Here is a 57,671-nt window from a genome sequence, read left to right as displayed (position 1 = left end):
TCGTCATCGGCGCGGTGGCGGTCGTGGCCGCGATAGCGGTGGGTGTGACGCTCCTCCTCGGCAACGGCGGCGGTTCGGACATCGCCGACGACGGCCCGCACAAGCTGACCACTCCGGCGACGGTGCTCACCGACTACAAGAAGGCGAGCACCTCGGACGAGGACTCTTTCACCGAGGACGACGTGAAGGACGCCGAGAAGCACGGTGTGAAGAACGCCAAGGACGTGGAAGCCGAGTACGAGACCGGCGACAAGAGCAACCCGCTCGCCCAACGGATGATCAAGTTCATGGGCGTCTCCGGTGAGATCGCGGAGCCGGAGACGGTCGTCGACGCCATGTTCGCCGAGATGAAGAAGGGGGCGAACAAGGACGAGGAGGGCGAACTCGTCGGCTCGCCGAAGGAGTTCAAGCCGGCCGGACTCAACGGCGCCGTCCTCAAGTGCCAGGAGACCAAGATCTCCAGCGGCTCGGGGACCGAAGCCGAGGGCATGCCCAGCGAGTTGAGCATGCCGGTGTGCATCTGGGGCGACCACAGCACGCTGGGCATCGTCTTCAGCATGGACCTGGCGGACGTGATGTCCGGCAAGGCCTCCGACCTCGGCGGCGCGGCCGAGCTGACGGCCAAGTTCCGCGGCGAGGTCCGCGTCAAGGCCTGACCTCCGCACCCGCCCGCACGACGACGAGGGCGCTCCCACCGCGGCACGCGGTCGGAGCGCCCTCGTTCATGTGCGGGGCGGCGGTGGTGTCACACCGTCGGTGCTACGCCGTCTTCTGCTCCCCCGGGCCCCGGCCGCGGGCGTCGCGCGGGATCAGGGTGGGGTTGACGTTGGAGTGGACGACGTCGGCGGTGATGACGACGCGGGCCACGTCCTTGCGGGAGGGCACCTCGTACATCACCGACATCAGGACCTCCTCCATGATCGCGCGCAGGCCGCGCGCGCCGGTCTGGCGGAGGATCGCCTGGTCGGCGATGGCCTCGAGGGCCTCGCGCTCGAAGTCCAGCTCGACGCCGTCGAGTTCGAAGAGGCGCTGGTACTGCTTGACCAGCGCGTTGCGCGGCTCGATGAGGATCTGGAGCAGGGCCTCGCGGTCCAGGTTGTGCACCGAGGTGATGACGGGGAGGCGGCCGATGAACTCGGGGATCATGCCGAACTTGACCAGGTCCTCGGGCATGACGTCCTCGAACTGGTCCTTGGCCTCCAGCTCCCGCTTGGAGCGGATCGTCGCGCCGAAGCCGATGCCCTTGGCGCCGGCCCGGGTCTCGATGATCTTCTCCAGGCCCGCGAAGGCGCCGCCCACGATGAACAGGACGTTCGTCGTGTCGATCTGGATGAACTCCTGGTGCGGGTGCTTGCGGCCGCCCTGCGGCGGCACCGAGGCCGTGGTGCCCTCGAGGATCTTCAGCAGGGCCTGCTGGACGCCCTCGCCCGACACGTCACGCGTGATGGAGGGGTTCTCGCTCTTGCGCGCGACCTTGTCGATCTCGTCGATGTAGATGATCCCGGTCTCGGCCTTCTTGACGTCGTAGTCGGCCGCCTGGATCAGCTTCAGCAGGATGTTCTCGACGTCCTCGCCGACGTATCCCGCCTCGGTGAGCGCGGTGGCGTCGGCGATCGCGAACGGGACGTTCAGCATGCGCGCGAGGGTCTGCGCGAGGAGGGTCTTGCCGGAGCCCGTGGGGCCCAGCAGGAGGATGTTGGACTTCGCCAACTCGATGGCGTCGTCACGGCCTTGGGCTCCGCCGTTCTCGCCGGCCTGGACCCGCTTGTAGTGGTTGTACACCGCGACGGAGAGGGCCTTCTTCGCGGGCTCCTGGCCGACGACGTACCCCTCCAGGAACTCGTAGATCTCGCGGGGCTTGGGGAGTTCCTCCCAGCGCACCTCGCTCGTCTCGGCGAGTTCCTCCTCGATGATCTCGTTGCAGAGATCGATGCACTCGTCGCAGATGTACACACCGGGCCCTGCGATGAGCTTCTTGACCTGCTTCTGGCTCTTGCCGCAGAACGAGCACTTGAGCAGATCGCCGCCGTCACCGATGCGTGCCACGGTGTGCTTCCCCTTCGCCTGGGAGACGACTGGACGCTAAGAGTCCAGCGGCTCCTGGTGCTGCCTTATGTCCGACGGTACCTTGCCGGGCCCCCCGTTCGGGCCCCCCTTGGCACGGTTCACTACGACCCACCTCACGTGGACCGTGTCACACACCGCGCCAAGGGGCGGCGGACGTTACCACGCCCGCGTCAGCGTACTTCGCTGTTGTTCATCTTCCGGGTGGAGATGATCTGGTCGACCAGGCCGTACTCGAGCGCCTCCTCGGCCGTGAGGATCTTGTCGCGCTCGATGTCCTCGCGGATCTTCTCGATCGGCTGGTTGGAGTGCTTGGCCAGCATGTTCTCCAGTTGGTCGCGCATCCGGGTGAACTCCTTGGCGATGATCTCCAGGTCGGAGAGCTGCCCGCGACCGGTGGAGCCGGCCGGCTGGTGGATCAGCACGCGGGAGTTCGGCAGGGCCATGCGCTTGCCCGGCGTGCCGGCGGCGAGCAGGATCGCCGCGGCGGAGGCCGCCTGGCCCATGCAGACGGTCTGGATGTCCGGCTTCACGAACTGCATCGTGTCGTAGATGGCCGTGAGGGCGGTCATGTCGCCGCCGGGGCTGTTGATGTAGACCGAGATGTCCCGGTCGGGGTCCATCGACTCAAGGCACAGCAGCTGCGCCATGACGTCGTTGGCGGAGGCGTCGTCGATCTGGACGCCGAGGAAGATCACGCGCTCCTCGAAGAGCTTCGCGTACGGGTCGTACTCGCGGATGCCCTGGGAGGTGCGCTCGACGAAGCGCGGGACCACGTAGCGGCTGTCGGGCCGGGGCCCTTCGTACTGGCCGCTGGCGGCGCCGGGGAAGTTGCTCATGTGCGTGTTCACCATCCTGGTGCGTTACGGGCTGAAGTGTCGGCGGTGCGGGGCGAGGCCGGGGCGGTCAGGCTCCGGTGCCGCCGCCTCCCGGAACACCGGAGGCATGCGTGATGATCTCGTCGATGAGGCCGTAGTCCTTGGCCTCCTGCGGGGTGAACCAGCGGTCGCGGTCGCCGTCGCGGATGATCGCCTCGACCGTCTGGCCCGAGTGCTGGGCGGTCAGCTCCGACATGCGCTTCTTGGTCCGCAGCAGGTACTCGGCCTGGATCTTGATGTCCGAGACGGTGCCGCCGAGGCCGGCGGAGCCCTGGTGCATCATGATGTCGGCGTGGGGCAGCGCGAAGCGCTTGCCGGCCGCGCCGCCGGTCAGCAGGAACTGGCCCATGGACGCGGCCATGCCCATGGCGATGGTGACCACGTCGTTCGGGATGTACTGCATCGTGTCGTAGATCGCCATGCCTGCCGTCACCGAGCCGCCGGGGCTGTTGATGTACAGGTAGACGTCCTTGGTCGGATCCGCGGCCAGGAGCAGCAGCTGTGCGGTGATCTTGTTGGCGATGTCGTCGTCGACCTGCTGTCCGAGGAAGATGATTCGCTCGTTGAGCAGCCGGTTGTAGACCTGGTCACCGAGGCCGCCACCGAAGGAAGGCTCGCCGGCGGCGGAGGGCATCAGATTCGTCACGTATCCACCTGCTCGTCTTACGACGGCGCCGGGCCGTCTCACGTGTTCTGCCGGGGCGTGGGGCCGTCCGGCGGTTCGGCGACTCCCCTGCCCTCGTATTCATGGACCCTAACGCGCGGGTCCCTTCGGGGAATCCCGGAGAGGTGAGTGTTCGCCGGGGGCGTAGAGCTCCACAGGGGCGCTCCGCCGGGGGCGGGGGCGGATCGTCGGGGGTGCTTGCGGCGGTCTTCGGGCTGCGGGGCGGTCGGTGGTTGCTCGCGCCCGCGCGGCGGAGCCGCATATCGGCACAGCCCCGCGCCCCTGGGCTGCCCGGCGTACGCCGAAGGGGCCCCGGAGCTTGATCGCCCCAGGGCCCCTTCTGACTGCTTCAGCGGTGACGCCCGGCTGCTCAGGCCTCGTTCTTGTCCTCGGAGGTCTCCGCCTCGGCGGAGGGGGTCTCCTCGGTCTCCTCGTCCTCGTCGTCGAGGTCGATGACCTCGCCGTTGGTGTCCTTCACCGTGGCGGACTCGACGACCAAGGCCAGGGCCTTGCCGCGGGCGACCTCGCCGACCAGGAGCGGAACCTGGCCGCCCTCGACGACCGCCTGGGCGAACTGGTCGGGGGACATGCCGGAGGAGGCGGCACGGCGCATGAGGTGCTCGGTGAGCTCCTCCTGGTTGACGTTGAGCTTCTCGCGCTTGACGAGCTCGTCCAGGACGAACTGGGTCTTGATGCCCTTGACCGCGGCCTCGCGGGTCTCGGTCTCGAACTCCTCGGCGGTCTTGCCCTGGATCTCCAGGTACTTGTCGAGGGTCAGGCCCATCTGACCGAGCTGGTGGTGCTCGAGGTTGTGCTTGCGGGTGTTGACCTCGTCCTCGAGCAGCTTCTCGGGGACGGGCACCTCGACGAGCCCCAGGAGCTTCTCCAGGACGCGCTCCTGGGCCTGGGTGGCCTGGTCGAACTGCTTCATGTCGGCCAGACGCTTGCGGCTGTCGGCCTTCATCTCGTCGAGCGTGTCGAACTCGGAGGCGAGCTGCGCGAAGTCGTCGTCCAGCTCGGGGAGTTCACGCGCGGCGACCTGGGTGACCTTGACGGTGACCTCGGCCTCCTTGCCGGCCGCGGAGCCGCCCTTGAGCTCGGAGGTGAAGGTGGTCTCGCCACCGGCCTCCAGGCCCTTGACGGCCTCGTCGATGCCGTCGAGGAGCTCGCCGGAGCCGATGGTGTAGGAGACGCCGCTCGCGACGCCGTCCTCCAGCACCTCGCCGTCGACCTTGGCCTCGAGGTCGACGGTGACGACGTCGCCGTCCTCGGCGGCGCGCTCCACCGGGGAGGTGGAGGCGAAGCGCTCACGAAGCTGTTCCACGGACTTCTCGACGTCTTCGTCGGTCACCTCGACGGCGTCGACCTCGACCTCGATGGAGGAGAAGTCCTCCGGGAGCTCCAGGGAGGGGCGGATGTCGACCTCGGCGGTGAAGTTCAGCGTCTCGCCGTCCTTCAGCTCGGTGATGTCGACCTCCGGCTGGCCGAGGACGTCGATCTCGGCCTCGTTGACCGCCTCGGTGTAGAACTTCGGAAGCGCGTCGTTGACGGCCTCCTCCAGGACCGCACCGCGGCCGAACCGCTGGTCGATGACGCGGGCAGGGATCTTGCCCTTGCGGAAGCCCTTCACCGTGACCTGCTGGTTGATCTTCTTGTACGCCGCGTCGAGGCTGTCCTTGAGCTCCTCGAAGGGCACCTCGACAGTGAGCCGAACCCGGGTCGGGTTCAGGGTCTCCACGGCGCTCTTCACGGTTCGGTCTCCTTGTGGCTGACTTCTTGGGTTTCGCCGGAGCCAGACAGGTCCGGCGATTCGCCGCCCGGGATTCTCAGGCCGAGTGGGCTCGGGACACACGGGCGCGCAGTTTGCATAGTAGCCGCAGCCGGGGGAGCGCCCAAAAGACGATCAACGGCCAGGCGTACGGCGTGATCGCGCAGGCGGTTCGCGCAGGTGGTCGGGGTGGCGGGATTTGAACCCACGGCCTTCCGCTCCCAAAGCGGACGCGCTACCAAGCTGCGCCACACCCCGTCTGGTGCGACACGTAGGGTACATGCCCGCGGCCCGCCCGACCGCCGCCTTTACCGAGCGTCGACGCGACCGGAGGACCACGGTGTGCGACAAGGCGACCGGACCCGCTACGATGCCTGCAGTGCCGCGGCCACACCGCGGCGCGTCCTGTGCGGGCGTAGCTCAATGGTAGAGCCCTAGTCTTCCAAACTAGCTACGCGGGTTCGATTCCCGTCGCCCGCTCTGCACGACTCAGGGCCAGGCCGGAGGATCACTCCTCCACCTGGCCCTGATCGCGTTCCGGGGAAGACGGGGGGCCGGGCGACCCCGGTCTCGACGATCCGGGGATCGACGTGTACCTCACCCGCGACGAGACCTGGAACCCGCTGTACACGATCGAGGTGCAGAAGGCAGGCGACTACAAGGTCACCTGCTCCTCTCCCGGAAGGCCGTCCCAGTACGCCGTCGGGGATCCAGGAGGCTTCGTCACGTTCGGAGGCCGGCTGGTGCCGATGCCGGCCTCGCGATGCCCGGCATCGGCATCGGCGCCGCCATCGCCCTCGTCACAGCTTCGCGCCGCAGAGGCCATCGCCAGCGGCTGCTCGCCGAACGCCACGGCCCCGGTGGCAGCCACCCCGCACAGCCGCTGTGAGCCCCGGTGCCGGTCCCGGCCGGCAGTGCAGGGCCGCCGGGCTCGGGCTGTCCGCCAGGTGAAGAGAACCCGTCGTGATCGGGAAGGGTTCCGGCGCCCCTTTCAGAAGCTGATCTGGTTGATCGTCTCCGCCAGGGAGTTGAGGAAGCGGTTGATCGAGGGGGCCATGCCGGTCGAGGCGAGGAAGAAGCCGAAGAGGATCGCGACGATGGCGGGGCCCGCCTTGATGGAGCCGCCCCGGATCAGGACGACCAGGACGATCGCCAACAGCAGCACCACTGACAGTGAGATGGCCACAACTGATCACACACCCTCGGTCGGTTCCGCACTGCCGGCCCGGGGTCGCGACCCCGCGTACCCCGCAGAGACCATCGTGCCACCAACAGGCCCCTTATATGCGGCCCGTGACGCATCCTCGACGCCGACCGTCCCTCACGTATCGCGCGTGGGGCATCCGAAAAGGGCCTCGCACCTTAATTCATGGGCCTGTTCCCGCAGTTCGTTCACAACTGCTGCGCAATGGATTCGAATTGTGGCGGGAGGCGGGTGACTACGGGCTCACAACCGGCGATATGCACTTTTTAGTCTGGATGATTCATGACATTCAGGGCGCTGTGTGACCCGCAAGACGGCAATGCGAGCGCCGAGTTCGGCTAATTCGCGAGCAGCCTGGCTCGGATAACGAGAAACGCACTCACGCGTTTCACGTATCGCCGCGGACAACGCTAGGGTGCCTCAGATGTTCCACGCCGCTTCGTCTCTCGTGCCGAGCCCGCGCTCTTCCCCGAGCGAGAAAGATCAGCGCCGGGAGTCCCCGGACAGACGGCCCGAACAGCGCGACGCGTTCTTCGACAACGCCAAGTACCTGGCGATCGTGCTGGTCGCGGTGGCTCATTCCTGGGAGCCCCTCAAGGGCGGCGACCGGCCGCTCCAGGCGGCGTATCTCGTGGTGTACGCCTTCCACATGCCGGCCTTCATCGTCATCTCCGGCTACTTCTCCCGGCGTTTCGACGCGAGCCCGAACCGGCTGAAGCGGCTGGTCACCGGTGTCGCCGTGCCGTACGTCGTGTTCCAGGCCGGCTACACCCTCTTCGCGCGCTACGCCGGCGGCAACGCCGACCAGGAACTCAATCTCCTCGACCCGTACTACCTCACCTGGTTCCTGTGCGCGCTGTTCGTCTGGCGGCTGACCACCCCCGTGTGGAACCTGCTCCGCCGTCCGCTGCCGGTCGCGCTCGCCGTCGCCATGCTGGCGTCGCTCTCCCCCGCCATCGGCGACGACCTCGACCTCCAGCGCCTGCTGCAGTTCCTGCCGTTCTTCGTGCTGGGGCTGTGCCTGAGGCCCGAGCACTTCCAGCTGGTGCGCCGCCGTCCGGCGCGGATCGCCGCCGTGCCGCTGTTCGCCCTCTCACTGGCCTTCGCCTACTGGGCGGTGCCGCGGATGGACCACGCCTGGTTCTACCACCGTGACTCCGCGCAGGAGATGGGCGCGCCCTGGTGGGTCGGCCCGCTCATGCAACTCGCCATGTTCGGTTGTTCGTTGCTGCTGACCGCCTGCTTCCTCGCGTTGGTTCCGGGGCGCACGACCTGGTTCACCCCGCTCGGCGCGGGCACCCTGTACGGCTATCTGCTGCACGGCTTCCTGCTCAAGAGCGCGATCTACGCCGGGCTGTTCGAGCCGGCCTGGCTGCACGGCCCGCTCGGGGTGATCGCCGTCAGCCTGACCGTGGGCGCCGCCGTCACCCTGCTGTGCACCGAGCCCGTCCGGCGGGTGTTCCGGTGCGTGGTGGAGCCGAGGATGGAGTGGGCGTTCCGTCGGGACGCCGGCCGTGAGGCGCGGGAACGCGAGCAGGAGCGGGAGCGTCTGCGTGTGAGGGAGCAGCGGCGCGAGAGCGTCTCGGCCTAGCCGGCCGTCCCGGTGCCGCCGGTGAGGCCGAGCAGCGCGCGCATGTGCGCGTACTTCTCGGTCAGCCGGGACCTGGTCGGGGCGTCCAGGACGGCCAGCCGGGCCGGGTCCGCGTTGTGCGCCAGGTCGGCCTCCTTCACCAACAGCGCGCCCGGGGTGGCGAGGACGCGCCCCGCGTACGCCTCGGGTGTCTCCCCGGCCCGCTTGGTGACGGCCAGCACGACCGCCTTCGTACGGTCGCTCAGCGCGGCCCCGCGCAGCCAGGTCTCGGAGAGGGCGTCGTCCTCGACCGCGTCGTGCAGCCAGGCGGCGGCGATCTGGTCGGCGTCCCCGCCCCGGTCCCGTACGCCGTCGGCGACCGCCTGGAGGTGCTCGGAGTAGGGGCGGCCCGCCTTGTCGGTCTGGCCCTCGTGCGCGGCGCGGGCGAGCGCCTCGACCTCGGTCAGCGTGAGCATGCGGGACCTCTCCCTCGTGTCGGCTGCCGGCCCTGGCGGCACTAGTGCCGTGACCGGAAAGGTTCACCGGCTCGCGACGCCCGGCACGGCGCCTCGCCGCGTTGTCGCATCACCCGAGTACATCCAGTACGCGGGCCATGCTCCGCCTTGCGATGCACCGCACCGGACGCCGCGAGCTTCCCGGCAAACCTTTTCGGTCACGGCACTAGAGAAGCGGTGGCGTCTGGGCCGTGGGGCCCTCGCGGCAGATCAGGAGCAGGGCACGGTCGTCGTTGACGTCTTTGGCGACGGCCTCGATCAGGTGCCAGGCGGCGCCCTGGAAGCCGCCGGCGACATAGCGGTCGGCCTCGCCGGTGAGGCGGTCGATGCCCTCGACGATGTCCCGGTCGGAGGTCTCCACCAGGCCGTCCGTGAACAGCATCAGCACGTCGCCGGGGCGCAGGATCCCCTTCACCGGGTCGAACTGGGCGCCTTCGTAGACACCGAGCAGCGGGCCCTCGGCCGCCTTCTCCTCCCAGCGGCCGCTGCCCGCGCTGAGCTGGAGGCCCGGCGGATGTCCGGCCGAGTACAGCTCGTAGTCGCCGGAGTCGAGGTCCAGGACGAGGTGGATGGAGGTGGCGAAGCCCTCGTCCCAGTCCTGGCGCAGGAGATAGCCGTTGGCGGCGGGCAGGAAGGCGTGCGGGGGCAGCGAGCCGAGCAGGCCGCCGAAGGCGCCGGACAGCAGCAGGGCGCGCGAGCCGGCGTCCATGCCCTTGCCGGAGACGTCGGTGAGGACGACCTCCATGGTGCGGCCGCCGTTGGTGCGGGCGGCGACGACGAAGTCGCCGGAGAACGACTGGCCGCCGGCGGGCCGCAGCGCCATCTCGCGGTGCCAGCCCTGCGGAAGCGTCGGCAACTTGCTCTGCACGCGGATGCGTTCACGCAGGTCGAACAGCATCGTGCCGCCGCGCCGCCAGGGCACGCCGACCCGGCTGCGGAACTGGGCGATGAGCAGCCCGAAGAGACCGCAGGCCGCGACGACGAGCACGACGCCCGGGGTGACCCGGGAGGGGCCCTCGGTGTACGGGCCGAGTTGCACCGACTCCACGATGAGGGCCGTGGCCGCCGCCGCGTACAGGCCCAACAGGCTCGCGGGGCGCAGCAGGAGGCCGCCCGCGACGATCGGCAGCACGAGCGCGGCCGGCGAGCACCAGACGGAGTTGGCGAGGGTGGTGGCGGCGATCAGCGGGACGGTGAGCAGCAGTCCGGCCAGCGCGATCCAGTCCGAGCCGTCGCCGCGGAAGTAGTCGACGGCGCTCCGGCGCACGCCGGTGCGGACCCGGTGCACCAGGTGCTTCAACCGGGCCGTAGACGTCTCGGCTTCCGCTCGCCGCTGTCGTCCTGCCGCCATTAATTCGGGACCCTATCCATCCGACCCGTCGCTTGGCACGGGAGGTCCCACTTGTCCCCCGTCCGAGCTTCGACTTCACAGTGAACGGCACGGAAAGCGATTCCGCCGCGAGGAGGGAGAAATTCCCTGGCTCGTCCCGCATTGCGCTGGTAGGCATGATTCATGACGACTGAGGCGACGGGGCGCGCGCCCCTTCCGGCCGCGGCTCTCACGGTGCTGCGGCAGGACGGCTGGGACGAATGGTACGACAATCTGGTGCGCGCCTTCGGTGGCGTCGACGATGCCGCTGAGGAGCGTGAGTTGTGGAGAGCGCTCACTCCGTACGAGCGTTCCCTGGCCGCCTGGGACGGTGAGCTGTTGGTGGGGACCGCGGGGGCGTACGACTTCCGGTTGACGGTGCCCGGCGGGGCTTCGGTGCCGGCCGCGGGCGTGACGATGGTCTCCGTGGCGGCCACGCACCGGCGGCGCGGCGTCCTGACCTCGATGATGCGGCGCCAGCTCGACGACATACGCGCGTGGGGCGAGCCGTTGGCCGTCCTCACCGCCTCCGAGCCCGCGATCTACGGCCGGTTCGGGTACGGCGCGGCGACCTCCGCCCTCCACGCCGAGATCGACACGAGCCGGGTGCGGCTGTCCGTCCCGCCCGGCACCGATGACGTACGCCTGCGCTACGCCGATCCCCTGGGCAGCCTGGACGCGTGCGAGGCGCTGTACGCGCGTACGGTGCCGCTGCGGCCGGGGATGCTGGCGCGGCGGCCCGGGTGGGAGCGGCTGGGGGTGCTCGACCCGGAGAGCGCGCGGGGCGGCGCGTCGCCGCTGCAGTGCGTGCTCGCCGAACGGGACGGCGAGGTCAGCGGGTACGCCCGGTTCCGGGTCGCTCCGCGGTGGACGGACGCCGGGCACAACGGGCAGGTGGTGCTGCAGGATCTGGTCGCGGTGGACCCCTGTTCTGGCGCGGCGCTGTGGCGGTTCCTGTTCGGCATCGACCTGACCACCTCGCTGAAGGTGCGCAGCCGGCCCGTGGACGAGAGCTGGCAGCACCTCGTCTCGGACGTGCGCCGGTGTGACCCGCGGGTGCGGGACTCGCTGTACGTGCGGCTGGTCGACGTCGGGGCCGCGCTCGAGGCGCGGACGTATCCGGCCCCGGTGGACGTGGTGTTGGACGTCGAGGACGCCTTCTGCCCGTGGAACACGGGGCGTTGGCGGCTGACCGGCGACGCGAAGGGGGCGAGCTGTGAGCGGACGACGGACGGGGCTGATCTCGCGCTGTCCGTACGGGAGTTGGGGGCGGTGTATCTGGGGGGCGTGAGCCTGGGGTCGCTGGCCGCGGCCGGCCGGGTGCGCGAGCTGCGCCCGGGGGCGCTGGAGGAGGCGTCGGTGGCGTTCGGCGGCTGGGCGGCGCCCTGGCTGCCGCACGGCTTCTAGGTCGCGTTTCGAAAGCAGCGTCGTCCGCCCGAAGGGCACGCCGCCGGGCAGGCGTGACTCTCGAAACGCGCCCTGGGGCGGGTTCAGCGCTTCTGGCAGGTCGGGCACCAGAAGAGGTTGCGGGCGGCGAGGTCGGCGGTGCGGACGGCCTCGCCGCAGAGGTGGCAGGGCTGGTGGGTGCGGCGGTAGACGTAGACCTCGCCGCCGTGGTCGTCGACGCGGGGCGGACGGCCCATCGCCTCGGGGGTGTGCTCCGGGCGGACCGTGTCGATGCGGTTGTCGCGGACGCCGTCGCGCATGAGAGCGGCGAGGTCGGCCCAGATCGCGTCCCATTCGGCGGGAGTGACGTCCCGGCCCGCGCGGTACGGGTCGACGCCGTGCCGGAAGAGGACCTCGGCGCGGTAGACGTTGCCGACGCCGGCGATGACCTTCTGGTCCAGCAGCAGGGCGGCGATCGCTGTCCGGCTGCGGGAGATCCGTCGGTAGGCGATGCCGGGGTCGGCGTCCTCACGGAGCGGGTCGGGGCCGAGCCGGGCGTGGACCGCCTGCTTCTCGGCGTCGGTGATCAGGGCGCAGGTGGTCGGGCCGCGCAGATCGGCGTACGACGTCCCGGTCGCGAGGCGGAGGCGGACGGTGTCCGTGGGCGGGGGCGCGGGGGCGTCGCCGAAGGTGACCTTGCCGAAGAGGCCCAGGTGGATGTGGATCCAGGAGGGCGCGGCGCCGAAGCCGAGGAACAGGTGCTTGCCGTGGGCCTCGGTACGGGTGAGGGGGGTGCCGGTGAGGAGGTCGGCGGCGTCGCTGAACTTGCCCTGGGGGCTGGTGAGACGGGGGGCCGTGCCGGCGAAGCGGGCGGCGTAGTCCTGTGCCAGCCGGTGAATCGTGTGCCCTTCCGGCACTGAGCGCCGTCCTTCCGCTGCCGTCGTCTCCCCGGTCCCCGCCCGGCCCGGTGGTCGGGCGGGGTGGGGTGGATTACTGCTGGGGGTGGTGGGGCGGGATCGCGGGCAGCTCGCCCGTCGTCTCGTAGTCCGACAGCATGTCGATGCGGCGGATGTGGCGTTCGTCACCCGAGAACGGGGTGGCGAGGAAGGTCTCGACGAACTTCGTCGCCTCGTCCTGGGTGTGCATCCGGCCGCCGATCGCGACGACGTTGGCGTTGTTGTGCTGGCGGCCGAGAGTAGCCGTCTCCTCGCTCCAGGCGAGGGCCGCGCGCACGCCCTTCACCTTGTTCGCCGCGATCTGCTCGCCGTTGCCGGAGCCGCCGATGACGATGCCGAGGGAGTCGGCGTCGGCGGCCGTCCGCTCGGCGGCGCGGAGGCAGAAGGGCGGGTAGTCGTCCTGGGCGTCGTAGATGTGCGGGCCGCAGTCGACCGGGTCGTGGCCCGCCGCCTTCAGCCATTCGACGAGATGGTTCTTGAGTTCGAAGCCGGCATGGTCCGAGCCGAGATACACGCGCATGGGACGAGTGTGACACGCGTGTTGCGGGGTAGCAGCGCGGGGTGTCGGGCCCGAAAAACCTACGTGCCCCATTGGAACCTCAGGAAAACCTCAAGTAACGATCCGGATTCAAAGGTTCCCGAATCCGAATGCCTCGGATTCACTGGACCGGCTCGTACACCCCCTTGTACGGCCCGTACATCCGCTCGTACGGGAGTCACACCCCGCGGCGCAAAGGAAACCCCGTTCCATGACTTCGCAGCCGACTCTGACGAAGGCCGAAAACGGCCCCGGAGGCCCTGAAGAACCCGGGCCCGGTCTGCAGGCGGGCCTCAAGAACCGCCATCTTTCGATGATCGCCATCGGCGGCGTCATCGGTGCCGGACTGTTCGTAGGATCCAAGACGGGCATCGCCACCGCCGGGCCCGGCATCCTCCTTTCGTACGCCCTCGTCGGCACGCTCGTGGTGCTGGTGATGCGGATGCTCGGTGAGATGTCCGCGGCCAACCCGACGTCCGGCTCCTTCTCCGCGCACGCCGACCGCGCGCTCGGTTCCTGGGCCGGCTTCTCCATCGGCTGGCTGTACTGGTTCTTCTGGGTCGTCGTCCTCGCCGTGGAGGCGACGGCGGGCGCGGAGATCCTCGAGGGCTGGATACCGGCGGTGCCCCAGTGGGGGTGGGCGCTGATCGTGATGGTGGTCCTGACCGCCACCAACCTGGTCTCCGTGGGCTCCTACGGCGAGTTCGAGTTCTGGTTCGCCGGCATCAAGGTCGTCGCCATCGGCGCCTTCATCGTCGTCGGCGGGCTCGCCGTCTTCGGCCTGCTGCCCGGCGTCGACAGCGACAAGGCCGGCATCGGCAACCTCACCGAGCACGGCGGCTTCCTGCCCAACGGACCGGGCGCGATTCTCACCGGTGTGCTGCTCGTCGTCTTCTCCTTCATGGGCAGTGAGATCGCGACGCTGGCCGCCGGCGAGTCCGAGGACCCGCAGCGCGCGGTGACGAAGTCCACCAACAGCATCATCTGGCGTATCGGCGTCTTCTACCTCGGCTCGATCTTCGTCGTCGTCGCGCTGCTGCCGTGGAACGATCCCTCCATCAAGGAGAAGGGCTCCTACGTCGCCGCCCTGGACTCCCTCGGCATCGGCAACGCCGGTCAGATCATGAACTTCATCGTGCTGACCTCGGTGCTGTCCTGCCTGAACTCCGGTCTCTACACCGCTTCCCGGATGGCGTTCTCGCTCGGCCGTCGCGGCGACGCGCCCAAGGCGTTCGCGCGGACGAACAGCCGTGGCGTGCCGATGGCGGCGATCATCTCCTCCGTGGTGTTCGGGTTCGTCGCGGTCTTCTTCAACTACAAGTTCCCGGACTCCGTGTTCCTCTTCCTGGTCAACTCCAGCGGCGCGGTCGCGCTGTTCGTGTGGCTGGTGATCTGCTTCTCGCAGCTGCGCATGCGGAAGATCATCCAGGCGGAGTCCCCGGAGAAGCTGGTCGTGCGGATGTGGCTGTACCCGTACCTGACCTGGGCGGCGGCCGCGCTGATCGTGTTCGTGCTCGGCTACATGCTCACCGACACCGAGCACGACGGCCGGGAGACCGTGCTGCTGTCGCTGCTCGTCGCGGCGGTCGTGATCGCCATCGCCTTCGTGAAGGAGAAGGTGAAGGGCAAGACCGCCGCCGCGGTTCCGGCCGTCGCGGAGGACACCGTCCCGGTCGAGAAGTAGCCGTACGTCCGTCCCACCGGACCGTCGAAGGGGCCCGCCCGTGCGGGCCCCTTCGCGCGTTCAGAGCACGGTGAAGCTGTCCTTGACCCTCTCGTAGATCCGCAGCGCGCTCGTCTCCACGGCCGGCTGGTACCAGGTGTCGACCTGGTACGTCGTCCCGTCCTGGGTGAAGCCCAGCAGGACGGCGTGCCAGGGGACGCCGCCGAGGGTGAAGGCGTACTCCCACACGACCGCCGGCCGGCCCCGGAACGTCGCCTCCTCCAGACGGATCTTGCGGTAGCCCCGGCCCTGGCGGGCGTTCCTCTCGGAGGTCCGCCAGGTCTCCATCAGATCGCCCCGGGCCAGGGAGGACTTGGCGACGAGCTCCTGCGTGCCGTCCGGGGAGGTGTAGTGCACCTCCGCTCCCGTCTTCAGGTCCCGCCGCCATCCCCGGGGCGTCGCCCACGCGTACCCGCCGGCCTCCTGGTGCGCGCCCGGCGGCAGACTCGGCGGCCGGTACGTCCCCGCCACGGTGGGCGAGGAACCGCCGGGGACCGCAGTGGCGCTGGGGCCGTTCGTCGTGCCGGAAGCCGTGACCGCGGGGCTCGGCCGCGGCGAGGCGCCGGTCCCGTCGGCTCCGGCCCCGCCCGCGGACATCGCGGCCCACACCACTGCGCCGGCCACGCTCACGGCCACGGCGCCCACCGCGGCCCACCGCACCGTGCGGCGGCGCCGGGCGGGGCCGGTGGACCCGGCCGGCGCCGACGGATCCGGACGGGCGACCGTGGGCGGGGCCGGCCCGCGTTCCGTCGCGACGCGTGCCCGATCCGCCCCGTCCACCCCGGCGGCGGGCGTCCCGGCCGGGTGCGCGGGCAGGGTCGGGGTCGGAGCGGGGAAGGCCACCGGGCGCAGGGCGGTCTCCAGGGCGTCCAGGTCGGCGCGCAGCGACGGCTCCTTGCGCAGCGCCGCTGTGAGGATCTCGCGCAACGGGCCCGCACCGGAGGGGAGTTCGGGTTCCTCGTAGAGCACGGCGTGGAGGGTCGCGAGGGTGGTGCCGCGGGAGAAGGGGGAGTGCCCGGCCAGGGCGGCGCAGAGGGTGGCGCCCAGCGACCAGACGTCCGAGGCCGCGCCCTGGGGCCTGCCCGAGACCCGCTCGGGAGCCATGTAGTCGGGGGAGCCGACCAGCATGCCCACCATGGTGAGCGCCTTGGCGTCCTGGATCGCGGCGATGCCGAAGTCGGTGAGGACCACGCGCCGCCCGCCGTCGTCCAGGAGGACGTTGCCCGGTTTGATGTCACGGTGCAGGACGCCCCGCGCGTGCACCTGGCGCAGCGCGGCGATCAGACCGAGGCCGATCCGGGCCGTCTCCCTGGGGCCGAGCGGGCCCTCCTCGGCGGTGAGGCGCTCCAGGGAGCGTCCGGCGACCAACTCCATGACGATCCAGAGGCGTTCGCCCTCGTCGACGACGTCGTAGATCCGTACGACACCGGGGTGGTCGATGCGTGCGGTGGCGCGGGCCTCGCGCAGGGCGCGTTCACGGCGGGTGCGGCCGTCCTCGGCGTCGAGGCCGTCGATGCGCATCTCCTTCACCGCGACCACCCGGTCGAGCATCTCGTCGGCGGCGCGCCACACCCGCCCCATTCCCCCCTGCCCGATCACTTCGGCCAACCGGTACCGGCCCGCCACGACAAAACCCTGGACACCGCCTTTCCCCGTGTTCCCAGCGTTTTCCGGAATTCCTGGGTTCCCCGCGCTCCCCGGCAATTCGCTGCACCCCCTCCATTGCCAGACCCCTGGAACACAATGGTCACACTTGGTGGCGTACCAGCATAGTGCGGAGAAATCTTGTGGTACCTCTTCAAGTACTGCGAATTCAGGCGCAGCCAAGGGGGACGAACATGAGTTCTCGTGGTACGACGACCATCGCCGGATCGCTGATCGCGGCGTCTTTCTCGGCGGTGATGATTCTGGCCCTGCCCGCCGCCGCGGGCGACCCGGGGCCCGGGTCCGGCAAAGGGGGGAAGGCCGTCGACGCGGCGCCCGCGGGCGTGAAGATGAGCACGCTGCTGCCGGAGCGGATCTCGGTCGACAACGCCTCGCACGAAACGGTGATCACCGCCACGTTGCGCAACGAGGGGACCAACGGGAGCGGCGACGTCAGACTGCTGGTCGTCGGGTTCGACGGGCTGACGGTGAAGAACGTGGCGGGGTGCTCCGCGATCACGCGGAAGGATCTCCCCGAGGGCGCGAACAGCGGTTTCGCCTGCCCGGTCGGTGAACTCGCCGCCGGCGCGTCGAAGTCGTACGCGGTCGGCGCGACCTTCGACACGGGCCGGAAGGGGAGGATCTGCCTGCCCGTCCAGAGCGCCGACGGGGCGAAGACGTTCTGGCAGCAGGGCCCGGTGCCGTTCGGTACGACGAACCCGTCGCCGAACGCGCCCGCGACGCCCCTGCTGCTCGGCACGGACAACACGCCGGCGGCGCCGGGCGGCGACGAACTACCCCGGACCGGGCCGGCCGTCCTGCCGTGGTGCGCGGCCGGGGCGGCGCTGATCGTGGTCGGCGCGGCCGGACTGCGGTGGTCACGGCGGCGTCCGCCAGGGCGCGAGGCCTGATACGGAGAGTGCGCCGTGGCCCTCTCCCACGGCGCACGGAAGAGGCCCGCTCGGGGCAGGTGGTCTGCCCCGAGCGGGCCTCTTCCGGTGTCGGCGCCGGAGTCGGACCGGCCGTCGCTCAGCGGTTCGCGAACTTCCAGGCGGTCGGCAGCAGGCCCATCGCCAGCGCGGCCTTGAGGGCGTCGCCGATCAGGAACGGGGTGAGGCCGGCCGCGATCGCGGCGGAGGCGGAGATGTCGGCCGCGTAGGCCAGGTACGGGACGCCGACGGCGTAGATGATCGCCTCGCCGATCAGCATGGCGCCCGCCATGCGCCACACGCCGCGGTCCGCGCCGCGCCGCGCCAGGGCGCCGACGACGGTGGAGGCGAGGAGCATGCCCAGGACGTAGCCGAAGGACACCGCGCCCGCGCCGGAGCCGGCTTCGGCGAACCAGGGGACGCCCGCGACGCCGGCCACGGCGTAGAGGGCGAGGGCGAGGAAGCCGCGCCCGGCCCCCAGGGTGGTCCCGACGAGCAGGGCGGCGAAGGTCTGGCCGGTCACCGGCACCGGGGAGCCGGGCACGGGGACGGCGATCTGGGCCGCGAGGCCGGTGAGCGCGGCGCCGCCGAGCACGAGCGCGGCGTCCCGGACACGGGAGGCCGGGAGGAGGTCGGCGAGGACCTGTCCGGGGCGGACGGTGGTGGCGGCGATGCTCATGGGGGCTCCGCGGGACGTGGACGGTTCGGGGACACGGCGACGCTATCCCAGCGGGAGCGGTCCGCTCACCGTCAGTGGTCGACAAACGGATGATCGGCGGCTTGGTGGGCTCCGGACAAAGGATGGGGGTTACACCCGTACGGACGTGACTCCGGTCACTGAGGTGACGTGGCACGGGCTACGGGGAGCCGGTGACGCACGTCTGTAGGGTTCCACCAATCGTGGCGCGGGCGTGGACCGGGCCCGTCTCGCCCGTCGGTCACCGTCTGGGCAGCCGTGGACGGCTTTGCTAGCTTCTGGCGCATGGTCGCCCAGTCCCTCAACTTCTCGTCGCGTCGCCATGTCGACCTGCGACGCGTGGGCACGGCCGCCTGTCGCCGGCGAATGTGAGGCGGGCGGAGCCGATCCGTGGCGCCTCCTCAGCGCAGGCGCAGTGTCGGACCGGCCCCGAGGAAGTTCTCCATGCCCCGTACCGCTGTTTCTCCCCTGACGACGTCTCCTTCGTTCGCCGGAGCCCCGCCCTCCCCCGTCTCCCGTGTCGCGGACAGCGACCGGCGGCGGACCAGCGCCAGTGTGGTCCTGCGGTCGGTGCTGGAGCACGGGCCGGTGGCGCGCAGCACCATCGCGCGGGTGACCGGGCTGTCCCCGGCGTCCGTCACCGACCACTGCGCGCGTCTGTCGGAGCTGGGGCTGATCCGGGAGTCGGCCGTGCTGCGGCGCAGCAACGGGGTGGGCCGTCCGCACGTCCCCGTGGATCTGGACGACTCGCGGTTCATGGTGGGCGGGGTGCACGTGGCGGTGCCGTACACGACGGTCGCGCTGCTGGATCTGCGCGGGCGGGTGGTGGCACGGCGCGAGCTGCGGCACGAGGGGCGCGGGGGCGCCGAGCCCGGCGCGGTGCTGGCGCGGGCCGCCGACGGGCTGAACGCTCTGCTCGGCGAGGCGCCCGGGGGCCGGGCGCTCGGGGTGGGCGTGGCCGTGGGCGGCTGGGTCGACCGGGACTCGGGGACCGTGGTCGAGCATCCGCTGCTGGGCTGGCGGGACGTGCCGGTGCGGGAGGCGTTCCGCGCCCGTGTGGGGCTGCCGGTCCAGGTGGACGGGCACGCGCGCGCACTGGTGAACGCCGAGCGGCTGTTCGGGCGGGCGGGCGGCGGGCGCAGTGTGCTGCACCTGTTCGCCGGCAACGTCGTCGACGCGGCGTTCGCCACCCATGACGAGGTGCACCACGGACCGCGCTCGCAGGCCGGCGCCATCGCGCATCTGCCGCTGGCGGGGGGCGACGAGCCGTGCGAGTGCGGCCGGGTGGGCTGCCTCCAGGTGGAGCTGAGCGAGCGGACGCTGTGCCGGCGGGCCCGGGAGGCAGGGGTGATCGACGGGGACAACCCGATGCACGTGGTCGCCGCGGCAGCCGACGGGGACCCGGTGGCCGTGCGGCTGCTGGTGGGGCGGGCACGGCTGGTGGGGCGGGCCGCGGCGCTGCTCATGGACGTGCTCAACCCGGAGAGGGTGGTCGTCACCGAGGTGGGCGCGCTGCACCGGGAGGACTGCCTGGCCGCGGTGCGGGAGGAGGTCGGGCCGGACCGGGCGGCGTCGGTCGCGCCGAGCAGCTTCCCGGACTCGGTGCTCGCGGTGGCGGGCGGCGCGGTGGCTCTCGACGTGCTCTACCGGGATCCGCTGGCGGTCTCCGCCCGGCTGCGGCCGGCCGCCTGAGCCGGATCGACTTAATTCAGAAACTCCGAATGTTGACAGGGTTCGCACCCGGACAGGAACATCTTTCCCATGAGCTGTCGCACCCTCTGTCGCTGACGCTCCCGGCGCGCCGGGAGCGCGCCTTCTTCCCGCCTCGCGGCGCGGGAATCCACGCCTGATCAAGGTTGTGTGAATTATTTCACCGGGCTCTTTCGCGTCCGGAATTCCACCTGCGGTGTCCCTGCCTTTCCGCTGTTTTCCCCTGGGGGTCCTTCCATGCCCGTTTCCCGTGCGTCCGGCCTCGACCGGCGTCTCTTCCTCACTTCCCTGCTCGGCGCCACCGCCGCTGCCGCCGGACTGAGCGGATGCGCCGAGAGCAGCGCGGCCGCCGGGTCCGAGGCCGCCTCCACCGCCGCGATCCCGGCCACGGTGCCCGCCGGCACCAGCCTGAAGATCAGCTCCTTCCAGAACGTCCAGCAGCTCCAGTTCAAGCTGGCGAGACTGCCCGAGCTGCCGTTCAAGGTGTCGAGCTGGCTGAACATCGGCGCCGGTCCCGACGTCATCAACGCGTTCCGCTCGAAGTCCCTGGACCTCGCCAACAACGCGGGCATCCCGCCGATCCAGGCGCACTACCAGGGCTTCGACGCGAAGATCGTCGCGATCAACCTCACGCGCAAGCCGAACTACCTCTTCGCCACCAGGCCCGGCAGCGACATCGGGAGCGTCGCGGACTTCAAGGGCCGCAAGCTGGCGTTCTCGCAGGGCCAGGCGCAGGGGGTCGTCCTGCTGCGGGCGCTGAAGAAGGCGGGCCTGAAGTACGACGACGTGGACCTCGTGCCGCTGACCAGCAACCAGTTCCTCACCGCGCTGCAGTCCGGCCAGGTGGACATCGCGCCGCTGGCCAACAGCCAGGCCCCGGCCTATCTGAAGCAGTACGGGGCGAAGGGCGCCCACACCATCGCCACCGACGTCGTCGACCTGCTCAACCTGCTGTGGGCGCCGGTGTCCGTGCTGAACGACCCGGCCAAGGCCGCCGCGATCGCCGCGTACATCCCGCAGTGGGCCAAGGGCCTGGTCTGGCAGTGGGAGAACCCCGACGTCTGGAACGAGGAGTTCTACGTCAAGACGCAGAACCTGAGCCCGGAACAGGCCAAGGACATCACCGCGCTCGCCAACAAGCCTCTCTTTTCGCCCAGTTGGAGCGAGGCGATCAAGTGGGAGCAGGAGACCGCGGATCTGCTCGCCGAGGGCGGGTTCGTGAAGAAGTTCGACGTCGCCGAGCTCTTCGACCACCGCTTCGAACACATCGCCGCCCAGTCCGTGCCGGCCGAGTACCGGAAGTGACCGCCATGACCGCCACCACACTGCACACGGCCACCCCCGCCGCCGTCTCCGACGAGCGCCCCCGGGAACGCCGCCGAAGGCTCGCGCCCGGAAAACAGCTCCCCGCCGCCCGGCTCACCGGCCCGCTGCTGCTGCTCGCACTGTGGGCCGCCGCGTCCGCCGCCGGACGGCTCGACCCCGCGGCGATCCCCGCGCCCTGGACGGTGGTGGAGACCGGCGTCCGGCTGTGGACCGAGGGGACGCTGACCACCGACATCCTCACCTCGCTGCAACGGGCCGGCTCCGGTTTCGCGATCGGCCTGGCCGCCGGCGTGACGCTCGCGCTCGTCTCCGGGCTCTCCCGCACCGGGGAGGCGCTGATCGACGGGACGGTCAACCTCAACCGGGCCATCCCGACCCTCGGTCTGATCCCGCTGTTCATCCTCTGGCTGGGCATCGGCGAAACCTTCAAGATCGCGATCATCGCCATCGTCGTCTACGTCCCGATCTACCTCAACACGCATTCCGCGCTGGCCGGCATCGACCACCGGTTCGTCGAACTCGCCGAGGTGCAGGGGCTGTCCAGGCTCCGGTTCATCCGGCAGATCGTGATCCCCGGCGCCCTGCCCGGCTTCTTCGTCGGGCTGCGGCTCGGCGTGACCGGCTCGTGGCTGGGACTGGTGGTCCTGGAGCAGATCAACGCCACCAGCGGCCTCGGCTACATGATGTTCCAGGCCACGAACTACGGCCAGTCGGACGTCATCCTCGTCGGCCTGGTCGTCTACGGAATCTTCGGCCTGGTCTCCGACAGCGCGGTCCGCATCGTCGAACGGAGGGTGCTGTCGTGGCGCCGCACACTGAGCAACTGACCCGTCCCGCCGTCCGGTTGAGCGGGCTCACCCGCTCCTTCGACGGACGGACCGTCCTGGACGGCATCGACCTGGACATCCCCGCCGGACAGTTCGTCGCCCTGCTCGGGCACAGCGGCTCCGGCAAGTCCACCCTGCTGCGGGCGGTCGCGGGACTCGACCACGAGGTCACCGGCAGCGGGCAGCTGAGCGCGCCCGAAAGGGTGTCGGTCGTCTTCCAGGACTCCCGGCTGCTGCCCTGGCGGCGGGTGCTGCCCAACGTGCTCCTCGGCCTCGACGGCAAGGACGCCGAGGCCAGGGGCCGCGCCGCGCTCGCCGAGGTCGGCCTCGCGGGACGCGAGCGGGCCTGGCCGAACGAGCTGTCCGGCGGCGAGGCGCAGCGGGCGGCGCTGGCCCGCTCCCTGGTGCGCGAGCCCGAACTGCTCCTCGCCGACGAACCGTTCGGCGCGCTCGACGCGCTCACCCGGATCAGGATGCACACCCTGCTGCGCGAGCTGTGGGAGCACCACCGGCCCTCGGTGCTGCTGGTCACCCATGACGTGGACGAGGCGATCGTGCTCGCCGACCGGGTCCTCGTCCTGGAGCACGGCCGGATCGGCGTCGACCTGACCGTCGACCGCCCGCACCCGCGCTCGTACCGGGACCCGCTGCTCGGGGAGTACCGCGAGCGGCTGCTGGCGGCGCTGGGCGTCACCGAGGACATCGCCTGACCGGCGGCCCGGGTGGCCGCCCTGCGGGGGCTGCCGCCCCCACGCCCCCGCTTCGGCCCTGAACGGGCCTCGTCCTCGACTTCCCCCAGAGGGGGCGCCCCCGGCCGGGCTGGACAGCCCGGCCGGAACTTCAGAAGTCCTCCCCCTGTCCAGAGCAAGGGACATCCATGACCCGGCGACTGCACCTCAACGCCTTCCTGATGAACACCGGCCACCACGAGGCCTCCTGGCGGCTCCCCGAGAGCGACCCGTACGCCCACGTCGAGCTGGGCCACTACGTCAGGCTCGCCAGAACCGCCGAACGCGGCACCTTCGACTCCCTCTTCCTCGCCGACGGACCGCAACTGTGGGGCGACATCGCCCAGCGTCCGGCCGGCGCGCTGGAGCCGCTCACGCTGCTGACCGCGCTGGCCACGGCGACCGAGCACATCGGCCTGATCGCGACCGCGTCCACCTCCTACAACTCCCCCTACAACCTGGCCCGCAAGTTCGCCTCGCTGGACATCGTCAGCGGCGGCCGGGCCGGCTGGAACATCGTCACCACCGCGGGCGCCGAGGCCGCCCGCAACTTCGGGCTCGACGCCGAGCCCGCGCACGCCGAGCGGTACGCCCGCGCCGCCGAGTTCCTCGACGTGGCGCTGAAGCTGTGGGACAGCTGGGAGGACGACGCGATCGTCGCCGACAAGGCGGCCGGCGTGTGGGGCGACGACGCGAAGATCCATCCGCCCCGGCACAAGGGCCGGTACTTCAGCGTCGAGGGCGCCCTCAACGTCCCCCGCTCGCCGCAGGGGTACCCGCTGCTGGTGCAGGCCGGGTCCTCGCAGGACGGGAAGGCGTTCGCGGCCCGCTACGCGGAGGCCGTCTTCACCGCCCAGCAGACCGTCGAGGACGCGCGGGCCTTCTACGCCGGCCTCAAGTCGCTCACGGCGGCGGCCGGCCGGGACCCCGAGCACATCAAGGTGCTGCCCGGGATCGTGCCGGTGCTCGGCTCGACGCAGGCCGAAGCGGAGGCGAACGAGCGGCTGCTGGAGGACCACATCGTCCACGAGCACGGCGTCCGGCGGCTGGAGCAGTTGCTCCAACTCGAGCCGGGGACGCTGGAGCTGGACGCCGAGCTGCCCGCCGGCCTGCCGTCCGAGGACGCCGTCGAAGGCGCCAAGAGCCGCTACACGCTCGTCGTCGCTCTGGCCCGACGCGAGCGGCTCACCGTGCGGCAGCTGATCGGGCGGCTCGGCGGCGGCCGAGGTCACCTCACCGTCGCAGGGACGCCCGAGCAGGTCGCCGACACGATCGAGACCTGGTTCACCCAGGGCGCCGCCGACGGCTTCAACATCATGCCCGCGGTCCTGCCCTCCGGTCTGGAGGCCTTCGTCGACCACGTCGTCCCGATCCTGCGCGCCCGCGGCCTGCTCCGCACGGAGTACGACGGCCGCCACACCCTGCGGGAGCGCTACGGCCTGCCCCGCCCCGCCAACCAGCACGTCCACACCCCCGCCCTGGTCTGAAAGGACACCCCTGTGAGCGACATCCGGATCACCAAGGTCACCGCGAACATCGGCGCCCGCGTCTTTGGCATCGACATCTCCCCCCCCTGGATGAGGAGAGCGTCGCCGCCGTCCGCGAGGCCCTCAACGTCCACAAGGCGCTGGTCTTCGACGACGTGAACCTCGACGACGAGGGCCACCAGGCGTTCGTCCGCCACTTCGGCGACCTGACCACCGCCCATCCGACGGTCGGCGCGGTGGAGGGCTCGCCGAACGTGCTGCCCGTGGACAGCGAGCGGGGCCGCGCCAACCACTGGCACACCGACGTCACCTTCGTGCTCAATCCGCCGCAGGCCACCACGCTGCGCAGCATCACCGTCCCGCCGTACGGCGGCGAGACCCTGATCGCCAGCTCGGCCGCCGCCTACCGCGACCTGCCCGAACCGCTGCGCCGACTGGCGGACGGCCTGTGGGCGGAGCACACCAACGACTACGACTACGCCGTCCCGGACGAGGCGGTCGACGAGGAACAGGCCGCCCAGCGCGCCCGGTTCACCTCGATCAAGTACCGCACCACCCATCCCGTGGTGCGGGTCCACCCTCCCCCACCTCTCGGCTTCGCTCGAGTCGGGGGGACCCCCATCCGGTGAACGGGGGCTGTTCATCGGCGGGTTCGCTCAGCGGATCGTCGGCCTGTCGGTGGGCGAGTCCCGCAAGATCCTGGACCTGCTCCAGTCGTACGTGACCCGCCCGGAGAACGTCCTGCGTCACCGCTGGTCGCCGAACCAGCTGGTGATCTTCGACAACCGCATCACCCAGCACTACGCCGTCGACAACTACGACGGGCAGCCGCGCCGGCTGCACCGGGTGACCCTCGCCGGGGACGTCCCGGTGGGCGTCGACGGCGGGAAGAGCAGGTCGGTGGAGGGAGACGCGGCGCACTACACGCCCGTGGCCGCTCCCGGGCCGGCTCCGGTGGCCCGGGAGGCGGCGACCGTAGCGGCGTAGACACGGTCGGTCCGGCAGATGTCCGGATAGTGGTCGGCCCCTGCGCCGGTGCGCGGGGGCCGACCAGACTGGCGGCGTTTTTTGTCCTCCGAGCATTGGACGAGTCGCGCCCATGCCCAGCACCACCGCCGACGCTCCCCCGGAGTCGGACGCCGCCCTGTCCCACGGCCTGAAACAGCGCCACCTGTCGATGATCGCCCTCGGCGGGGTCATCGGCGCCGGACTGTTCGTCGGTTCCGGCGAGGGCATCGCCGCCGCCGGCCCCTCGATCGTCCTCGCCTACACCCTCTCCGGCCTGCTGGTGATGCTGGTGATGCGGATGCTGGGCGAGATGTCGGCCGCGTACCCGTCGTCGGGTTCCTTCTCGGCGCACGCCGAGCGGGCGATCGGGCCGTGGGCGGGCTTCACCTCCGGGTGGTCGTTCTGGGTGCTGCTGTGCACGGCCGTCGGCCTGGAGGGCATCGGCGCGGCGGAGATCGTCACCGGCTGGCTGCCGGGCACGCCGCAGTGGGCGTGGGTGGCGCTGTTCATGGCGGTCTTCTGCGGGGCGAACCTGGCCGCGGTGAAGAACTTCGGCGAGTTCGAGTTCTGGTTCGCGGCCCTCAAGGTCGGTGCGATCACCCTGTTCCTGGTGCTGGGCGTGCTGGCGATCGCCGGGGTCCTGCCGGGCACGGACTCCCCGGGGACCGCGCATCTCGCCGACTTCTTCCCCAACGGCGGTGAGGGCCTGGTCGTGGGCCTGCTCGCCTCGGTCTTCGCCTACGGCGGTCTGGAGACGGTCACCATCGCCGCCGCCGAGTCGCCCGATCCGGTGCGCGGGGTGGCGAGCGCGGTCCGCACGGCGATGTGGCGCATCGCGCTGTTCTACGTCGGCTCGATGGCGGTCGTCGTCACCCTCGTCCCGTGGAACGACCCGAAGGTCGCAAAGGAAGGCCCCTACGTCGCCGCCCTGGACCAGCTGGGCATCCCGGGCGCCGGTCAGCTGATGAAGGTCGTGGTCCTGGCCGCCCTGCTGTCGGCGATGAACGCCAACGTCTACGGCGCCTCGCGGATCGCCTACTCGCTGGTGCGGCGCGGGCAGGGCCCGAAGGCGCTGGGGCGGGTCTCAGGCGGGGTGCCGCGGGTCGGCGTCCTCGCCTCGTGCGCGTTCGGGTTCGTGTGCGTGCTGCTCAGCTACTGGCGGCCCGACGACGTCTTCCCCTGGCTGCTGAACATGATCGGCGCGGTGATCCTGGTCGTGTGGGCGTTCGTCGCCGTCTCCCAGCTGCGGCTGCGCGGCCGGCTGGAGCGGGAGGCGCCGGAGCGGCTGACGGTGCGGATGTGGGCGTTCCCGGTGCTGACCTGGGTCTCGCTGGCGGGTATGGCGGCGGTGCTGGTGCTGATGGCCCGGGAGCCGAACACGCGCGTGCAGCTGTACTCGACGGGGGCGATGACGGCGTTGCTGGCGGTGGCCGGCTACCTCTGGCAGCGCAGGCGCCCCGCGCCCTGACGCCTCCTGCCCGACCCGCGAGGCCCCCGTGCGACCGGCATGGGGGCCTCGCCTGTCTTCCCCGTCGGCGGCGGGCGCGATCGCCGGACGCTGTTCGCGCCGCACTGTTTGTTGCTACCGTGCAGTTGCAAGCTGCTCGCAACAAGCTGTGCGAGACGCCCTGCCTCGTGATCGTCTTCTCACCCTTCACGGCGGCGGCGGAAAGAAGGAGACCCCCCGCGAGGACGTGACTCGCGGGGGTCTCCCGTCTCAGGCCCCGTCATGACCCGGCGGGCCGCACCTCACAGGTTGCTGAAGTCCGGGCCCTTCGTCCGGCTCCGCTTGAGCTCGTAGAAGCCGGGGACGGAGGCGACCGCGAGGGTGCCGTCCCACAGGCGGGCGGCCTCCTCGCCCTGGGGGGTGGGGGTGACGACCGGGCCGAAGAACGCGATCTGCTCGCCGTCGGGGCCGGGCACCGCGATGACCGGGGTGCCGACGTCCTGGCCGACCTTCTCTATGCCCTCCTTGTGGGAGGCGCGCAGCTCGGCGTCGAACTCGAAGTCCTCCTGGTCGGCGTAGTCGATGAGGTCGGCGGGCAGTCCCGCGTCGGCCAGCGCGCCGGCGACGGCCTCCAGGGTGGGGCCCTCACCGTTGTTGTGGAAGCGGGTGCCGAGCGCGGTGTAGAGCGGGCCGAGGACGTCGGCACCGTGCTTCTGCCAGGCGGCGGTCACCACACGGATCGGCTTCCACGCCTTGGTGGCGAGCATCTCGCGGTATTCCTCGGGAAGTTCGTCGAGCTTGTCCTCGTTGAGGACGGCGAGGCTCATCACATGCCAGCGCACCTCGATGTCCCGGACCTTCTCCACTTCCAGGACCCAGCGGGAGGTCATCCAGGCCCAGGGGCACAGCGGGTCGAACCAGAAGTCGACGGGGGTCTTGCCGGCGGTGGCGCTCTCGGACATGTCTCTCCTCGGCAGGAAGCGTTTGGGGGTGGAACGCGCCGCCCGGGCAGGTCATTCCCCGGTGTTCCCGGTCAGGGGCGCATGGCAGGATCGGTGCTGTCCTGCGACTTGCGTCAACGCCCGAGGGAGTACCGCCCGTGCCCGGTGAGAACCTGTCCCGCGACGAGGCCCGGGAGCGGGCCGCCCTGCTGTCCGTCGACGGGTACGACGTGTCCCTCGACGTGCGCTCGGCGGTGAACGACCCGGCGGGAGGCGGCGAGGGGGCCGGGGAGGGTCCGCGCACCTTCCGCTCCGTCACCACGATCCGCTTCCGCTGCAACGAGCCGGGCGCGTCGAGCTTCGCCGACCTGGTCGCCCCGAGCGTGACCGCCGTCACCCTCAACGGGCGCGATCTGGACCCCGGCGAGGTCTTCGACGGCTCCCGCATCCTGCTGGAGGACCTGGCCGCGGAGAACGAGCTGGTCGTCGACGCGCAGTGCGCGTACTCCCGCACCGGCGAGGGCCTGCACCGCTTCGTCGACCCCGAGGACGGCGAGGTCTACCTCTACACGCAGTACGAGCCGGCCGACTCCCGCCGGGTCCTCACCACCTTCGAACAGCCCGACCTGAAAGCGCCGTTCCGCTTCGAGGTGCGCGCGCCCGAGGACTGGGTGGTGTGGAGCAACGGCGTGGGCGAGCGCGCCGACGGGGTGTGGCGGTTCGCCGAGACGAAGCCGATCTCGACCTACATCACCTGCGTGGTGGCGGGCCCGTACCACTACGTCACGGATCGCTACGAGCGGACGTTCGAGGACGGCACCCGCTTGGAGATCCCCCTCGGCGCGCTGTGCCGCAAGGGCCTCGCGCCGTACTTCGACGCCGACGACGTCTTCGAGATCACCAAGCAGGGCCTGGACTTCTTCCACGACCACGTCGACTACCCGTACCCCTTCGGCAAGTACGACCAGGCGTTCGTTCCCGAGTACAACCTCGGCGCGATGGAGAACCCGGGACTGGTGACCTTCCGCGAGGAGTACATCTTCCGGGGCAAGGTGACGCGGACGTCGTACGAGGCGCGGGCCAACGTCATCCTGCACGAGATGGCGCACATGTGGTTCGGCGACCTGGTCACCATGCAGTGGTGGGACGACCTGTGGCTGAAGGAGTCGTTCGCCGACTTCATGGGCTCCTTCTCGATGGTCGGGGCGACCCGCTTCACCGACGGCTGGATCACCTTCGCCAACCGCCGCAAGGCCTGGGCCTACCGCGCCGACCAGCTGCCGTCCACCCATCCGATCACCGCCGACATCCGCGACCTCCAGGACGCCAAGCTCAACTTCGACGGCATCACCTACGCCAAGGGCGCGTCCGTCCTGAAGCAGCTCGTGGCCTACGTCGGGCAGGACGCCTTCCTGGAGGGCGCCCGGCGCTACTTCAAGCGGCACGCGTACGGCAACACACGCCTGGGGGACCTGCTGTCGGTGCTGGCCGAGACCAGCGGGCGGGACATGGGCGCGTGGGCGCGGTCCTGGCTCCAGACGGCCGGCGTCAACTCGCTGACCCCACAGGTGCTGCTGGACGCCTCGGGGCGGATCGACGAGCTGGCGGTGCTCCAGGAGGCCGCCGAATCCCATCCCGAGCTGCGCCCGCACCGGGTGGCGATCGGCCTGTACCGCCTGCGGGAGGGCCGGCTGGAGCGGTACGCCCGCGCCGAGGCGGACGTCGACGGTCCGCGCACGCTGGTGACGGAGCTGGCGAGCGCGGACGCGCCGGAGCTGGTCCTGGTCAACGACGAGGACCTGACGTACTGCAAGATCCGCTTCGACGACACCTCGCTGGCGACCCTCAAGGCCCACCTCGGGGACGTCACCGACCCGCTGGCGCGCGCCCTGTGCTGGTCCGCGCTGTGGAACCTGACCCGGGACGCGCTGTTGCCGGCGCGGGACTTCGTGGACCTGGTGCTGCGGTTCGCGGGGCGCGAGTCCGACATCGGGGTGCTCCAGATGCTGCACGCCTGGGCCGGCTCGGCCCTCGTGCACTACGTGAGCCCCGCGTGGCGGCCGGTCGGCGAGCGGCTGCTGGCCGAGGGCGCGCTGGCCGAGCTGCGGTCGGCCGGGCCGGGCGGCGAACACCAGCTGGCGTGGGCCCGGTTCTGGGCGTCGGTGGCCTCCTCGGGGGAGGACTTCGAGCTGCTGCGGGGGCTGCTGGACGGCACCGCGAAGATCGACGGCCTGGACGTGGACCAGGAGCTGCGCTGGGCGTTCCTGGAGCCGCTGGCCGCGCACGGCGTCGTGGACGAGGGCGTGCTCGCCGCCGAACTGGCCCGCGACGACACGGCGTCGGGCAAGCGGCACCAGGTCCGCTGCCTGGCCGCCCGCCCCTCGGCGGCGGTCAAGGCGCAGGCGTGGGCGCAGCTCGTGGAGTCGGACGCGCTGTCCAACGCGCTGGTGGAGGCGACGATCGCGGGCTTCGCGCAGCCCTCGCAGCGGGAGCTGCTCGCGCCGTACGCGCCGAGGTACTTCGAGGTGATCGAGCGGATCTGGGAGGAGCGGTCCATCCAGATCGCGATGCACGTGGTCAGGGGGCTCTTCCCGGACCTCCAGGACTCCCCCGGCACGCTGGAGGCGACGGAGGCGTGGCTCGCGGCGCACGAGTCGGCGCCGCCGGCGCTGCGCCGGCTGGTGCTGGAGGCGCGGGACGACCTGGCGCGGGCGCTGCGCGGGCAGGCCTGTGACGCGGCCGCCGAGGCCGGTACGGGCTGACGCCCGGGGGGCTGCCATGGAAGCCCGAGCTCTGGCCTGAGATCCGGCGGTCCGTGACCGTTACGGAATTCAGGCAATCCGACCCGTAACCCCTGGCTCCCGTCGTGCGGACCAGGGGTTTCCGGTGCCTACTCGGCATCCGAACACCCGTCCTTTAGTGCGGGCTTGTCCTCATTTGTCGACGAGCGTGTAACAGCGGTTACAGGGCGGATCGGACGCGGGAACCTCCCAGGCATGAACCACAACACCCCCCTCCCCCCGGCCTCCCCCCGCCCCCTGCGTCACCTCTCGGACGTCCAGCGCCGGGTCATGACGACGGCCCAGCTCCGCGCGCACGGCGTCTCCCCCGCCGCGGCGGGCGAGCAGTGCCGCGCCGGCGGCCCCTGGCAGCAGCTCCTGCCGGGCGTGTTCCTGCTCCACCCCGGACCGCCGACCAGCGAGGAGCGGCTGCACTCGGTGCTGCTGTACGCGGCCCGCGAGACGTCGCCCTCCGGGGTGCCGGCACAGCCGGGCGCCGGGGAGCCGCACCGCCCGGTGTACGCGGAGGCGATGATCACGGGCCTGGCGGCGCTGACGCTGCACGGCTTCCCCTCCGCGCCCCCGCTGCCCTCCCTGGAGCGGATCGACGTCCTGGTCCCCTGCCGGCGGCGGCTGCGCTCGGCGGGCTGCGCCCGCGTCCTGCGCACGCCGGACCTGCCCGTCGCCGAGGAGGCCACCGGGCTCCCGGTGGCGCCGGTGCCGCGCGCGCTGGCGGACGCGGTGGCGGGGTTGACGGACGCGGGGGCGGTCCGGCGGCTGCTGTCCGACGCGGTGCGCGGGGGGTACTGCGAACCGGCCGCGGTGGTACGTGAGTTGAAGCTGGCGAAGCTGCTGGGCCGGCCGCACGTGGTGGCCGCGGTGGACGCGCTGCTGGCCGAGGGGCGGTCGATCGCGGAGGACCGCCTGTACGCGATGGTGCGCCACCACGGTCTGCCGGACCCGGTGTGGAACGTGGACCTGCGGCTGCCGGGCGGCCCGCACCTCGGCGGGGTGGACGCGTACTGGCCGGAGCAGGCGGTGGCGGTGGAGCTGGACACCCGCGCGCCCCGGCCCCGGCGCCGGCCGGACGACGGGCCCGACGCCGGGCAGGAGGACGAGGCGATGTGGTCGGAGTACGCGCGCAAGCGCGAGCACCTGGAGCGGCTCGGCATCACCGTCGTGCACATCACGCCGAGGAAGCTGCGGGAGTGCATGGAGCAGCAGGCGGCGGTGGTGCGCACTGCCCTGATGGCCTCGGGGGACCGCGATCCGGCCGCGTACGTCGTGGTACTGCCCCAGTAGTGGGGCGGCGGAGCCGACAGCAGGAGGGGAGAGGAGGGGCCGCCGGGCCGAGGGAGTTCGCGCCCCTCAGGCCGGCGGCCCCTCTTCGTGTCACCGGCCCGTCCGGTGCGGCTCACACCACGGGCGTCGCGGACAGCCGTCCGTTCGCCGGGCGTTCCCGCCACAGGCGCAGCGCCGTGTCGATCAGCGGCACCCGGGTGAGGGCGGGCACGTCGGCCAGGTCGTGCCAGGCGGCCGTGTCGGTGGAGCCGCCGATCTCGTCGCGCAGCTCCCCTCCGACGATCCGGCCCTCGTAGACGATGCGCACGCCGTGGTGGTCGACGGGAGCGCGCAGCCGTTCACCGCGCAGGACATGGCGGACGGAGTCGACGCCGAGCAGGCCCGTCACCTCGATGCGGTACCCGGTCTCCTCCTCCAGTTCGCGCACGACGGTGTCGTACGGGTCCTCGCCGTGCTCCATCCCGCCGCCGGGGAGCACCCACTCGTAGGTGCCGCCGGGGGCCGGTGAGCGGGCGAGCAGGAGCCGGCCGTCACGGACGCAGACGGCGTAGGCCGCCACCCTCAACTTCTCGCGCATCGGGGGAGGTTACCCATACGCCGGCGAACGGACGCTCCACGGGCGTGACTTGGCGCGGGCAAGCGTCTCCGGCGAACCTTAAAGCCGTCATGGGGCGTTTCATCCGCTTTCGGCGCTCATCTCCGCAATGGCCATCGGGGGTTTTCCCCATACGTCCATATCGATTCGGTCAACTCTCCCCAAACATCCATCCCTTGCGTAAAGCTGCGTGCTCGTCCGGGATCGCCTTCCGGACGTGCGCGACCGGACGGGGAACGGACCTGGTCGCGCGCTGATCGTTCCTTACCGACAAGGGATGCCGATGACCCACACCCCCCAGCGCGAACCGATACCGGGCGCAAGACGCGCGGCCCGCATTGCCGTGGCCGCGGGTCTGGTGGCCGCGCTGTCGGCCGCCGGGCCGATACCCCTGGCCTTCTCCGCCGACCAGCCCTCGGCCGCCGCCGACCCGGGCGTGAAGTCGGCCGCCGACAAGCTCGGCTCCGACGACGCCGACCTCCTCGCCGAAGCCAAGGCCGCCGGCGACAAGAACGTCACGCTGATGGTCGCGACCGCTCCCGGCAGCACCGAGCAGGTCGCCGAGAAGCTGGACGCCGTCGACGGCGCCTCCGTGGGCCGCTCCTACGACAAGCTCGGCTACGTCCGCGCCACCGTGCCCACGGCCAAGGCGGACTCGGTGATCGCCGCCGCCGGGAAGCTGTCCTCGGTGCACGCGATCGACCTCAAGAAGGACATCGTCCTCGACGACCCGACGCCCGCCGCGGACACCGCGAAGGGCGCGAGCGCCGCCAAGGCCCCCAAGCCGTACCCGGCGCCGGGCAAGCAGACGCCCGCCGAGAACCCGTACAACCCGTCCTTCGAGACGGGCGCCGTCGACTTCGTCGACGACCACGCGCAGTGGGACGGCCGCGGCGTCACCATCGGCGTCCTGGACTCCGGCGTCGACCTCTCGCACCCCGCGCTGCAGAAGACCACCACCGGCGAGCGCAAGATCGTCGACTGGGTCACCTCCACCGACCCGATCGCCGACAACGACCTCAGCTGGCGCCCGATGACGAACACCGTCTCCGGCCCGAGCTTCGTCTACGGCGGCCGCACCTGGACCGCGCCGGCCGGGACGTACTCCGTCAACCTGTTCCGCGAGTCGGCCACCGCCGGCGGCGACCAGCAGGGCGACGTCAACCGCGACGGCGACAAGACCGACGCCTGGGGCGTGCTCTACAACGCCGCCGCCGGCACGGTCACCGTCGACCTGAACAACAACGGCGACTTCACCGACGACACCGCGATGAAGCCGTACAAGAACGGCTTCCAGGTCGGCTACTTCGGCACCGACAACCCGGCGACCGACGTCGCCGAGCGGATCCCGTTCGTGGTGGAGATCCGCAAGGACGTTCCGATGGACCCGTACGGCGGGGACTGGGTCGGCAAGAAGGCCGACTTCGTCAACATCGGCATGATCTCCAGCGAGCACGGCACCCACGTCGCCGGCATCACCGCCGCCAACAGCCTGTTCGGCGGGAAGATGAACGGCGCCGCCCCCGGCGCGAAGATCGTCTCCTCCCGCGCCTGCGTCTTCGGCCCCGGCTGCACCAACGTCGCGCTCACCGAGGGCATGATCGACCTCGTCGTCAACCGCGGCGTCGACATCGTCAACATGTCGATCGGCGGCCTGCCGGCGCTCAACGACGGCAACAACGCGCGCGCCGAGCTCTACACGCGCCTCATCGACACCTACGGCGTCCAGCTCGTGATCTCCGCGGGCAACGAGGGCCCCGGCGCCAACACCATCGGCGACCCCGGCCTGGCCGACAAGGTCATCTCCGTCGGCGCGGCCATCTCCCAGAAGACCTGGGCCGCCAACTACGGCTCGCAGGTCGACAAGAAGTACGCGCTGCTGCCGTTCTCCTCGCGCGGCCCGCGTGAGGACGGCGGCTTCACGCCGACCCTCGTCGCGCCCGGCGCCGCGATCAACACCATCCAGACCTGGCTGCCGGGCGCCCCGGTCGCCGAGTCGGGCTACACCCTGCCGGCCGGCTACGCCATGCTCCAGGGCACCTCGATGGCCTCCCCGCAGGCCGCCGGCGCCTCGGCGCTGCTGCTGAGCGCCGCCAAGGCGAAGGGCATCAAGCTGACGCCCGCCGACCTGCGCACGGCGCTCACCTCGACCGCCCACCACATCAAGGACCTCCAGGCCTACGAGGAGGGCGCGGGCGCCATCGACATCGTGGACGCCTGGGACGCCATCGAGGACGGCGCCACCGCCCACGAGTACACGGTCAAGGCCCCCGTCGACACCGCGATCGACGCCGCGCTGAAGACCCCCGGCTTCGGCACCGGCATCTACGACCGCGAGGGCGGCCTGAAGACCGGTGAGAAGAGGGTCTACGACGTCACCATCACCCGCACCACCGGCGCCGACAAGGCGATCCGCCACAGCCTCGACCTGAAGAACAACGCGGACCACACCTTCAAGATCCTCGGCCCGGACGAGGTGACGCTGCCGCTGAACAAGCCGGTGACCGTCCAGATCCAGGCCAGGGCGAAGGCCGTCGGCATCAAGAGCGCGATCCTCGAGGTCGACGACCCGGCGACCGAGGGCGTCGACAAGCAGATCCTCAACACGGTCGTCGCCGCCACGCCGGTGGCGCACACCTTCACCGCGAAGAGCAGCGTGCAGCGCAACAGCTCGGAGCACTACTTCCTGACCGTGCCCGAGGGCGCCACCTCCCTGGAGGTCGCGATCGGCGGTCTGAAGGACAAGAGCCAGACCCGGTTCATCTCGATCCACCCGTACGGTGTCGCCGTCGAGGACAGCGCCACCATCTACTGCTACAACAACTACCTCGCCGGCAACGGCTGCAAGCCGGACGCCCGCTCCTACGCCGACCCGCAGCCGGGCGTCTGGGAGATCGAGGTCGAGTCGCGCCGCACCTCGCCGCTGCTCGACAACCCCTACCAGCTGGACGTCACCGTCTTCGGCGCCACGTTCGACCCGGCGACCGTGACCGTGCCCGAGGCGAAGGTCGGCGCGCCGGCCGCCGTCTCCTGGAAGGTGAAGAACAACTTCGCCGCGTTCGAGGGCACGCCGGTGGGCGGCCCGCTGGGCTCCTCCAAGGCGGCCCGGCCGACCATCGCCAACCACGAGACGCACACCACCACGGTCGAGGTGCCCGCGGGTGCCAAGTCCCTGGACGTCTCCATCGGCAAGGTCTCCGACGCCTCCGCCGACCTCGACCTGACGGTGTTCGACGCCGCCGGCAACCAGGTCGCGCAGCAGGCCGACGGCGACTCGGAGGAGGCGGTCTCCATCCCGTCGCCCGCCGCCGGCACGTACACCATCGAGGTCGCCGGCTACTCGGTCCCGGCCGGCACCACGGCCTACGACTACCTGGACGTGTTCTTCTCCTCGGCGCTCGGCACCGTCGCCGTCGACGGGGCGACGCCGGTGAAGCTGGCCACGGGCGCCACGGCGACGGTCTCCGCGACCGTCACCGCCCTGGCCCCCGCACCGGAGGGCCGGGCGTTCTTCGGCCAGGTCCAGCTGAAGAACGCGCGCGGCACGGTAGCGGGCACGGGCAGCGTGGCGATCGAGAAGGTCGTGCCGTAACCGCACCCGGCGTGTGACGGCACAGTGTGAGGGGCGGGCGTCCGTGAGGGCGCCCGCCCCTTCGTCATCCGCAGCTCACCCCGTCGGTGCGGGGCAGCGTGCGTTCGATCGCCGCCCGCTCGGCGGCGATGTCCGCCGCGCCGACCGCCCACACCTCCGGCGACGCCGAGTCCCGCGCCTGGCCGGCCAGGACGTGGTCGCCCTCGGCGACGAGCGGGTCCATGTCCGGCGCCAGCACGACGTCCACCTCGCCCGCCGCCGACCGCCCCGGCAGGTAGGAGCGGGTCACCCGCAGCGTGACCCGCTCCCCTCCGGTGCCGGCGACCGGGACGACGTCCGTCACCTCCCCCTCGACGACGAAGCGGGCGCAGGCGAGGTAGCCCGGGTCGCCCAGCGGGCTGCCGGTCGACCTCGCGCCGGGCTCGGCCGCGTCCGCCTCGCCCTCGGCCGTGGTGTCGGCCGCGCCGCTGTCGGCGCTCTTCGCCGAGCTGAGCGTGCTCACCCCCGCACCCACCTGCACGACCAGCCACCCGGCCCCGGCGACGATCGCACCGGCGGCGGCGAGGGCGAGGGCGCGCACAGCACGCCGGCGGACGGGGCGCGGCCTCAGTACCGGGGCGGGCCCGGACGTGAGCGTGTCCTCCGTGCGCTCGGCGGGCCGGGTCAGGGTGTCCGCGATGACGCCCAGTTGCTCGCGCAGCACCGCCAGGTCCGCCGTCGCCGCCCGGTGCGCGGCCAGGAAGGCGGGGTCGGCGCGGGACTCCTCGGGCAGGGGGGCGCCCAGGATCGCGGCCATCAGGGGGTCCGTGCCCTCGTGGCCGTCGTGTCCGTCGCAGCCGTCGTAGCCGTCGACATCGGCTCCGCCTTCGCCGAAGGTCTCTTCGCTCTCGTGTCCGGTGCTCATGTCACACCACCTCGTCCTCGTGCAGGCGGGCGCGCAGGGCCCGGACCGCCGTGTGCAGGCGGCTCTTGACCGTGCCCTCCGGGACGCCCAGCTCAAGGGCGATGGAGCGCACCGGCAGATCGGCGTAGAAACGCAGGACGAGGACCTGACGCTGGGCGTCGGGCAGCTCGTCCAGACCACGGGCGACGGCGAGGGAGAGCACGCTGGTCTCCTCGCCGGAGGGGTGCTCGTGCTGGCGCAGGGACGCCAGGCGCTCGCCGACGCGTTCCTGCCGGCGCTTGGCCCGGTGCCAGTCCATGGCCAGGTTGGAGGCGACGACGGCCGCCCAGGCGGAGACGTCCCGCGGCGCCTCGTACCCTTTCGCCGCCCGCTCCAGCAGCCGCAGCCGGACCTGCTGCACCCCGTCCGGCAGGTCCGACTGCGGAACCCCGCCCAGCGCGAGCACCGCCCGCACCCGGCGTTCCTGCGCCGCGTCCAGCGGGTCGTCGTCCGCGCGCGCCCCCTGCACGCGCCGCCCTCTTCCGCGCAGCACACGCCACCCCCTCCACCACGTTTCTCCCAGGGCGTGTCGCGAAAGCAGCGTCGTCCGCCCGCAGGGCGGGGCTCGCGGCGTCTGGTGCGGTGCATCGCGCGGCGGAGGGTCGCCCGCGTACTGGTTGTACGCGGGCGATCCCGACAACGCGGCGAGGCGCCGTGCCAGACGTCGCGAGCCAGACGCTGCTTTCGCGACACGCCCTAGGACGCGGGGAGACCGTGGAACGTTCGAGGGGGCTTTCCACACCCGTCGAGGCGTACGTCACACCGTTGTGTGAGAGGGGGCGGGACGGGCAGGCGAGCTTGCGGCGCGGGCCCGTCCGCGGGCGATTTTCTGCAGCTCGGGCGGGGTGCGCACCGCAGTTCCGCAACCGGGATCCGGGCCGCCGCGTCCCATTCCTCGGGCGCCGCGGGCAAAGAACTGGACAGGCGGGCCGGTGTCGGCCGCATGATGGAAAGGCCTCGGCCACGCCGTGCGGTCCGTGAAGAGCCGCCGCGCCGCAGAGGACCGTAGAAGGCGGCAGCAAGCCGTGAACAGACAGGGAGTCGTCGTGAGGGTCGGAATCGTCGGAGCCACCGGTCAGGTCGGCACGGTCATGCGCAGGATCCTCAAGGAGCGCCACTTCCCGGTCACCGAGCTGCGCCTGTTCGCCTCGGCCCGTTCCGCGGGCTCCGAGCTGGACGGCGTGACGGTGGAGGACGCGGCGACCGCCGACTACTCCGGCCTGGACATCGTGCTGTTCTCGGCGGGCGGCGCGACCTCGAAGGCGCTGGCCGAGAAGGTCGCCTCGCAGGGCGCCGTCGTGATCGACAACTCCTCCGCGTGGCGCCGGGACCCGGACGTGCCCCTGGTGGTGTCCGAGGTGAACCCGCACGCGATCGCCCACCGCCCCAAGGGCATCATCGCCAACCCGAACTGCACGACGATGGCCGCGATGCCGGTGCTGCGGCCGCTGCACGCCGAGGCGGGCCTCGAAGCCCTCGTCGTCGCCACCTACCAGGCGGTGTCCGGCTCGGGCCTCGCGGGCGTCGCCGAGCTGCACGGCCAGGCGCAGAAGGTGATCGCCGACGCCGACCGGCTCACCCACGACGGCGAGGCCGTCGACTTCCCCGAGCCGCAGGTCTACCAGCGGCCCATCGCCTTCAACGTCGTCCCGCTCGCCGGCTCGATCGTCGACGACGGCCTGAACGAGACGGACGAGGAGCAGAAGCTCCGCCACGAGTCCCGCAAGATCCTGGAGATCCCGGAGCTGAAGGTCTCCGGCACCTGTGTGCGCGTGCCGGTGTTCTCCGGCCACTCCCTCCAGGTCAACGCCCGCTTCGCGCGTCCGATCAGCGCCGCTCGCGCGACGGAGATCCTCCAGGACGCCGAGGGCGTCGTCCTCACCGACATCCCGACCCCGCTGCAGGCGGCCGGCAAGGACCCCTCCTACGTGGGCCGCATCCGCGAGGACGAGACCGTGGAGAACGGCCTCGCCCTGTTCCTCTCCAACGACAACCTCCGCAAGGGCGCGGCCCTGAACGCGGTCCAGATCGCGGAGCTGGTGGCGGCCGAGCTGAAGGGCTGACGCACGGTCTCAGCCTCGGCGCACCTCGTAGAGGAAGCAGCCGTACTCGACGGCCCGGACGTGGACGAGTGCCACGGCCGGGTCGTCGAACGCTTTCCGGAAGGCCTCGGCGAGGCCACCGGCCGGCACGAGAGCGCCGCCCAGTATGCGGCCCGCGGCCGAGTAGCGGCGGACCGTGCGGTGGTCGTCCGCGAAGGGGAGCGTGTCACCGGCCGCCGGACCCGGACACGGGCCCGCGTGGACGAAGACGGGGCCCTGCTCGTCGTAGGGGCCCGGGTCGGCGCCCGTCCCGGCCGCCCAGCGGCGCAGAGGGGCGTAGGAGACGAGCGCGAGCCGCTCGCCCGGCTCGCTGCGGCGCAGGCAGCAGCGGAGCGGGTCGCCGCCCTCGTGGTCGGTGAAGGGCTCGGCCGGGCGGCCCGCGTCGTCCGTGACGCGCAGCTCCTGAAGGGCGCCGGGCTCGACGGGCCGTGCGGTGTACGTGTGGGTCGTGAACGTCATGCGTTCCAGGCTCCCGCCCGGCGGCGCGCGCCACCGGCGGGATCCGGACGTCGTGCTCCCCGGCCGGAGAGGGCGCCCCGGCGGGGCGCCCTCTCCGCGTACGGGCCGCTAGCGCGCGTCCGCCGCCTGGGCCTTCAGCGCGCGCTCCACGCCCGCGCGGGCCTCGGAGACCAGGCGGCGCAGGGCCGCGCCGGGCTCGGCGGAGGCCAGCCAGGCGTCGGTCTTGCGCAGGGTCTCCTCGGAGACCTGGAGGGCCGGGTAGAGGCCGACGACGATCTGCTGGGCGATCTCGTGCGACCGCTCCTCCCAGATGTCCTTGACCACGTCGAAGTACCGGTCCGTGTACGGCTCGAGCAGCTCACGCTGGTCGGTCTGGACGAAGCCGCCGATCACGGCCTCCTGGAGCGCGTTGGGCAGCTTGTCGGACTCGACGACCTGCGCCCACGCCTCCGCCTTGGCCTCCGCCGTGGGACGGGAGGCGCGGGCGGTCGCCGCGTGGCGCTCGCCGGCGGCGGTCTTGTCGCGCTCGTACTCGCCGGCGATCTCGCTCTCGTCGAACCGGCCGACCGCCGCGAGCCGCTGCACGAACGCCCAGCGCAGCTCGGTGTCGACGGTGAGGCCCTCGATGGTCTGCGAGCCGTCCAGCAGGGCGTCGAGGAGGTCGAGCTGCTCGGGCGTGCGGGCGGTCGCCGCGAACGCGCGGGCCCACGCCAGCTGGTGGTCGCTGCCCGCCTCGGCGGACCGCAGGTGGGCCAGGGTGGCGTCGGTCCACCGGGTCAGCAGGGTCTCGCGGGCGGCGGGGTCCGCGTACAGGTCGACGGCGAGCTTGACCTGCCGGTGCAGCGACTGGACCACACCGATGTCGGACTCCTTGCCGATGCCGGACAGCACCAGCGACAGGTAGTCGCGAGCGGGCAGTTCGGCGTCGCGGGTCATGTCCCAGGCCGAGGCCCAGCACAGCGCGCGCGGCAGGGACGCCTCGAAGTCGCCGAGGTGATCGGTGACGAAGGCGAGGGACTGCTCGTCGAGGCGGACCTTGGCGTACGACAGGTCGTCGTCGTTGAGCAGGACCACGTCCGGGCGGCGCTTGCCCACCAGCTGCGGCACGGCGGTCAGTTCGCCGTCCACGTCCAGTTCCACGCGCTCCTCGCGCACCAGCTTGCCGCTGCCCTCGTCGAGGCCGTAGAAGCCGACGGCGATGCGGTGCGGGCGCAGCGTCGGCTCGCCCTTGGCGCCGGCGGGCAGCGCGGGGGCCTCCTGGCGCACGGCGAAGGAGGTGACGACCCCTTCGGCGTCCGTCTCGATCTCGGGACGCAGGACGTTGATGCCGGCCGTCTCCAGCCACGCCTTCGACCAGGCCTTGAGGTCACGGCCGGAGGTCTCCTCCAGCGCGCCGAGGAGGTCGGTCAGGCGCGTGTTGCCGTAGGCGTGGCGCTTGAAGTAGGCCTGCACGCCCTTGAAGAACTCGTCCATGCCGACGTAGGCGACGAGCTGCTTGAGGACGGACGCGCCCTTGGCGTACGTGATGCCGTCGAAGTTGACCAGGACGTCGTCCAGGTCGTTGATCTCCGCCATGATCGGGTGCGTGGACGGCAGCTGGTCCTGCCGGTAGGCCCACGTCTTCATCGAGTTGGCGAAGGTGGTCCAGGAGTGCGGCCAGCGGCTGTCCGGCGCGTAGGCCTGGCAGGCGATCGAGGTGTAGGTGGCGAACGACTCGTTCAGCCACAGGTCGTTCCACCACTCCATGGTGACCAGGTCGCCGAACCACATGTGGGCCAGCTCGTGCAGGATGGTCTCGGCGCGCAGCTCGTACGCCGCGTCCGTCACCTTCGAGCGGAACACGTACTGGTCGCGGATGGTGACCGCGCCCGCGTTCTCCATCGCGCCCGCGTTGAACTCCGGCACGAACAGCTGGTCGTACTTACCGAAGGGGTAGGGGAAGTCGAACTTCTCCTGGAACCAGTCGAAGCCCTGCCGGGTGACCTCGAAGATCGCGTCCGAGTCGAGGAACTCGGCGAGGGAGGGCCGGCAGTAGATGCCGAGCGGCACCGACTGCCCGTCCTTCTCGTACACGCTGTGCACCGAGTGGTACGGCCCGACGATGAGCGCCGTGATGTACGTCGAGATGCGGGGCGTCGGCTCGAAGACCCAGACGTCGTCCTTGGGTTCGGGCGTCGGGGAGTTGGAGACGACGGTCCAGCCGCTCGGCGCCTTCACCGTGAACTGGAAGGTGCCCTTGAGGTCGGGCTGTTCGAAGGAGGCGAAGACGCGGCGGGCGTCCGGGACCTCGAACTGGGTGTACAGGTAGGCCTGTTCGTCGACGGGGTCGACGAACCGGTGCAGTCCCTCACCGGTGTTGGTGTAGGCGCAGTCGGCGACGACCCGCAGGACGTTGCGGCCCTCCAGCAGGGAGGGCAGGGCGATCCGGGAGTCGGCGAAGACCTGGGCCGGGTCCAGGGAGTCGCCGTTCAGCGTCACCTCGTGGACGGTGGGGGCGACCAGGTCGATGAAGGACTCGGCGCCGCCTTCCGAGACGTCGAAGCGCACCGTGGTCGCGGACCGGTAGGTGCCGCCCTCCTGCGCGCCGGAGAGGTCGAGATCGATCTCGTACGAGTCAACGGTGAGCAGCTTCGCCCGCTGCTGCGCCTCTTCGCGAGTCAGGTTTGTGCCAGGCACGCGGTCATCTCCTCGGTATGAGTGGTTGCGTCATCCTTCCACGGAGGGACCGCCCGGGGCGACGATCCCGGGCACGACCGAAGGCCCCGGGTCACGCGTGACATGCGCGGCTCCGGGGCCCTCGGGAAGCGTCCAGCGGGTCCGGCGGGGGCTCGGACCGGCGCGGCTCAGGCCTTGGCGCTCGCCTCGCCCTTGACCGTGATGTTGGAGCTGGTGTCGTCCTGACGGTCCTTGGAACGGTCCAGGACCCACACCAGGCCGGCGATGATCGCGAACAGCGCGAGCGGCGCCACCACGTAGAGGCCCAGCGTCTCGCCGACGCTCAGGCCCGGACCGGGATCGTCGCCGTCGTCGCGGGTGACAGCGAGCGCGGGGGACGACAGGAGCAGCATCATCAGCGTCGTACCGGCCGCCAGGGTGCCGGCGCGCAGGGCGTTCTTCTTGTCCACGGTGCAAAAGTAGCGAACGCGGGGGGAGGACGCGCGTCCGGGGTGCCCTATGCGGGCTCCGGACACCCCTCTCACGCCCGCAGCACCTCCATCAGCGCACGCAGTCTCGGCGACGCGGCCAACTGCTCCAGCGTCACCGGGCGGCCCTGCGCGTCGGCGATCGGCAGCCGCCAGTTCGGGTACTGGTCCCAGGTGCCGGGGAGGTTCTGCGGGCGGCGGTCGCCGACGCCGTCCGGGAGCCAGACGCCGATCATGCGGGCGGGGGTGCGCAGCAGGAAGCGGTGGACGGCCCGGATCCCCGCCTCCTCCGAGGAGGTGTCGCCGCCTCCGCCCGCGCCGTGGAGCAGGCCGAGCCGGGTGAGCGCCTCCAGCCACTCCGCGGTGTCGGCGGCGGCCTCCGCGCGCTCCACCTCCAGCGGGCGGGTCAGCAGGCCGAGGCGATCGCGGAGTTCCACGTGCTCGCCGGTGAGCCGGGCGGCCGTGGACGGCAGGTCGTGCGTGGTGGCGGTGGCCAGGCAGTCGGCGCGCCAGTCCTCGGGCGGCAGCGGGCGTCCGTCGCCGTCCCAGTCGCGCTCGAACCACAGGACGGACGTGCCGAGCACCCCGCGTTCGCGCAGCGCCTCCCGCACGCCCGGCTCGACGGTGCCGAGGTCCTCGCCGATGACCACCGCGCCCGCCCGCGAGGCCTCCAGCACCAGCACGGCGAGCATGGCCTCGGCGTCGTAGCGGACGTAGGCGCCCTCGGTGGGCGGCTCGCCCTGGGGGACCCACCAGAGCCGGAACAGGCCCATGACGTGGTCGATGCGCAGCGCGCCGGCGTAGCGGAACAGGGCGCGCAGCAGACGCCGGAACGGCTCGTAGCCGGAGGCGGCCAGCCGGTCGGGCCGCCAGGGCGGCAGACCCCAGTCCTGGCCGCGCGCGTTGAAGGCGTCGGGGGGCGCGCCGACCGACATGCCGGCCGCGAAGTACTCCTGCTGGGCCCAGGCGTCGGCGCCGCCGGGGTGCACTCCGACGGCCAGGTCGTGCACTACCCCGAGCGGCATGCCCGCCTCGCGCGCGGTGCGCTGGGCGGCGGTGAGCTGGGTGTCGGTGAGCCAGGCCAGCCAGGAGTGGAAGTCGACGCGTTCCCTCAGTTCGGTGCGGGCTCGGGCGGTCTCCGGGGAGCGCGGGTCGCGCAGGGGGGCGGGCCAGCGGTGCCAGTCGGGGCCGTGGACCTCGGCGAGGGCGTACCAGGTGGCGTGGTCCTCCAGCGCCTGGCCCTCCTCGGCCAGGAAGTCGCAGTAGGCGGCGCGTCGGCCGGGGCCGAGCGGGACCCCGGCGACGAGTGCGAGGGCCTCGCGCTTGAGCTCCCAGACGGCGTCGCGGTCGATCAGCGCGCCCTCGTCGAGCACGCTCTCCCGCAGCCGCCCGGCCCGCTCGCGCAGTGCCCGCACCTCGTCGGGCGCGTCGAGGTGGCCGAACTCGGGCACGTCCTCGACGCGCAGGTGGACCGGGTCGGGGAAGCGGCGGGAGGAGGGCCGGTACGGGGAGGGGTCGGTGGGGGCGCCGGGCACCGCCGCGTGCAGCGGGTTGACCTGCACGAAGCCCGTGCCGAGCGTCCGGCCGGCCCAGGCGGTCAGCTCGGCGAGGTCCCCGAGGTCGCCCATGCCCCAGGAGCGGTGGGAGAGGAGGGAGTAGAGCTGGACGAGCAGGCCGTGGGAGCGTCCGGCGGGCGTGGGGAGCCGGAGCGGGGCCACGACGAGGTGGGCGCGTGCGGTGCGTCCGTCGGGTGCGACGGCGGTGAGGGTGTGGACACCGGGCGGCAGTCCGCCGAGGGCGTCCCGCGGGTCGGCCGGCGCCCGGCTCTCCCCTTGTTCGGTCCCGACCTCCAGCCGGGTCCCCTCGGGGAGTGAGGCGACGGCGGCGGGGACCGCGGTCGTCCCGCCGTCCCCGCCCTCGCTCCACAGCACCACGGTCGGCGGCAGCAGGCGTCCCGCGAGTTCTTCCTCCCGGGCGGCGAGCGCGGCGCGGGCGGCCCGCGGGGTGCCCGCGTCGACGCCCAGGGCGGCCAGGACGCGGACGACCGCGGCGGCCGAGGCCGTCACCGTGCGGTCCGGCGAGGGCCGGTAGGAGGTCGCCACGCCGTGCAGTCCGGCGAGGCGGGCCAGGTCTTCGTCGCAGGGTTCGGCCGGCCGGGGTGCGGTCATCTACGGCCTCATGAAGTCGGGGTCCGCGGCGGCGAGGGGCGGCTCGCTGGTGAGGGGCGGTTCGCTGGTCAGCGGTTCGGCGTAGGGCAGCGGCGGCTCGCTGGTCAGCGGGGCCTCGGCGCAGGTTCCCTCCGCGCTGAACACGCACACGCGGGGCTCTTCCAGGACGGCGGAAACATCCGCCGGGCGTTTGGAACGGGCGGCCGGGAGCAGGGGGTACGTCGTTGCGACCACGGTGGCCTCCTTGTCGTCGAGATTCGGACGGGTTACTTGAGCCCTACCCAGCGGATGCGAGGACTCACATCTTCGATCGCCCCGTCCCCCGCGGAGCCGCGTTCCGGGGGCTCGACCACCACCCCGGACCAAGATCAACCGGACCAATACGGACCCCCGAGGCAATATCGACGCCGAAACCCCAAAAAAGGCGCACGGGAACTGAATACCGTCAACGGCCCGCCGTTATCGGAAAGTTGACGCTTCAGGAAGCGGACTGCTAGCTTCAGGTCACGGCTGAAAAGTACTCAGCTGCACGGGGGACGGGGGGTGTGGGGGTTTTGTGTATTCAGTTCCACAATTATCTCACGAGTTCCTGATCCCGTGCTTCGCGCAACAGGAACAGGGGAGAAAATGAAGCGCGGTTCGCGTATTTCCACCGTCGTCGGCACGGCCGCGGTGATCACTCTGGCGCTGGCGCCCGTCGCCGAGGCCAACTGGAGCAGCTCCATCACCGCCGCCAGCGTGGGCTTCGAGTCGCGGCGCTGGACGGACGAGCTGTACTCGCAGGTGAAGTTCACCAACTGCCGCACCGACGCGCTCGCCACGCAGAGCACGGACGTCCGCATATGGGCCGACATCTCGCTCCAGCCCGACGAGGCCTACGACAACAAGACGTTCACCGCCTGCTTCGGCGGCGGCACCAGCAACGGCGAGTGGACCGACCTGCCGTCCGGCAAGCGTGACTACTACTTCAAGCTCGCGAAGATCGCGGGCTCCACCTTCGGCCCGCAGCTGAGCGTGAGCACCGTGTCGGTGGACACCACCAAGGCCGACGGCTGACAGACCAGCCCTGAGGGGCGCCCCGCACGGGGCGCCCCTCTCAGGCCGACAAGTGGTTCGGTGAGACTGCATGAAATTCAGCACCACTCTGCGCAGCGGTAGTGTGCGGTGGGCTGCCCCCATTATTCTCCTGCTGACATTCCTTTATTATGTCGTAGGCCAGAAAGCCCCGCTCTCCAGTTATCACCATTACGCTCCGACCATTGTCGCCGAGCCGTTGATGACGCTTTACGCGCTGGCGTACGCGACGGCCGCCGGACTCGCCTGCTGGGAAAGCGGGCGGCTCAACAGCGCACGAATATGGGCATTGGCGCCGGCCCGTTCGCGCTACCGCATCGCAGCGAACGTCCTGGCCCCGGTGATCGCGCTCGCATGGCTGGTTCTGCTCCTGCCCGCGGCGGTCTCGCTCGCCCGTTCGGCGACCCTCCCGAGCCTCGACAGCCTGCGCCTGCCGCTCGCGGCGATGGTGATCTGCGTCGCACACGCCGTTCTCGGGTTCGCCGTCGGCTTCCGGGTCCCCCGCGTCATCGCCACCCCGATCCTGGCCGTGGGCGACTGGCTTCTCGTCGCCTTCACCAGGGCGATGCTCCCCTACTGGCCCCGGCATGTCTCCGGTCAGTTCGGCAGCGTCGGTTTCGGCGAGGTGCCGCGGTTCGTCACGGCCGCCGTACCGCTGATGCTGGCGGGAGGCGTCGCCGTCGGGCTGATGATCGTCTGGCTGCCCTTCGGCCGGCGTGCGGTGCGGGTCGCCCTCGCGGCCGTCGTCGCCGTGACAGGCGTGCTCGGCGCCCAGCGCACAGCCGCGAACTGGTCGGCCACCCCGCCGATCACCACCGGGAACGTGGCGATGGCGTGCACGGGCGACGCGCCGCGCATGTGCGTGCCGGAGTTCAACGCGCGGTACCTGCCGCAGGTGCAGCGCGACACCGCCGAGGCGCTGAACGTGCTGCGCGAGGCCGGGGCGACCTCGGCACGGCCGCGGCTGATCACCGACGGCTACGTCGACGGCCGCCGCCAGAAGACCTCCACGGACACCGAGTGGCACGTCCTGCTCACCGACCAGGTGCCCCGCGGTGACGCCGTGTACCAGATCGTGGTGCGGGCGCTGAAGTTCCGCTGCGAGGAGGTGGACGTCCGTACCGCCCACTCCGCCTGGCTGTGGGCCGCCATGAAGACCGGCCAGGAGAAGGCGTACCGGATGCGCCGCGAGCAGGAGGGCCTGGACCCCACGGCCCGGGAGCTGGAACGGCAGGTCACGGCCGACGTCGCCCGGGTGCTGAAGGAATCGCCGGCCGAGCAGACGGCGTGGATCAGGCGGACGCTCCAGGACTGTGAGGCGAAGGCCTCGTGATGTGGTGGTTCAAGGTGCGCAGGGGGCACACGCTGCTGCCGGCCGCTCTCGCCGTCTTCACCGCCGCCCTCTACGCGGTGCAGGATCACACCGTGCTGCTGCCGGCCATCACCGGCAGCCCGCGCGTCGCGCTCTCCCTGTTCGTCCCCGTGCCGCTGTTCGCGATCCTGATGGCGATGCTGGAATGCCGGCTTCCCGCGGCGGAGGCCTCCGGCGTCCGGTCCGTGGCACGGCTCGACAGCGCCCTCGTCACCGCGGTCATGGCCGCCGCGGCGGTGTGCAGCGTGGCCGTCGCCGCCCTCCAGGGCACCGCGACGGCCACGACCGGGGGCCGCAACGCCCTGTTCCTGACCGGCCTGATGCTGCTCGGCCGCGCCTGGGCCGGGCAGGGAGCGGTGATGCTCCCCGTGGGGTGGCTGGTCACCGTCGCCGTCATCGGGTTCCGCGGGAACGTCCCCCGGTCCTGGACCGTCATCGCGCTCCCCGCGGACGACCTGTTCGCGGCGGCCGCCTCCCTGGTGGTGTTCGCCCTCGGCCTCGCCGCCCAGACCCGCTCGTCGAGGAAACCAGCGTGACACTCGAACTCAGCAACTGCACCTACGGCTACCGCCGCTGGAAGCCGCCGGTCCTGCGGGACTTCTCCTACACCCTGCCGGAGGGCCTCACCGTCCTGCTCGGCCCGAACGGCGCCGGTAAGTCGACCCTGCTGAAACTCGCGGCTTCGGTGACCAGGCCGCAGAAGGGGCGCGTGTCCCTGGACGGGGCGCCGGCGGGCACCGCGGCGTACCGGCAGGCGGTCGCCTGGATGCCGCAGGACATCGTGCCCATGCCGACGCTCACCGCGCGCGAGTACGTCGCCTACGTCGGCTGGCTCAAGGGGATGAACCGCGCGGAAGCCTGGAAGCAGGCCCGCAAGGCCCTCACGCGGGTGGAGCTGACCGACAAGGCCGACGCCCGCACCAGCCAGCTCTCGGGCGGCCAGCTGCGCCGGGTCGGCGTCGCCGGGGCGCTCGTCCACGGCGCCCGGGTCCTGCTGTTGGACGAGCCCACCGCGGGGATGGACCCCTACCAGCGCCGTGTCTTCCGCGACATCCTGCGCGGGCTGACCGACGACGTGCGGGTCCTGCTGTCCACGCACGACGTGGCCGACCTCGCGGAGGAGGCGGACCACGTCACGGTGATGTACGGGGGAAAGGTCCTCCAGCACGGGGACACCGGCACGTTCCTGGCCCACACCCCGCCCGGGACCCTCGAGGGACGCGCCGCCGAAGCCGCGTACACCGCCCTGCTGAGAAGCCACGACGTCGCTTCCTGACGCGCTCCCGCGGCGTGCAGGCGGGGCCGACGGCGTCACGGCCGGCCCCGAGCCCTGCCCACACCTGCACGAAGGCCCGGATCGTCAGGCCGATATGCCGTCGATCCGGGCCATGGCGTCGTCCGCGCCGAACGGCTGCAAGTAGGGCAGCCAGCGCGGGTCCCTGTGGCCGGTCCCGATGATGCGCCAGGCCAGACCGGTGGGCGGAGCCGGTTTGTGGCGCAGCCGCCAGCCGATCTCGACGAGATGCCGGTCGGCCTTGACGTGGTTGCAGCGCCGGCAGGACGCCACGACGTTGTCCCACACGTGCTGGCCCCCGCGGCTGCGGGGGACGACGTGGTCGACGCTGGTCGCGACGCCACCGCAGTACATGCACCGGCCGCCGTCCCGCGCGAACAGCGCCCGCCGGGTGAGAGGAACGGGCCCCCGATAGGGGACCCGGACGAATCGCTTGAGCCGGACCACGCTGGGGGCGGGGACTGTGACGGTCGCACTGTGCATGAAGGCGCCGGATTCCTCGAGGGAGACGGCCTTGTTCTCCAGGACGAGGACGAGCGCGCGGCGGAGCGGTACGACGCCGAGCGGCTCGTACGACGCGTTCAGGACCAGGACATGCGGCACGGATGCCTCCTCGGGCGTCGGCGGCGCGTGGCTCGCGCCGGGACGATCTGCAGTCAGTCTCCCCTCATGGCCGGTGGACGCGCCACCATCTCCCGGTAACGGGCTGGGAGTGTTTTCGACCACACCCGATACATCCCCAGCTCGACGACCTGTTCAAGCGCGCGTGAGCACGGTCTCTCCTTCGAGCATTCGGGCGATGCACACACAATGCCCCGTTAGTGTGGTGACCCTGCCCGCTCGGTGACCTTTTCGTGACCTAGACCACCATGACCGCCGCGCCGGACGGAGCAGTGCAGCACCTGGAGGTACCTGCCGTGTCCTTGTCCGCCGTCCTACTGGCCGCCGGCCCGTCGCCCTCGCCGACTCCCTCGCAGTCGCCGACGGTGACGGTCCCGACGCTCCAGGACGCCCAGGAGAGCGCGACGAACGCCGCGAGCTGGGTCGAGCAGAACTGGTCGACGTGGCTCGCGATCGGTCTGCGGGTCCTGCTGATCGTCGTCATCGCCGGGATCCTGAGAGTGGTGGTGCGGCGGTCCATCACCAAGCTGATCGACCGGATGAACCGCACGGTCCAGGCGGTCGACGGCACGGCCCTCGGGGGGTTGCTGGTCAACGCCGAGCGGCGCCGCCAGCGTTCCCAGGCGATCGGCTCGGTGCTGCGCTCGGTGGCGAGCTTCCTGATCCTCGGCACGGCCGGGCTGATGGTCCTCGGCACGTTCGAGATCAACCTGGCGCCGCTGCTGGCGTCGGCCGGAGTCGCGGGCGTGGCCATCGGCTTCGGCGCCCGCAACCTGGTCACCGACTTCCTCTCCGGCGTGTTCATGATCCTGGAGGACCAGTACGGCGTCGGCGACCAGATCGACGCGGGCGTCGCCACCGGCGAGGTCATCGAGGTGGGCCTCAGGGTGACCAAGCTGCGCGGCGACAGCGGCGAGATCTGGTACGTCCGCAACGGCGAGGTCAAGCGCATCGGCAACCTCTCGCAGGGCTGGGCGACGGCCGGCGTCGACGTCACCGTGAAGGCGAACGAGGACCTCGACCGGGTCAAGGCCACGCTGAACGAGGTCGCCGAGAAGATGAGCAAGGAAGAGCCCTGGAACGAGCTCCTGTGGAGCCCGATCGAGGTGCTCGGCCTGGACAGCGTGCTGCTGGACTCGATGGTGGTCCGGGTCTCCGCCAAGACGATGCCCGGCAAGTCCCTCACCGTCGAGCGCGAGTTGCGCTGGCGGATCAAGCGGGCCTTCGACGCGGCCGACATCCGCATCGTCGGCGGCGCGACCGTCCCCCCGGAGGCCGACCCGGACGCCGACCCGACCGCCGCCGTGGCGGCCCCCTCGGTGTACGCCAACACCGCCTCCGCGCAGGCCCAGGCGGCCACCCCGATCGCCCAGCCGGGAGCGGCGGCCCCACTGAAGTGACCTGAAACAGCCCGCTCGTTCGGGCTCTCACACCGGCGCCCCCTCCCCCGCTCCCGGAACCGAACAGCCGCTCACCGCGTGTTCACCCTCAGCGGTGACTTGCGATCTGATCAAGATCCAGCCAAGCCCGGTGCGCGCTGCCGTGCTTTGTGGCGATACTTGCGGCGACACATGACCATGGGGGAGGTCAGCCAGTGACACACCCGCCGAAGAGCAGCACGGCGCCACCGGGATCCGGCATGCCCACCATCCCGGCCGTCCCGTCCCAGCCGGGGCCCAGCGAGCCCCTCACACCCGTCACCGCCCGGCCGCCGGGGACGCCCGCGCGCCGTACCGCGTTCGCCGAGGGCGTCGACCGGGTGCGCGCCGCCGCGACGACCGAGCCGGGCCGGCTGCGGATCATCGGCGCCGTGCTCGCCGTCCTCGTCGTCGCGTTCGGCGCCGTCACCGCCTGGCAGATGACGGAGCGCGCGGCCGCCGCCGACGACGTGCTGAACAAGAGCCAGCCGCTGACCTCTGCGGCCGCCTCCATCTACCGCTCCCTCGCCGACGCCAACACCACCGCCTCCGGCGGCTTCCTGGCGGGTGGTCAGGAGAGCGCCGAGTCCCGCAAGCGCTACGAGGACGACATCGACACGGCCGCCGCGGGACTCGTCACCGCCGCGAGCAACGCCGACCCCGGCTCCCCCTCCACCGCCGCGATCACCAAGCTGAACAAGCTGCTCCCGGAGTACAAGGGCCTCGTCGAGCGCGCCCGCACCTACAACCGGCAGGGCTTCCCCGTCGGCGGCGCCTACCTGCGCTACGCCAACCAGAAGATGCAGCAGGAGATGCTCCCGGCGGCCGAGGACCTCTACAAGAAGGAGAACCAGCGCCTCCAGGACGACTACGCCGACGCCAGGCCCTATCCGTGGGCGGCGATCGCGCTGGGCGTCCTGGCGCTGGCCGCGCTGGCGTGGATGCAGCACCGCACCTACCGCCGTACCAACCGGGTGTTCAACCACGGCCTGGTCGCCGCCACCGCGACCGCCACCGTCGTGCTGCTGTGGCTGGTCGTCGGCCACAGCCTGGCCCGCGCGGGCCTGAACGACTCCTACGAGCACGGCGTGCGCTCCCTGAACGTCCTGCACGACGCCCGCATCGCCTCCCTCAAGGCGCGCGGCGACGAGAACCTCACCCTGGTGGCCCGCGGCGCCGAGACCGTCAAGGTGACCGCGGACGGCGAGGAGTTGACGCTCGACGCCTACGACCACGGCTTCACCGAGAACATCGCCGCCCTCGGCAAGGGCCTCGCCGCCGCGGCGAGACTCGCCGACGACCAGGCGGGCGAGAAGCCGGTCACCTCGGCCGAGGGCAACATGGCGGAGTGGCGCAAGCGTCACACCGCGGCCCGCGCCCAGGACGACAACGGCAACTACGAACAGGCGCTCGCCCTCGTGATCGGCGCCAAGGGCGCGACCGGCGAGTGCTTCGACAGCGTGGACGCCAACCTGGCGAGGGCGCTCACCCACGAGCAGAACGAGTTCAGGCAGGCGGCCGGCGACGGCCGGGACGCGATGGGCGGTCTGCCGCTGGGCGCGGCCGTCCTCGCCGTCCTGGGCGCGGCGGGCGCCGTCCTCGGCATCGGCCGCAGGCTGTCGGAGTACCGGTGAAAGGGGGCGTGACGATGCATGTGCGACGAATGCGGGCCGGCCTGAAGGGCTGGGGCGGAGTAGGCGCGATGGCGATCGTGTGCGCCCTGGCGCTGGCCTTCGCCCTGCTGCTGCCGTGGACCCAGTCCCACGGCGGCGCCGCCGGGGCGGGCGGCCGGGGCCTGGCCGAGGCAGGCCAGGCGGCCGACGCGGCGTGCAAGGACCCGGAGAAGCAGACCCTCGCGCCGTCGACCGCGGACGGACCGACGATCAGCGCGATCAAGGCCCGGCAGGGCGAGAAGCGCAAGCTGGTCGTCGGCGTCGACCAGAACAGCTACCGGTGGGGTTACCGCGATCCGAACAACTCCGGTGCGGCGCTGGAGGGTTTCGACATCGACCTGGTACGCCGCATCGCCCAGGACATTCTCGGCGACCCGGACGCCGTCCAGTTCAAGGCGATCCCGACCAACCAGCGCATCCCCGCGATCCAGGAGGGCCGGGTCGACATGGTCGTGCGCACCATGACGATCAGCTGCGCCCGCATCAAGGACGTCGCGTTCTCCGCCCCGTACTTCAGGACGGGTCAGCAGGTCCTCGCCCCCAAGTCCTCGACGGTCACCGGCTACGACGCCTCGCTGGCGAAGAAGCGGATCTGCACCGCGGCCGGTTCGACCGCCAACACCAAGCTCACCGACGACCGCCGGGCGGGCCGGCTGGCAGCGAGCGCCGACATCTCCACCACCGTCCCCAACCAGCTCGACTGCCTGGTGCGGTTGCAGCTCGGCGAGGTCGACGCGGTGGTCACCGACGGCGCGCTGGCCGCGAGCCAGGCCGCGCAGGATCCGACGGTGGAGCTCAAGGGCGGCCCGTTCACAGCCGAGTACTACGGGGTGGCGATGAAGAAGGACGCCGACGACCTGGTGCGCCGGGTCAACCAGATCCTCGAACGGTACCGGGCCGACGGCTGGCAGGCGTCGTACGACAAGTGGCTCTCGGCGACACTGGGGGCGAACGCGGCGACGTCGAAGCCGCCCGCGCCGACGCAGTACCTGCGCACCGGCTGACCGGCCGGCCGCGGCACGGACCGAGTGAACGACCGACTCAGCAGCGAGAGGTGATCGATGGGCGTCACGGGACCCCCCGGGCCGGTGATGGACCGGGACGAGGTCGACCGTGCGCTGGCGCGGCTCGGCGCGGAGCACGAGGCGATCGAGACCTCCCTCCTCGCCCTGCAGGACCACGCGGGCCGCAGGCTCCTCGAAGGCGCGCGCCTGACCGGCGTCACCGAGGAGCGCTGGACGGCCGCGGAAGCGTCGATCACGCTGCTGTGGGCCTACTTCGACGCGTACTCGGACGCGTTGCGCTCCGCCCGGGAGATCCGCTCACGGCGCCGCTGGTCCAGCCGTGAGGACCTGGTGGAGCTGACCGAGCTGCTGCGTGGCGAGTCCGTCACCGTGGCGGGGTCGGCGCTGGCCTCCGCGCCCACGCTCCACGGCACGGGCCGGCTCAGCCAGAGCTTCTCGCTGGCCACGCTCGTCGAGCGGATGAACGACCTGTACGCCTCCTCCCTCGACATGGTCGTCGCCGCCGACGCGGTGTGGTCGGCGCTGCCCGCCCGGATCGATCTGCTGGCCGCGGAGCTCCAGCGCACCCGGCAGCTCGCGCACTCCGTCGGGGTGCGCCCGGGCGAGCATCCGGCGGGCGACGACCTGGAGCGCATCACCGGCACCCTGACGCAGCTGCGGGAGCAGGTGATCAGCGATCCGCTGGCCTACTGGACGCCGGCGCAGGGCAGTTCGGCGCCCGGCGGCGGCCGCCCCGACACCACGGTCTACGACCGTCAGGCGCGGGCGCTCGAGGACGTACGCCGGGAGATCGACGCTGTACTGACGGTCCGTCAGGACGCGGAGAAGCGGCTTGTGCGGCTGCGGGACGTCCTCTCGCGCGCGGACCGCACGCTCGCGGAGGCGCGGACCGCGCGCGGTGAGGTGCTGGCGAAGATCGCGGCGACGGAGGTGCCGGTGGTCAGCGGCCCGCCGACCGCGCTCCAGGAGCAGCTGGCGACAGCCGCCGAGTACCGCAGGCAGGCCCAGTGGAACCGGCTGTCCCCGCTGCTGGAGTCGCTGGAGGAGAAGGCGGACGACGAACTTCTGCGCGCCCGCGAGTCGTTGACCGCGGTCACCGCGCCGCTGGCGGTCCGCGCGGAGCTGCGCGGCCGTCTCGACGCGTACAAGGCGAAGGTCGCCCGGCACGGCCTCGCGGAGGACCCGTTCCTCATCGAGCGCTACGACGCGGCACGGCGGATGCTGTGGAGCGCGCCCTGCGATCTGCGCGTCGCCGAACAGGCCGTGCTGCGCTACCAGCAGGCGGCCGCCGAACTGCTCGCCGCGCCGAGCGTGCCGGAGCAGGGCGAGCCCGAGGACCACAGGGGGGCGAGGTCATGAGTCAGGCAGGTCAGACATGCCAGCGGCCGGGCTGCGACGGGTCGTACGAGGACATGGGCGGCGGCGAGCTGTACTGCGACACCTGCGGTCTGGCCCCCGTCGTCTCGGCCGGCTCGCCGGCGTCCTCGGCGGGTGGCGCCAAGGGCGGGGTGGGGAGCGGCAGTTCGCGCTCCAGCGCGCGCAGCGCCCGCAGCTCGCGGACGTCCTCGCAGTCGTCGAAGTCCCGCCGCTCGGTGTCCGGGCGGCTCTCCCGCTCGCTCTCGGGGGCCTCGACGGGCCGCTCGGTGTCGGTGCGCAGCTCCGGCTCCACGGCGGGCTCCTCGGGGCGGGCCCGGCTGGGCGTCGGGTTGGTCGCGGTGCCTCAGGTACCGAGGCCGGACCCGCGCGCGATGGTCCTCGACAACCCCGAGGTGCCCGAGCGCAAGCGGTTCTGCTCGCGCTCCGACTGCGGTGCCCCGGTGGGCCGTTCGCGCGGTGAGCGGCCCGGGCGCACGGAGGGCTTCTGCACCAAGTGCGGCCACCCGTACTCCTTCGTGCCGAAGTTGAAGGCCGGCGACGTCGTGCACGGCCAGTACGAGGTCGTGGGCTGTCTCGCGCACGGCGGTCTGGGCTGGATCTACCTCGCCGTCGACCGCGCGGTCTCCGACCGCTGGGTGGTGCTCAAGGGCCTGCTGGACACCGGCGACCAGGACGCGATGGCCGCGGCGATCTCGGAGCGGCGCTTCCTCGCCGAGATCGAGCACGCCAACATCGTGCGGATCTACAACTTCGTCGAGCACCTCGACCAGCGCACCGGCTCGCTCGACGGCTACATCGTCATGGAGTACGTCGGCGGCAAGTCCCTCAAGGAGATCGCCAACGCCCGCCGCACGGTGGACGGCAAGCGCGACCCGCTGCCGGTGGAACAGGCGTGCGCGTACGGCATCGAGGCGCTGGAGGCGCTCGGTCATCTACACAGCCGCAACCTGCTGTACTGCGACTTCAAGGTCGACAACGCCATCCAGACCGAGGACCAGCTCAAGCTGATCGACATGGGCGCGGTGCGCCGCATGGACGACGACGAGTCGGCGATCTACGGCACGGTCGGCTACCAGGCGCCCGAGGTCGCCGACGTCGGCCCGTCCGTCGCCAGCGACCTGTACACCGTCGGCCGCACGCTCGCCGTCCTCACCTTCGACTTCCAGGGCTACACCACCGCCTACGCCGACTCGCTGCCCGACCCGGACAGCATCGAGGTGTTCCGCCGGTACGAGTCGTTCTACCGGCTGCTGGTCCGCGCCACCGACCCCGACCCGGCCCGCCGGTTCGCCTCCGCGCAGGAGATGGCCGAGCAACTGACGGGCGTGCTGCGCGAGGTCGTCTCGTTGCAGACCGGGCGGGCGAGGCCCGCGCTGTCCACGTTGTTCGGGTCCGAGATCAGGGCCACCGACACGGAGTTGTTCCCGCGGCTGGACACGGAGGTGAGCCGGCTGGGGGCACGCGCGAAGACGTCCCCCGTCGGGTCCGGTACCTCCCCCGCCGCGGCGCCGCCCCTGGTCCGGGCCGTGGACGCGCCCGCCGCCGCGCTCGCGCTGCCCGTCCCGCACGTCGACCCGTCCGACCCCAACGCGGGTTTCTTGGCAGGCCTGTTGACCTCCGCGCCGGGTGAGCTGATCACTGCGCTCGCGGCCGCGCCGGCGCCGTCCGTGGAAACCCGGCTGCGGCAGGTCCGCGCGCGGCTGGAGAACGGCGACCTCGACGCCGCCGTCGCCGCCCTGACCCAGCTGGAGGGCGAACGGCCCGACGACTGGCGGGTGGTGTGGTACCGAGGCGTGGCCTGCCTGGTCACCGGCGACCACGAGGGCGCCGCGCTCGCCTTCGACGCGATCTACGACGCCTTCCCGGGCGAGCCCGCGCCCAAGCTGGCGCTCGGGCTGTGCGCGGAGGTGCTGGGCCAGTTGGACAACGCCGCCGAATACTACGGCCTCGTCTGGTCGACCGACCCGAGCTATGTGAGCGCGGCGTTCGGGCTGGCCCGCGTGCAGCTCGCGGCGGGCGACCGCGGGCGCGCCGTGAGGACGTTGGAGTCGGTGCCGGAGTCCTCCATCCACTACACCGCCGCCCGGGTCGCGGCCGTGCGGGCCCGCCTCCGGCAGCGGACGGCGGCCGCGTCCGACGTACCCTTCCTGGAAGACCTCACCGCCGCCGCGGCACAGGTCGAGGCGCTGGACGCGTACGGGCTGGACGCGACGCGGCGCGAGCAACTGTCGGCCGAGGTGCTCGGTTCGGCCCTGGACTGGATACTCTCCGGTGGCCAGGGCGGCCCGGGCGCCCGGCGGGTGCTGCTCGGCAGCGACCTGGACGAGCGGGGGCTGCGCTTCGGCCTGGAGCGCTCGTACCGCACGCTGGCCCGGCTGGCGACCGGCGGTGAGGAGAGAATCGACCTGGTGGAACGTGCCAACCGTTACCGCCCCCGGACGTGGGTGTAGTTGATGTCCCAGATGCCCCGGCAGGCCGCCCTGCCGACCTGTCCGAGCTGCACGGAGCCGCTCGAAGCGACCGACCGCTTCTGCGGCGCCTGCGGCTTCGACCTGTCCTCCCCGCCACCGCACGCGGTCGACAGTCCCACGCTGACCATGAGCGGGCGGGGAGCGGGCAGAGGGTTCGACGGGGCGCCGTACACGGGGAGCCCGTCGCCGGGGACCGATCTCCCGCAACCGCCGGGCGCGGGCGCGGAGTTCCAGGTCCGGGGAGTGCCGGCGGCGCGGGCGGAACTTCGGGACGTGTCCCACGACGCGGCGGGAGCGGGGTCCACCCGTGCGCCGTCGGCAGGGTCGGAGGTGAGTGGCTTGGCTCAGTCGGATGCGGGCGGGCACGGGGAGCCGTCGCCGGGAGAGGGCGCGCCGGGAGGCGGGTCGCCCCAGGGCGGGGCGCCGATGCCGCCCGGTTCCCCGGCGCCGGCCGGCGGGCGGACCGGGCCGGGGCCGCACACGCCTCCCGGCGGTGCCGTGCCGCACGGCGGACAGGTGCCCCCGGGGGCCGACGGCGCCCCCGCCGAGCCGGCCGCGGGGCAGGGCTCCGGGGTGCGGTTCGACCGGCCGGCCGAGCCCGAGGAGTATCCGCTCCAGGCCCCCGACCCCCGGGTGGCCGCCGAGGCCGTCAAGGTGTGCGTGGCCTGCCGGGCGGGCCGGGTCGACGACGACGGCTACTGCGAGAACTGCGGCCACGCCCAGCCCCGCGAGCGCGACCACATGGAGCAGGAGGCCGGCCCGGTCGCCGCCGTCAGCGACCGCGGCCTGCGCCACCACCGCAACGAGGACGCCTTCGGCATCGGCCGGACCGCGCTGCCCGACGGCGCCCCCGCACTCGTCGCGATCGTCTGCGACGGCGTGT

The 57,671-nt window shown here is 71.7% G+C and carries 46 protein-coding genes, 2 tRNA genes and 1 pseudogene (2 of these 49 cut by a window edge); 27 read left to right on the top strand and 22 right to left on the bottom strand.

Features of this window, described 5'->3' with window-relative positions; translation table 11 throughout:
• A protein-coding gene (locus tag EV567_RS01780; protein ID WP_130436775.1) for a hypothetical protein crosses the window boundary here: on the top strand, window positions 1–656 show its 3' portion. It extends 289 nt beyond the left edge of the window; 656 of the gene's 945 nt are visible here — the last part of the coding sequence; the start codon falls outside the window, past its left edge; the stop codon is at window positions 654–656.
• 103 nt (window positions 657–759) lie between these two features.
• Here the strand turns inward: EV567_RS01780 and clpX are convergent, their stop codons facing one another.
• The 5 genes from clpX to EV567_RS01755 all read right to left on the bottom strand — a co-directional run bounded on the left by clpX (window position 760) and on the right by EV567_RS01755 (window position 5,632).
• Window positions 760–2,046, bottom strand: coding sequence for an ATP-dependent Clp protease ATP-binding subunit ClpX (gene clpX / locus EV567_RS01775; protein ID WP_130436774.1), 1,287 nt, complete (start codon window positions 2,044–2,046; stop codon window positions 760–762).
• Between the two features lie 191 nt (window positions 2,047–2,237).
• Entirely contained in the window at window positions 2,238–2,903 is a 666-nt protein-coding gene (locus tag EV567_RS01770) for an ATP-dependent Clp protease proteolytic subunit (protein WP_130436773.1), read from the bottom strand.
• A gap of 67 nt (window positions 2,904–2,970) precedes the next feature.
• Window positions 2,971–3,576 carry an ATP-dependent Clp protease proteolytic subunit gene (locus tag EV567_RS01765; RefSeq protein ID WP_130437532.1) on the bottom strand — a complete coding sequence of 202 codons (606 nt, stop codon included), beginning with the start codon at window positions 3,574–3,576 and terminating at the stop codon, window positions 2,971–2,973.
• A 400-nt stretch (window positions 3,577–3,976) separates the two neighbouring features.
• Window positions 3,977–5,356: a trigger factor gene (tig, locus tag EV567_RS01760; RefSeq protein ID WP_130436772.1), complete on the bottom strand. Its 1,380-nt coding sequence runs from the start codon at window positions 5,354–5,356 to the stop codon at window positions 3,977–3,979.
• 199 nt (window positions 5,357–5,555) lie between these two features.
• A tRNA-Pro gene (locus EV567_RS01755) sits at window positions 5,556–5,632 on the bottom strand.
• Window positions 5,633–5,783: 151 nt separating this feature from the next.
• Here EV567_RS01755 and EV567_RS01750 point away from each other — a divergent pair.
• Window positions 5,784–5,854 (top strand) — tRNA-Gly (locus EV567_RS01750).
• Between the two features lie 511 nt (window positions 5,855–6,365).
• On the opposite strand, the gene EV567_RS01745 is transcribed toward EV567_RS01750, so the two are convergent.
• The gene (locus EV567_RS01745; RefSeq protein ID WP_130436771.1) at window positions 6,366–6,560 is read right to left on the bottom strand and encodes a hypothetical protein; all 195 of its coding nucleotides are present in this window, start codon (window positions 6,558–6,560) and stop codon (window positions 6,366–6,368) included.
• A 442-nt stretch (window positions 6,561–7,002) separates the two neighbouring features.
• Here EV567_RS01745 and EV567_RS01740 point away from each other — a divergent pair, with 442 nt between their 5' ends.
• Entirely contained in the window at window positions 7,003–8,169 is a 1,167-nt protein-coding gene (locus EV567_RS01740; RefSeq protein WP_130436770.1) for an acyltransferase family protein, read from the top strand.
• Here the strand turns inward: EV567_RS01740 and EV567_RS01735 are convergent.
• Together EV567_RS01735 and EV567_RS01730 are read right to left on the bottom strand one after the other, a co-directional pair.
• A complete protein-coding gene (locus EV567_RS01735; protein WP_130436769.1) occupies window positions 8,166–8,624 on the bottom strand; it encodes an HD domain-containing protein in 459 nt (152 codons plus the stop codon). The two genes, EV567_RS01740 and EV567_RS01735, sit on opposite strands and share 4 nt — an antisense overlap.
• A 205-nt stretch (window positions 8,625–8,829) precedes the next feature.
• Complete coding sequence (locus EV567_RS01730) at window positions 8,830–10,014, bottom strand: PP2C family protein-serine/threonine phosphatase (protein ID WP_130436768.1); 1,185 nt, start codon at window positions 10,012–10,014, stop codon at window positions 8,830–8,832.
• A gap of 162 nt (window positions 10,015–10,176) precedes the next feature.
• Between EV567_RS01730 and EV567_RS01725 the strand changes: the two genes are divergently transcribed.
• Window positions 10,177–11,439 carry a GNAT family N-acetyltransferase gene (locus tag EV567_RS01725; protein ID WP_207228649.1) on the top strand — a complete coding sequence of 421 codons (1,263 nt, stop codon included), beginning with the start codon at window positions 10,177–10,179 and terminating at the stop codon, window positions 11,437–11,439.
• 83 nt (window positions 11,440–11,522) lie between these two features.
• On the opposite strand, the gene EV567_RS01720 is transcribed toward EV567_RS01725, so the two are convergent.
• Window positions 11,523–12,335, bottom strand: a complete 813-nt coding sequence (locus EV567_RS01720; protein WP_130436767.1) for an Fpg/Nei family DNA glycosylase — start codon at window positions 12,333–12,335, stop codon at window positions 11,523–11,525.
• 73 nt (window positions 12,336–12,408) lie between these two features.
• Window positions 12,409–12,894 (bottom strand): ribose-5-phosphate isomerase, encoded by a 486-nt coding sequence (locus tag EV567_RS01715; protein ID WP_130436766.1) that lies wholly within the window; start codon window positions 12,892–12,894, stop codon window positions 12,409–12,411.
• A 229-nt stretch (window positions 12,895–13,123) separates the two neighbouring features.
• Here EV567_RS01715 and EV567_RS01710 point away from each other — a divergent pair, with 229 nt between their 5' ends.
• Entirely contained in the window at window positions 13,124–14,596 is a 1,473-nt protein-coding gene (locus tag EV567_RS01710; protein WP_130436765.1) for an amino acid permease, read from the top strand.
• A gap of 60 nt (window positions 14,597–14,656) precedes the next feature.
• Here the strand turns inward: EV567_RS01710 and EV567_RS01705 are convergent, their stop codons facing one another.
• Window positions 14,657–16,216, bottom strand: a complete 1,560-nt coding sequence (locus EV567_RS01705) for a serine/threonine-protein kinase (protein WP_242620680.1) — start codon at window positions 16,214–16,216, stop codon at window positions 14,657–14,659.
• Window positions 16,217–16,473: 257 nt separating this feature from the next.
• Here EV567_RS01705 and EV567_RS01700 point away from each other — a divergent pair, with 257 nt between their 5' ends.
• Window positions 16,474–17,190 (top strand): hypothetical protein, encoded by a 717-nt coding sequence (locus EV567_RS01700; protein WP_130436763.1) that lies wholly within the window; start codon window positions 16,474–16,476, stop codon window positions 17,188–17,190.
• Between the two features lie 118 nt (window positions 17,191–17,308).
• Here the strand turns inward: EV567_RS01700 and EV567_RS01695 are convergent, their stop codons facing one another.
• Complete coding sequence (locus EV567_RS01695) at window positions 17,309–17,887, bottom strand: biotin transporter BioY (protein WP_130436762.1); 579 nt, start codon at window positions 17,885–17,887, stop codon at window positions 17,309–17,311.
• 462 nt (window positions 17,888–18,349) lie between these two features.
• Between EV567_RS01695 and EV567_RS01690 the strand changes: the two genes are divergently transcribed.
• From EV567_RS01690 to EV567_RS01660, 7 genes and pseudogenes are all read left to right on the top strand, one after another.
• Window positions 18,350–19,597 carry an ROK family transcriptional regulator gene (locus tag EV567_RS01690; protein ID WP_130436761.1) on the top strand — a complete coding sequence of 416 codons (1,248 nt, stop codon included), beginning with the start codon at window positions 18,350–18,352 and terminating at the stop codon, window positions 19,595–19,597.
• 255 nt (window positions 19,598–19,852) lie between these two features.
• The gene (locus EV567_RS01685; RefSeq protein ID WP_130436760.1) at window positions 19,853–20,920 is read left to right on the top strand and encodes an ABC transporter substrate-binding protein; all 1,068 of its coding nucleotides are present in this window, start codon (window positions 19,853–19,855) and stop codon (window positions 20,918–20,920) included.
• Between the two features lie 5 nt (window positions 20,921–20,925).
• Window positions 20,926–21,768 (top strand): ABC transporter permease, encoded by an 843-nt coding sequence (locus EV567_RS01680; protein ID WP_130436759.1) that lies wholly within the window; start codon window positions 20,926–20,928, stop codon window positions 21,766–21,768.
• Window positions 21,744–22,478, top strand: a complete 735-nt coding sequence (locus EV567_RS01675; RefSeq protein ID WP_130436758.1) for an ABC transporter ATP-binding protein — start codon at window positions 21,744–21,746, stop codon at window positions 22,476–22,478. Before EV567_RS01680 ends, EV567_RS01675 begins: the two co-directional genes overlap by 25 nt.
• Window positions 22,479–22,645: 167 nt before the next feature.
• Window positions 22,646–23,983: an LLM class flavin-dependent oxidoreductase gene (locus tag EV567_RS01670; RefSeq protein WP_130436757.1), complete on the top strand. Its 1,338-nt coding sequence runs from the start codon at window positions 22,646–22,648 to the stop codon at window positions 23,981–23,983.
• 12 nt (window positions 23,984–23,995) lie between these two features.
• Window positions 23,996–24,970, top strand: a pseudogene (locus EV567_RS01665) (TauD/TfdA dioxygenase family protein).
• Between the two features lie 112 nt (window positions 24,971–25,082).
• On the top strand, window positions 25,083–26,459 hold the full coding sequence (locus EV567_RS01660) for an amino acid permease (RefSeq protein ID WP_130436756.1): 1,377 nt from the start codon (window positions 25,083–25,085) through the stop codon (window positions 26,457–26,459).
• Between the two features lie 281 nt (window positions 26,460–26,740).
• Here EV567_RS01660 and EV567_RS01655 read toward each other — a convergent pair whose 3' ends face one another.
• Window positions 26,741–27,400: a DsbA family protein gene (locus EV567_RS01655; RefSeq protein WP_130436755.1), complete on the bottom strand. Its 660-nt coding sequence runs from the start codon at window positions 27,398–27,400 to the stop codon at window positions 26,741–26,743.
• A 137-nt stretch (window positions 27,401–27,537) separates the two neighbouring features.
• Here EV567_RS01655 and pepN (EV567_RS01650) point away from each other — a divergent pair, with 137 nt between their 5' ends.
• Window positions 27,538–30,141: an aminopeptidase N gene (gene pepN, locus EV567_RS01650; RefSeq protein ID WP_130436754.1), complete on the top strand. Its 2,604-nt coding sequence runs from the start codon at window positions 27,538–27,540 to the stop codon at window positions 30,139–30,141.
• 234 nt (window positions 30,142–30,375) lie between these two features.
• A complete protein-coding gene (locus EV567_RS01645; RefSeq protein ID WP_130436753.1) occupies window positions 30,376–31,461 on the top strand; it encodes a hypothetical protein in 1,086 nt (361 codons plus the stop codon).
• Between the two features lie 112 nt (window positions 31,462–31,573).
• On the opposite strand, the gene EV567_RS01640 is transcribed toward EV567_RS01645, so the two are convergent.
• Window positions 31,574–32,038 carry an NUDIX hydrolase gene (locus EV567_RS01640; RefSeq protein ID WP_207228648.1) on the bottom strand — a complete coding sequence of 155 codons (465 nt, stop codon included), beginning with the start codon at window positions 32,036–32,038 and terminating at the stop codon, window positions 31,574–31,576.
• A gap of 301 nt (window positions 32,039–32,339) precedes the next feature.
• Between EV567_RS01640 and EV567_RS01635 the strand changes: the two genes are divergently transcribed.
• The gene (locus EV567_RS01635; protein WP_130436752.1) at window positions 32,340–35,648 is read left to right on the top strand and encodes a S8 family serine peptidase; all 3,309 of its coding nucleotides are present in this window, start codon (window positions 32,340–32,342) and stop codon (window positions 35,646–35,648) included.
• 64 nt (window positions 35,649–35,712) lie between these two features.
• On the opposite strand, the gene EV567_RS01630 is transcribed toward EV567_RS01635, so the two are convergent.
• Window positions 35,713–36,552: a hypothetical protein gene (locus EV567_RS01630; RefSeq protein WP_130436751.1), complete on the bottom strand. Its 840-nt coding sequence runs from the start codon at window positions 36,550–36,552 to the stop codon at window positions 35,713–35,715.
• Window position 36,553: 1 nt separating this feature from the next.
• Window positions 36,554–37,084 carry a sigma-70 family RNA polymerase sigma factor gene (locus tag EV567_RS01625; protein WP_130436750.1) on the bottom strand — a complete coding sequence of 177 codons (531 nt, stop codon included), beginning with the start codon at window positions 37,082–37,084 and terminating at the stop codon, window positions 36,554–36,556.
• Window positions 37,085–37,637: 553 nt separating this feature from the next.
• Here EV567_RS01625 and EV567_RS01620 point away from each other — a divergent pair.
• Entirely contained in the window at window positions 37,638–38,654 is a 1,017-nt protein-coding gene (locus EV567_RS01620; RefSeq protein ID WP_130436749.1) for an aspartate-semialdehyde dehydrogenase, read from the top strand.
• 9 nt (window positions 38,655–38,663) lie between these two features.
• Here the strand turns inward: EV567_RS01620 and EV567_RS01615 are convergent, their stop codons facing one another.
• The 5 genes from EV567_RS01615 to EV567_RS01595 form a co-directional block, all read right to left on the bottom strand.
• Window positions 38,664–39,152, bottom strand: a complete 489-nt coding sequence (locus EV567_RS01615; protein WP_130436748.1) for a DUF1203 domain-containing protein — start codon at window positions 39,150–39,152, stop codon at window positions 38,664–38,666.
• Window positions 39,153–39,260: 108 nt separating this feature from the next.
• Window positions 39,261–41,828 carry an aminopeptidase N gene (pepN, locus tag EV567_RS01610; RefSeq protein ID WP_130436747.1) on the bottom strand — a complete coding sequence of 856 codons (2,568 nt, stop codon included), beginning with the start codon at window positions 41,826–41,828 and terminating at the stop codon, window positions 39,261–39,263.
• Between the two features lie 167 nt (window positions 41,829–41,995).
• On the bottom strand, window positions 41,996–42,277 hold the full coding sequence (locus EV567_RS01605; protein ID WP_130436746.1) for a hypothetical protein: 282 nt from the start codon (window positions 42,275–42,277) through the stop codon (window positions 41,996–41,998).
• Between the two features lie 71 nt (window positions 42,278–42,348).
• Window positions 42,349–44,463 carry a 4-alpha-glucanotransferase gene (gene malQ / locus EV567_RS01600; RefSeq protein WP_130436745.1) on the bottom strand — a complete coding sequence of 705 codons (2,115 nt, stop codon included), beginning with the start codon at window positions 44,461–44,463 and terminating at the stop codon, window positions 42,349–42,351.
• The gene (locus EV567_RS01595; RefSeq protein WP_130436744.1) at window positions 44,464–44,697 is read right to left on the bottom strand and encodes a hypothetical protein; all 234 of its coding nucleotides are present in this window, start codon (window positions 44,695–44,697) and stop codon (window positions 44,464–44,466) included. It abuts the gene before it with no gap.
• Between the two features lie 393 nt (window positions 44,698–45,090).
• Between EV567_RS01595 and EV567_RS01590 the strand changes: the two genes are divergently transcribed.
• From EV567_RS01590 to EV567_RS01575, 4 genes are all read left to right on the top strand, one after another.
• The gene (locus EV567_RS01590; RefSeq protein WP_130436743.1) at window positions 45,091–45,519 is read left to right on the top strand and encodes a hypothetical protein; all 429 of its coding nucleotides are present in this window, start codon (window positions 45,091–45,093) and stop codon (window positions 45,517–45,519) included.
• A 220-nt stretch (window positions 45,520–45,739) separates the two neighbouring features.
• Window positions 45,740–46,870 (top strand): hypothetical protein, encoded by a 1,131-nt coding sequence (locus tag EV567_RS27735; RefSeq protein WP_165430285.1) that lies wholly within the window; start codon window positions 45,740–45,742, stop codon window positions 46,868–46,870.
• A complete protein-coding gene (locus EV567_RS01580) occupies window positions 46,870–47,445 on the top strand; it encodes a hypothetical protein (protein ID WP_130436742.1) in 576 nt (191 codons plus the stop codon). Before EV567_RS27735 ends, EV567_RS01580 begins: the two co-directional genes overlap by 1 nt.
• Window positions 47,442–48,185: an ABC transporter ATP-binding protein gene (locus EV567_RS01575; RefSeq protein WP_130436741.1), complete on the top strand. Its 744-nt coding sequence runs from the start codon at window positions 47,442–47,444 to the stop codon at window positions 48,183–48,185. Before EV567_RS01580 ends, EV567_RS01575 begins: the two co-directional genes overlap by 4 nt.
• An 84-nt stretch (window positions 48,186–48,269) precedes the next feature.
• On the opposite strand, the gene EV567_RS01570 is transcribed toward EV567_RS01575, so the two are convergent.
• Window positions 48,270–48,806, bottom strand: a complete 537-nt coding sequence (locus EV567_RS01570; RefSeq protein WP_130436740.1) for an HNH endonuclease — start codon at window positions 48,804–48,806, stop codon at window positions 48,270–48,272.
• A 314-nt stretch (window positions 48,807–49,120) separates the two neighbouring features.
• Here EV567_RS01570 and EV567_RS01565 point away from each other — a divergent pair, with 314 nt between their 5' ends.
• From EV567_RS01565 to EV567_RS01540, 6 genes are all read left to right on the top strand, one after another.
• Window positions 49,121–50,224 carry a mechanosensitive ion channel family protein gene (locus tag EV567_RS01565; protein WP_242620642.1) on the top strand — a complete coding sequence of 368 codons (1,104 nt, stop codon included), beginning with the start codon at window positions 49,121–49,123 and terminating at the stop codon, window positions 50,222–50,224.
• 239 nt (window positions 50,225–50,463) lie between these two features.
• Window positions 50,464–51,876, top strand: a complete 1,413-nt coding sequence (locus EV567_RS01560) for a hypothetical protein (protein WP_130436738.1) — start codon at window positions 50,464–50,466, stop codon at window positions 51,874–51,876.
• A gap of 14 nt (window positions 51,877–51,890) precedes the next feature.
• Window positions 51,891–52,919 carry a glutamate ABC transporter substrate-binding protein gene (locus tag EV567_RS01555; RefSeq protein ID WP_130436737.1) on the top strand — a complete coding sequence of 343 codons (1,029 nt, stop codon included), beginning with the start codon at window positions 51,891–51,893 and terminating at the stop codon, window positions 52,917–52,919.
• Window positions 52,920–52,976: 57 nt separating this feature from the next.
• Window positions 52,977–54,299 (top strand): hypothetical protein, encoded by a 1,323-nt coding sequence (locus EV567_RS01550; RefSeq protein WP_130436736.1) that lies wholly within the window; start codon window positions 52,977–52,979, stop codon window positions 54,297–54,299.
• The gene (locus EV567_RS01545; protein WP_130436735.1) at window positions 54,296–56,767 is read left to right on the top strand and encodes a serine/threonine-protein kinase; all 2,472 of its coding nucleotides are present in this window, start codon (window positions 54,296–54,298) and stop codon (window positions 56,765–56,767) included. The genes EV567_RS01550 and EV567_RS01545 overlap by 4 nt, the downstream gene beginning before the upstream one ends.
• On the top strand, window positions 56,768–57,671 hold the 5' portion of the coding sequence (locus EV567_RS01540) for a protein phosphatase 2C domain-containing protein (RefSeq protein ID WP_407071558.1). It continues 680 nt past the right edge of the window; only the first 904 of its 1,584 coding nucleotides appear in the window; it begins with the start codon at window positions 56,768–56,770; the stop codon falls past the right edge of the window.

The organism is Streptomyces sp. BK239, from assembly GCF_004217285.1.
Classification (GTDB): Bacteria; Actinomycetota; Actinomycetes; order Streptomycetales; family Streptomycetaceae; genus Streptomyces.
The sequence above is the reverse complement of the archived record's forward strand: the minus strand, read 5'-3'. Positions and strand labels throughout refer to the sequence as shown.

Bases quoted from the DNA above. Each gene is read 5' to 3' on its own strand.
- EV567_RS01700 (WP_130436763.1), top strand. From the start codon at position 16,474: ATGAGTTCTCGTGGTACGACGACCATCGCCGGATCGCTGATCGCGGCG.
- EV567_RS01705 (WP_242620680.1), bottom strand. From the start codon at position 16,216: ATGGGGCGGGTGTGGCGCGCCGCCGACGAGATGCTCGACCGGGTGGTC.
- EV567_RS01560 (WP_130436738.1), top strand. From the start codon at position 50,464: ATGCCCACCATCCCGGCCGTCCCGTCCCAGCCGGGGCCCAGCGAGCCC.
- EV567_RS01635 (WP_130436752.1), top strand. From the start codon at position 32,340: ATGACCCACACCCCCCAGCGCGAACCGATACCGGGCGCAAGACGCGCG.
- EV567_RS01765 (WP_130437532.1), bottom strand. From the start codon at position 3,576: ATGCCCTCCGCCGCCGGCGAGCCTTCCTTCGGTGGCGGCCTCGGTGAC.
- EV567_RS01710 (WP_130436765.1), top strand. From the start codon at position 13,124: ATGACTTCGCAGCCGACTCTGACGAAGGCCGAAAACGGCCCCGGAGGC.
- EV567_RS01730 (WP_130436768.1), bottom strand. From the start codon at position 10,014: ATGGCGGCAGGACGACAGCGGCGAGCGGAAGCCGAGACGTCTACGGCC.
- EV567_RS01660 (WP_130436756.1), top strand. From the start codon at position 25,083: ATGCCCAGCACCACCGCCGACGCTCCCCCGGAGTCGGACGCCGCCCTG.
- EV567_RS01550 (WP_130436736.1), top strand. From the start codon at position 52,977: ATGGGCGTCACGGGACCCCCCGGGCCGGTGATGGACCGGGACGAGGTC.
- EV567_RS01655 (WP_130436755.1), bottom strand. From the start codon at position 27,400: ATGTCCGAGAGCGCCACCGCCGGCAAGACCCCCGTCGACTTCTGGTTC.
- EV567_RS01680 (WP_130436759.1), top strand. From the start codon at position 20,926: ATGACCGCCACCACACTGCACACGGCCACCCCCGCCGCCGTCTCCGAC.
- EV567_RS01580 (WP_130436742.1), top strand. From the start codon at position 46,870: ATGTGGTGGTTCAAGGTGCGCAGGGGGCACACGCTGCTGCCGGCCGCT.
- EV567_RS01740 (WP_130436770.1), top strand. From the start codon at position 7,003: ATGTTCCACGCCGCTTCGTCTCTCGTGCCGAGCCCGCGCTCTTCCCCG.
- EV567_RS01640 (WP_207228648.1), bottom strand. From the start codon at position 32,038: ATGCGCGAGAAGTTGAGGGTGGCGGCCTACGCCGTCTGCGTCCGTGAC.
- EV567_RS01690 (WP_130436761.1), top strand. From the start codon at position 18,350: ATGCCCCGTACCGCTGTTTCTCCCCTGACGACGTCTCCTTCGTTCGCC.
- EV567_RS01590 (WP_130436743.1), top strand. From the start codon at position 45,091: ATGAAGCGCGGTTCGCGTATTTCCACCGTCGTCGGCACGGCCGCGGTG.
- EV567_RS01735 (WP_130436769.1), bottom strand. From the start codon at position 8,624: ATGCTCACGCTGACCGAGGTCGAGGCGCTCGCCCGCGCCGCGCACGAG.
- EV567_RS01645 (WP_130436753.1), top strand. From the start codon at position 30,376: ATGAACCACAACACCCCCCTCCCCCCGGCCTCCCCCCGCCCCCTGCGT.
- EV567_RS01715 (WP_130436766.1), bottom strand. From the start codon at position 12,894: ATGCGCGTGTATCTCGGCTCGGACCATGCCGGCTTCGAACTCAAGAAC.
- EV567_RS01725 (WP_207228649.1), top strand. From the start codon at position 10,177: ATGACGACTGAGGCGACGGGGCGCGCGCCCCTTCCGGCCGCGGCTCTC.
- EV567_RS01545 (WP_130436735.1), top strand. From the start codon at position 54,296: ATGAGTCAGGCAGGTCAGACATGCCAGCGGCCGGGCTGCGACGGGTCG.
- EV567_RS01555 (WP_130436737.1), top strand. From the start codon at position 51,891: ATGCATGTGCGACGAATGCGGGCCGGCCTGAAGGGCTGGGGCGGAGTA.
- EV567_RS01770 (WP_130436773.1), bottom strand. From the start codon at position 2,903: ATGAGCAACTTCCCCGGCGCCGCCAGCGGCCAGTACGAAGGGCCCCGG.
- EV567_RS01695 (WP_130436762.1), bottom strand. From the start codon at position 17,887: ATGAGCATCGCCGCCACCACCGTCCGCCCCGGACAGGTCCTCGCCGAC.
- EV567_RS01685 (WP_130436760.1), top strand. From the start codon at position 19,853: ATGCCCGTTTCCCGTGCGTCCGGCCTCGACCGGCGTCTCTTCCTCACT.
- EV567_RS01630 (WP_130436751.1), bottom strand. From the start codon at position 36,552: ATGAGCACCGGACACGAGAGCGAAGAGACCTTCGGCGAAGGCGGAGCC.
- malQ (WP_130436745.1), bottom strand. From the start codon at position 44,463: ATGACCGCACCCCGGCCGGCCGAACCCTGCGACGAAGACCTGGCCCGC.
- EV567_RS01670 (WP_130436757.1), top strand. From the start codon at position 22,646: ATGACCCGGCGACTGCACCTCAACGCCTTCCTGATGAACACCGGCCAC.
- EV567_RS01615 (WP_130436748.1), bottom strand. From the start codon at position 39,152: ATGACGTTCACGACCCACACGTACACCGCACGGCCCGTCGAGCCCGGC.
- EV567_RS27735 (WP_165430285.1), top strand. From the start codon at position 45,740: ATGACGCTTTACGCGCTGGCGTACGCGACGGCCGCCGGACTCGCCTGC.